General features: G+C 67.1%; 55 protein-coding genes and 1 pseudogene (2 of these 56 running past the window's edge). 26 read left to right on the top strand and 30 right to left on the bottom strand.

Annotation, left to right across the window (positions count from 1 at the left end; all coding sequences use genetic code 11):
- From fadA6 to ACNQR1_RS06175, 7 genes and pseudogenes are all read right to left on the bottom strand, one after another.
- Window positions 1-152, bottom strand: a pseudogene (gene fadA6 / locus ACNQR1_RS06205) (steroid 3-ketoacyl-CoA thiolase FadA6); it reaches 998 nt to the left of the window's first position.
- 17 nt (window positions 153-169) lie between these two features.
- Entirely contained in the window at window positions 170-769 is a 600-nt protein-coding gene (locus ACNQR1_RS06200) for a TetR/AcrR family transcriptional regulator (protein WP_418044776.1), read from the bottom strand.
- A gap of 121 nt (window positions 770-890) precedes the next feature.
- Window positions 891-1,568 carry an AmiS/UreI family transporter gene (locus ACNQR1_RS06195; protein WP_418044774.1) on the bottom strand — a complete coding sequence of 226 codons (678 nt, stop codon included), beginning with the start codon at window positions 1,566-1,568 and terminating at the stop codon, window positions 891-893.
- Entirely contained in the window at window positions 1,568-2,326 is a 759-nt protein-coding gene (locus ACNQR1_RS06190; RefSeq protein ID WP_418044772.1) for a cysteine hydrolase, read from the bottom strand. Before ACNQR1_RS06190 ends, ACNQR1_RS06195 begins: the two co-directional genes overlap by 1 nt.
- A gap of 65 nt (window positions 2,327-2,391) precedes the next feature.
- The gene (locus tag ACNQR1_RS06185) at window positions 2,392-3,930 is read right to left on the bottom strand and encodes a DUF4153 domain-containing protein (RefSeq protein WP_418044770.1); all 1,539 of its coding nucleotides are present in this window, start codon (window positions 3,928-3,930) and stop codon (window positions 2,392-2,394) included.
- Window positions 3,927-4,946, bottom strand: a complete 1,020-nt coding sequence (locus tag ACNQR1_RS06180) for an ATP-binding protein (protein WP_418050290.1) — start codon at window positions 4,944-4,946, stop codon at window positions 3,927-3,929. Before ACNQR1_RS06180 ends, ACNQR1_RS06185 begins: the two co-directional genes overlap by 4 nt.
- A 14-nt stretch (window positions 4,947-4,960) precedes the next feature.
- Complete coding sequence (locus ACNQR1_RS06175) at window positions 4,961-5,626, bottom strand: response regulator (protein WP_418044768.1); 666 nt, start codon at window positions 5,624-5,626, stop codon at window positions 4,961-4,963.
- A gap of 87 nt (window positions 5,627-5,713) precedes the next feature.
- Here ACNQR1_RS06175 and ACNQR1_RS06170 point away from each other — a divergent pair, with 87 nt between their 5' ends.
- The 5 genes from ACNQR1_RS06170 to ACNQR1_RS06150 are packed head-to-tail and all read left to right on the top strand — an operon-like array spanning window position 5,714 to window position 12,932.
- A complete protein-coding gene (locus ACNQR1_RS06170) occupies window positions 5,714-7,069 on the top strand; it encodes an SWIM zinc finger family protein (RefSeq protein ID WP_418044766.1) in 1,356 nt (451 codons plus the stop codon).
- Window positions 7,066-8,523 (top strand): DUF5691 domain-containing protein, encoded by a 1,458-nt coding sequence (locus ACNQR1_RS06165; protein ID WP_418044764.1) that lies wholly within the window; start codon window positions 7,066-7,068, stop codon window positions 8,521-8,523. The genes ACNQR1_RS06170 and ACNQR1_RS06165 overlap by 4 nt, the downstream gene beginning before the upstream one ends.
- A complete protein-coding gene (locus ACNQR1_RS06160) occupies window positions 8,520-9,608 on the top strand; it encodes an ATP-binding protein (RefSeq protein WP_418044762.1) in 1,089 nt (362 codons plus the stop codon). The genes ACNQR1_RS06165 and ACNQR1_RS06160 overlap by 4 nt, the downstream gene beginning before the upstream one ends.
- Window positions 9,605-11,785, top strand: a complete 2,181-nt coding sequence (locus ACNQR1_RS06155) for a DUF5682 family protein (RefSeq protein WP_418044760.1) — start codon at window positions 9,605-9,607, stop codon at window positions 11,783-11,785. Before ACNQR1_RS06160 ends, ACNQR1_RS06155 begins: the two co-directional genes overlap by 4 nt.
- Window positions 11,778-12,932 carry a VWA domain-containing protein gene (locus tag ACNQR1_RS06150; RefSeq protein WP_418044758.1) on the top strand — a complete coding sequence of 385 codons (1,155 nt, stop codon included), beginning with the start codon at window positions 11,778-11,780 and terminating at the stop codon, window positions 12,930-12,932. The genes ACNQR1_RS06155 and ACNQR1_RS06150 overlap by 8 nt, the downstream gene beginning before the upstream one ends.
- Before the next feature lie 104 nt (window positions 12,933-13,036).
- Here the strand turns inward: ACNQR1_RS06150 and ipdF are convergent, their stop codons facing one another.
- Both ipdF and ipdE1 read right to left on the bottom strand, forming a co-directional pair.
- Window positions 13,037-13,828: a (5R,7aS)-5-hydroxy-7a-methyl-1-oxo-2,3,5,6,7,7a-hexahydro-1H-indene-carboxyl-CoA reductase gene (gene ipdF, locus ACNQR1_RS06145; protein ID WP_418044756.1), complete on the bottom strand. Its 792-nt coding sequence runs from the start codon at window positions 13,826-13,828 to the stop codon at window positions 13,037-13,039.
- Complete coding sequence (gene ipdE1, locus ACNQR1_RS06140; protein WP_036442348.1) at window positions 13,825-14,973, bottom strand: acyl-CoA dehydrogenase IpdE1; 1,149 nt, start codon at window positions 14,971-14,973, stop codon at window positions 13,825-13,827. Before ipdE1 ends, ipdF begins: the two co-directional genes overlap by 4 nt.
- Before the next feature lie 47 nt (window positions 14,974-15,020).
- Between ipdE1 and fadD3 the strand changes: the two genes are divergently transcribed.
- Genes fadD3 through ACNQR1_RS06115 form a run of 5 tightly spaced genes read left to right on the top strand, consistent with a single transcriptional unit; the run spans window position 15,021 to window position 20,764 of the window.
- The gene (fadD3, locus tag ACNQR1_RS06135) at window positions 15,021-16,565 is read left to right on the top strand and encodes a 3-((3aS,4S,7aS)-7a-methyl-1,5-dioxo-octahydro-1H-inden-4-yl)propanoate--CoA ligase FadD3 (protein ID WP_418044754.1); all 1,545 of its coding nucleotides are present in this window, start codon (window positions 15,021-15,023) and stop codon (window positions 16,563-16,565) included.
- Window positions 16,556-17,686, top strand: coding sequence for an acyl-CoA dehydrogenase family protein (locus ACNQR1_RS06130; RefSeq protein WP_418044753.1), 1,131 nt, complete (start codon window positions 16,556-16,558; stop codon window positions 17,684-17,686). Before fadD3 ends, ACNQR1_RS06130 begins: the two co-directional genes overlap by 10 nt.
- The gene (locus ACNQR1_RS06125; protein WP_418044751.1) at window positions 17,683-18,639 is read left to right on the top strand and encodes an acyl-CoA dehydrogenase family protein; all 957 of its coding nucleotides are present in this window, start codon (window positions 17,683-17,685) and stop codon (window positions 18,637-18,639) included. The genes ACNQR1_RS06130 and ACNQR1_RS06125 overlap by 4 nt, the downstream gene beginning before the upstream one ends.
- Window positions 18,636-19,571: an acyl-CoA dehydrogenase family protein gene (locus tag ACNQR1_RS06120; protein WP_418044749.1), complete on the top strand. Its 936-nt coding sequence runs from the start codon at window positions 18,636-18,638 to the stop codon at window positions 19,569-19,571. The genes ACNQR1_RS06125 and ACNQR1_RS06120 overlap by 4 nt, the downstream gene beginning before the upstream one ends.
- Window positions 19,572-19,606: 35 nt before the next feature.
- A complete protein-coding gene (locus ACNQR1_RS06115; RefSeq protein WP_418044747.1) occupies window positions 19,607-20,764 on the top strand; it encodes a pyridoxal phosphate-dependent aminotransferase in 1,158 nt (385 codons plus the stop codon).
- Between the two features lie 56 nt (window positions 20,765-20,820).
- Here the strand turns inward: ACNQR1_RS06115 and ACNQR1_RS06110 are convergent, their stop codons facing one another.
- From ACNQR1_RS06110 to ACNQR1_RS06100, 3 genes are read right to left on the bottom strand one after another with little or no spacing between them, the layout of a single operon-like run.
- Entirely contained in the window at window positions 20,821-22,761 is a 1,941-nt protein-coding gene (locus tag ACNQR1_RS06110) for an acetoacetate--CoA ligase (protein ID WP_418044745.1), read from the bottom strand.
- Window positions 22,758-23,504, bottom strand: a complete 747-nt coding sequence (locus tag ACNQR1_RS06105) for a 3-hydroxybutyrate dehydrogenase (protein ID WP_418044743.1) — start codon at window positions 23,502-23,504, stop codon at window positions 22,758-22,760. Before ACNQR1_RS06105 ends, ACNQR1_RS06110 begins: the two co-directional genes overlap by 4 nt.
- Window positions 23,501-24,829, bottom strand: a complete 1,329-nt coding sequence (locus ACNQR1_RS06100) for an MFS transporter (protein ID WP_418044741.1) — start codon at window positions 24,827-24,829, stop codon at window positions 23,501-23,503. Before ACNQR1_RS06100 ends, ACNQR1_RS06105 begins: the two co-directional genes overlap by 4 nt.
- 114 nt (window positions 24,830-24,943) lie before the next feature.
- Between ACNQR1_RS06100 and ACNQR1_RS06095 the strand changes: the two genes are divergently transcribed.
- Together ACNQR1_RS06095 and ACNQR1_RS06090 are read left to right on the top strand one after the other, a co-directional pair.
- Window positions 24,944-25,855 carry a LysR family transcriptional regulator gene (locus tag ACNQR1_RS06095; protein WP_418044739.1) on the top strand — a complete coding sequence of 304 codons (912 nt, stop codon included), beginning with the start codon at window positions 24,944-24,946 and terminating at the stop codon, window positions 25,853-25,855.
- 14 nt (window positions 25,856-25,869) lie between these two features.
- Complete coding sequence (locus ACNQR1_RS06090) at window positions 25,870-26,640, top strand: alpha/beta fold hydrolase (protein ID WP_418044737.1); 771 nt, start codon at window positions 25,870-25,872, stop codon at window positions 26,638-26,640.
- Here the strand turns inward: ACNQR1_RS06090 and ACNQR1_RS06085 are convergent.
- Window positions 26,637-27,197, bottom strand: coding sequence for a TetR family transcriptional regulator (locus ACNQR1_RS06085; protein WP_418044736.1), 561 nt, complete (start codon window positions 27,195-27,197; stop codon window positions 26,637-26,639). The genes ACNQR1_RS06090 and ACNQR1_RS06085 overlap by 4 nt on opposite strands.
- Window positions 27,198-27,282: 85 nt before the next feature.
- Here ACNQR1_RS06085 and ACNQR1_RS06080 point away from each other — a divergent pair, with 85 nt between their 5' ends.
- Genes ACNQR1_RS06080 through ACNQR1_RS06065 form a run of 4 tightly spaced genes read left to right on the top strand, consistent with a single transcriptional unit; the run spans window position 27,283 to window position 31,089 of the window.
- Complete coding sequence (locus ACNQR1_RS06080) at window positions 27,283-28,113, top strand: mycofactocin-coupled SDR family oxidoreductase (protein WP_418044734.1); 831 nt, start codon at window positions 27,283-27,285, stop codon at window positions 28,111-28,113.
- Window positions 28,113-28,913, top strand: coding sequence for a mycofactocin-coupled SDR family oxidoreductase (locus ACNQR1_RS06075; protein ID WP_418044732.1), 801 nt, complete (start codon window positions 28,113-28,115; stop codon window positions 28,911-28,913). Before ACNQR1_RS06080 ends, ACNQR1_RS06075 begins: the two co-directional genes overlap by 1 nt.
- Window positions 28,910-29,707, top strand: a complete 798-nt coding sequence (locus ACNQR1_RS06070; RefSeq protein WP_418044730.1) for a carboxymuconolactone decarboxylase family protein — start codon at window positions 28,910-28,912, stop codon at window positions 29,705-29,707. The genes ACNQR1_RS06075 and ACNQR1_RS06070 overlap by 4 nt, the downstream gene beginning before the upstream one ends.
- Complete coding sequence (locus ACNQR1_RS06065) at window positions 29,704-31,089, top strand: aldehyde dehydrogenase family protein (protein ID WP_418044728.1); 1,386 nt, start codon at window positions 29,704-29,706, stop codon at window positions 31,087-31,089. The genes ACNQR1_RS06070 and ACNQR1_RS06065 overlap by 4 nt, the downstream gene beginning before the upstream one ends.
- 76 nt (window positions 31,090-31,165) lie before the next feature.
- On the opposite strand, the gene ACNQR1_RS06060 is transcribed toward ACNQR1_RS06065, so the two are convergent.
- Together ACNQR1_RS06060 and ACNQR1_RS06055 are read right to left on the bottom strand one after the other, a co-directional pair.
- Complete coding sequence (locus ACNQR1_RS06060; RefSeq protein ID WP_418044726.1) at window positions 31,166-32,443, bottom strand: cytochrome P450; 1,278 nt, start codon at window positions 32,441-32,443, stop codon at window positions 31,166-31,168.
- Window positions 32,444-32,446: 3 nt separating this feature from the next.
- Window positions 32,447-32,683, bottom strand: coding sequence for a ferredoxin (locus tag ACNQR1_RS06055; protein ID WP_418044724.1), 237 nt, complete (start codon window positions 32,681-32,683; stop codon window positions 32,447-32,449).
- Window positions 32,684-32,824: 141 nt separating this feature from the next.
- On the opposite strand from ACNQR1_RS06055, the gene ACNQR1_RS06050 reads away from it, so the two are divergent.
- Window positions 32,825-33,418: a TetR/AcrR family transcriptional regulator gene (locus ACNQR1_RS06050; protein ID WP_418044722.1), complete on the top strand. Its 594-nt coding sequence runs from the start codon at window positions 32,825-32,827 to the stop codon at window positions 33,416-33,418.
- On the opposite strand, the gene ACNQR1_RS06045 is transcribed toward ACNQR1_RS06050, so the two are convergent.
- On the bottom strand, window positions 33,411-34,250 hold the full coding sequence (locus ACNQR1_RS06045; protein ID WP_418044720.1) for a mycofactocin-coupled SDR family oxidoreductase: 840 nt from the start codon (window positions 34,248-34,250) through the stop codon (window positions 33,411-33,413). The genes ACNQR1_RS06050 and ACNQR1_RS06045 overlap by 8 nt on opposite strands.
- Window positions 34,251-34,691: 441 nt before the next feature.
- On the opposite strand from ACNQR1_RS06045, the gene ACNQR1_RS06040 reads away from it, so the two are divergent.
- Complete coding sequence (locus ACNQR1_RS06040) at window positions 34,692-36,080, top strand: hypothetical protein (protein WP_418044718.1); 1,389 nt, start codon at window positions 34,692-34,694, stop codon at window positions 36,078-36,080.
- Window positions 36,081-36,140: 60 nt separating this feature from the next.
- Here ACNQR1_RS06040 and ACNQR1_RS06035 read toward each other — a convergent pair whose 3' ends face one another.
- The 5 genes from ACNQR1_RS06035 to hsaA all read right to left on the bottom strand — a co-directional run bounded on the left by ACNQR1_RS06035 (window position 36,141) and on the right by hsaA (window position 41,354).
- Window positions 36,141-37,628 carry a hypothetical protein gene (locus tag ACNQR1_RS06035; RefSeq protein ID WP_418044716.1) on the bottom strand — a complete coding sequence of 496 codons (1,488 nt, stop codon included), beginning with the start codon at window positions 37,626-37,628 and terminating at the stop codon, window positions 36,141-36,143.
- Window positions 37,629-37,799: 171 nt separating this feature from the next.
- On the bottom strand, window positions 37,800-38,369 hold the full coding sequence (gene hsaB / locus ACNQR1_RS06030; protein WP_418044714.1) for a 3-hydroxy-9,10-secoandrosta-1,3,5(10)-triene-9,17-dione monooxygenase reductase subunit: 570 nt from the start codon (window positions 38,367-38,369) through the stop codon (window positions 37,800-37,802).
- 13 nt (window positions 38,370-38,382) lie between these two features.
- Window positions 38,383-39,258, bottom strand: a complete 876-nt coding sequence (hsaC, locus tag ACNQR1_RS06025) for an iron-dependent extradiol dioxygenase HsaC (protein WP_418050289.1) — start codon at window positions 39,256-39,258, stop codon at window positions 38,383-38,385.
- 26 nt (window positions 39,259-39,284) lie between these two features.
- Window positions 39,285-40,160, bottom strand: a complete 876-nt coding sequence (gene hsaD / locus ACNQR1_RS06020) for a 4,5:9,10-diseco-3-hydroxy-5,9,17-trioxoandrosta-1(10),2-diene-4-oate hydrolase (RefSeq protein ID WP_418044712.1) — start codon at window positions 40,158-40,160, stop codon at window positions 39,285-39,287.
- A gap of 3 nt (window positions 40,161-40,163) precedes the next feature.
- Window positions 40,164-41,354 carry a 3-hydroxy-9,10-secoandrosta-1,3,5(10)-triene-9,17-dione monooxygenase oxygenase subunit gene (hsaA, locus tag ACNQR1_RS06015; RefSeq protein ID WP_418044710.1) on the bottom strand — a complete coding sequence of 397 codons (1,191 nt, stop codon included), beginning with the start codon at window positions 41,352-41,354 and terminating at the stop codon, window positions 40,164-40,166.
- Between the two features lie 168 nt (window positions 41,355-41,522).
- On the opposite strand from hsaA, the gene ACNQR1_RS06010 reads away from it, so the two are divergent.
- Both ACNQR1_RS06010 and ACNQR1_RS06005 read left to right on the top strand, forming a co-directional pair.
- Window positions 41,523-42,581 (top strand): 2Fe-2S iron-sulfur cluster-binding protein, encoded by a 1,059-nt coding sequence (locus tag ACNQR1_RS06010; RefSeq protein ID WP_418044708.1) that lies wholly within the window; start codon window positions 41,523-41,525, stop codon window positions 42,579-42,581.
- A 28-nt stretch (window positions 42,582-42,609) separates the two neighbouring features.
- Window positions 42,610-43,179, top strand: a complete 570-nt coding sequence (locus ACNQR1_RS06005) for a hypothetical protein (RefSeq protein ID WP_418050288.1) — start codon at window positions 42,610-42,612, stop codon at window positions 43,177-43,179.
- On the opposite strand, the gene ACNQR1_RS06000 is transcribed toward ACNQR1_RS06005, so the two are convergent.
- Window positions 43,108-43,623: a hypothetical protein gene (locus tag ACNQR1_RS06000; RefSeq protein ID WP_418044706.1), complete on the bottom strand. Its 516-nt coding sequence runs from the start codon at window positions 43,621-43,623 to the stop codon at window positions 43,108-43,110. The two genes, ACNQR1_RS06005 and ACNQR1_RS06000, sit on opposite strands and share 72 nt — an antisense overlap.
- Window positions 43,624-43,683: 60 nt before the next feature.
- Here ACNQR1_RS06000 and ACNQR1_RS05995 point away from each other — a divergent pair, with 60 nt between their 5' ends.
- Complete coding sequence (locus ACNQR1_RS05995) at window positions 43,684-44,298, top strand: TetR/AcrR family transcriptional regulator (protein ID WP_418044704.1); 615 nt, start codon at window positions 43,684-43,686, stop codon at window positions 44,296-44,298.
- Here the strand turns inward: ACNQR1_RS05995 and ACNQR1_RS05990 are convergent.
- Window positions 44,295-46,424 carry an acyl-CoA dehydrogenase gene (locus ACNQR1_RS05990; RefSeq protein WP_418044702.1) on the bottom strand — a complete coding sequence of 710 codons (2,130 nt, stop codon included), beginning with the start codon at window positions 46,422-46,424 and terminating at the stop codon, window positions 44,295-44,297. The two genes, ACNQR1_RS05995 and ACNQR1_RS05990, sit on opposite strands and share 4 nt — an antisense overlap.
- A gap of 273 nt (window positions 46,425-46,697) precedes the next feature.
- Between ACNQR1_RS05990 and kstR the strand changes: the two genes are divergently transcribed.
- Complete coding sequence (gene kstR, locus ACNQR1_RS05985; protein ID WP_164480958.1) at window positions 46,698-47,303, top strand: cholesterol catabolism transcriptional regulator KstR; 606 nt, start codon at window positions 46,698-46,700, stop codon at window positions 47,301-47,303.
- Window positions 47,304-47,306: 3 nt separating this feature from the next.
- Window positions 47,307-48,068 carry a trehalose-phosphatase gene (otsB, locus tag ACNQR1_RS05980; protein ID WP_418044701.1) on the top strand — a complete coding sequence of 254 codons (762 nt, stop codon included), beginning with the start codon at window positions 47,307-47,309 and terminating at the stop codon, window positions 48,066-48,068.
- On the opposite strand, the gene ACNQR1_RS05975 is transcribed toward otsB, so the two are convergent.
- The 4 genes from ACNQR1_RS05975 to ACNQR1_RS05960 are packed head-to-tail and all read right to left on the bottom strand — an operon-like array spanning window position 48,065 to window position 51,819.
- Complete coding sequence (locus tag ACNQR1_RS05975; protein WP_418044699.1) at window positions 48,065-49,165, bottom strand: LacI family DNA-binding transcriptional regulator; 1,101 nt, start codon at window positions 49,163-49,165, stop codon at window positions 48,065-48,067. The genes otsB and ACNQR1_RS05975 overlap by 4 nt on opposite strands.
- Before the next feature lie 11 nt (window positions 49,166-49,176).
- Window positions 49,177-50,058, bottom strand: coding sequence for a metal ABC transporter permease (locus ACNQR1_RS05970; protein ID WP_418044697.1), 882 nt, complete (start codon window positions 50,056-50,058; stop codon window positions 49,177-49,179).
- Window positions 50,058-50,834 carry a metal ABC transporter ATP-binding protein gene (locus tag ACNQR1_RS05965; protein WP_418044695.1) on the bottom strand — a complete coding sequence of 259 codons (777 nt, stop codon included), beginning with the start codon at window positions 50,832-50,834 and terminating at the stop codon, window positions 50,058-50,060. Before ACNQR1_RS05965 ends, ACNQR1_RS05970 begins: the two co-directional genes overlap by 1 nt.
- Entirely contained in the window at window positions 50,821-51,819 is a 999-nt protein-coding gene (locus tag ACNQR1_RS05960) for a metal ABC transporter solute-binding protein, Zn/Mn family (protein WP_418044693.1), read from the bottom strand. Before ACNQR1_RS05960 ends, ACNQR1_RS05965 begins: the two co-directional genes overlap by 14 nt.
- 57 nt (window positions 51,820-51,876) lie before the next feature.
- Here ACNQR1_RS05960 and ACNQR1_RS05955 point away from each other — a divergent pair, with 57 nt between their 5' ends.
- A complete protein-coding gene (locus tag ACNQR1_RS05955) occupies window positions 51,877-53,007 on the top strand; it encodes a GTP-binding protein (RefSeq protein WP_418044691.1) in 1,131 nt (376 codons plus the stop codon).
- Between the two features lie 28 nt (window positions 53,008-53,035).
- On the opposite strand, the gene ACNQR1_RS05950 is transcribed toward ACNQR1_RS05955, so the two are convergent.
- Both ACNQR1_RS05950 and ACNQR1_RS05945 read right to left on the bottom strand, forming a co-directional pair.
- Window positions 53,036-53,164, bottom strand: coding sequence for a hypothetical protein (locus tag ACNQR1_RS05950; RefSeq protein WP_418044689.1), 129 nt, complete (start codon window positions 53,162-53,164; stop codon window positions 53,036-53,038).
- A gap of 203 nt (window positions 53,165-53,367) precedes the next feature.
- Window positions 53,368-54,771, bottom strand: coding sequence for an IS1380 family transposase (locus ACNQR1_RS05945; RefSeq protein WP_025997282.1), 1,404 nt, complete (start codon window positions 54,769-54,771; stop codon window positions 53,368-53,370).
- A 132-nt stretch (window positions 54,772-54,903) separates the two neighbouring features.
- Here ACNQR1_RS05945 and bluB point away from each other — a divergent pair, with 132 nt between their 5' ends.
- Window positions 54,904-55,563 (top strand): 5,6-dimethylbenzimidazole synthase, encoded by a 660-nt coding sequence (gene bluB / locus ACNQR1_RS05940; RefSeq protein ID WP_418044687.1) that lies wholly within the window; start codon window positions 54,904-54,906, stop codon window positions 55,561-55,563.
- Window positions 55,564-55,572: 9 nt separating this feature from the next.
- Window positions 55,573-56,334, top strand: coding sequence for a LamB/YcsF family protein (locus tag ACNQR1_RS05935; RefSeq protein ID WP_418044685.1), 762 nt, complete (start codon window positions 55,573-55,575; stop codon window positions 56,332-56,334).
- Between the two features lie 188 nt (window positions 56,335-56,522).
- Here ACNQR1_RS05935 and ACNQR1_RS05930 read toward each other — a convergent pair whose 3' ends face one another.
- Window positions 56,523-56,660: the end of an MlaD family protein gene (locus ACNQR1_RS05930; RefSeq protein WP_418044683.1), read on the bottom strand. It continues 1,074 nt past the right edge of the window; the window shows 138 of its 1,212 coding nt (coding positions 1,075-1,212); its start codon lies beyond the right edge, outside the window; its stop codon occupies window positions 56,523-56,525.

Genomic DNA, 56,660 nt, shown 5'->3' with positions numbered 1-56,660 from the left:
ACGTCGTCAACCGCACCCGGGTCGACATCGACGCGGTCGAAGATGGCGCGGAACGCGTGCACGCCGAGGTCGATCGGATGCACCTCGGCCAGCGCGCCGTTCTTCTTTCCGACCGGCGTGCGCACCGCATCGACGATGTATGCCTCAGGCATTGTTTGTCTCCTTTGACCTAACGGGCGGCGGTGATTCCGCCGAGGACGATGGCGAGGTATTGCCGGCCGACCTCTTCGGCCGAAAGCGGTCCGCCCGGTTGGTACCAGCGGACCGAAACCCAGGTGGTGTCACGAATGAACCGGTACACCAGGTCGACGTCGATGTCCTGACGGAACGAGCCGTCGGCGATGCCCTGCTGCAGGATGTCCACCCACATCTTGCGCTGTTCACGGTTGCGCTCGTCGACGAATCCGAACTGCGGGATCGAGGAGAGCCGCTTGGCCTCGTCCTGGTAGATCACCACCTGCGCATGCCGGTGCTCGATGGCCTCGAAGGACGCCATGAACAGACCGGTGAGCTGGCCCAGCGGGGTGGTCTCGCGGTCGAGGATCTCCTGGTACCGCGCGAACAGCCAGCCCAGGAAGTCCTTGAGCACTTCCTCGACCATCTGCTCTTTGGACTTGAAGTGGTGGTAGAGGCTGCCTGACAGGATTCCAGCGGAGTCGGCGATATCGCGGACCGTGGTCGCCTTCAGTCCGCGTTCGGCAAACATCGTTGCGGCAAGATCGAGCAGTTCGTCTCGTCGGCTCGCCGGCTGGGCGGGTGTGTCCCCCATCGACACAGCATAGCAACCAAGCGCTTGCTAGGTCACCTCCGGGAGTGATTCCGGCTCGGCCTCAATCTGCTCACACCACGAAGCGGGCCCCCGATCGGGGACCCGCTTCGTCTCGTCGGCTTCACGCCGGCTGTGGCACACCTCCGACCACCGCGGTCTGGGCGACGCCGTCCGGCGCCACCGGGAGCACGCCCTCACCGCCGGCACTGCGCCGGGACAGAACCACCGACAGCGCAGCGGCGGCCACCAGCACCACCAACGCGACCGCACCAGCGACCACAGACGTCGGCCACACCCCGTTCAACAGCAGGATCGCAGGAACAGTGCAGGTCGGGACCCCGAGCAGCACCAAGAACCATCCAGTGAAGTGGCCCAGGTCAATCGTGCCGACCTTGGCCACCCCAAGTCCCAGCAGCACGAAGAACAGCGTCCACATGAGCGCCCAAGTCGCCCAGATGACGGCGAAAACCGGATCGGTTTCGACACTCTTGATCGCGTAGAACGCCGCGATGGCCGCGACGAACGTGCTGTACCAACCGAATCCGCGCGGGTCGATATCGAAGATCTGGATGAACCCGAACCACAGGTAGGTGAACCCGAACAGATAGCTCGGCCAGGTGGCGTTGACGACACCGGGATCGCCTTCGGACTGCACGAGCACCAGGGTGGGCAGGACAACTTGGGCGGTGCCGACGAACAGGTTGATCGGAGCGGCGCCCCGCCCGCTGACGAGCCCGACCGAGACGAGCCCGTTGACGAACAACGCCACACCCACGAGAAGCAGACCGACGTTTCCCATCAGTGACCGACCCAATCCACGAACTGCTCCGAGGTGATCACCGGCGCGAAGAAGTTGTTGATCCGTTCAAAGGCCGCACGCTCCTGGTCGGGATGAGCCGCACCGGTCGCATCACCGATCACTATGGGCAGCAGACCATGGTCACGGGCCGCACGTGCGTTGCCCTCGACGCACCAGTCGAGATGGATTCCGGTGAGTACCAACACTTCCACCCGCTGCCGGCTCAACGCGCCGGGAAGGTCCGTGCCGACGAAGGCCGTCTGCAGCGCCTTCTCGTACAACTCGTTGTCGCCGGGCTCGACCAGCTCACGCAGCTCGCCCACGAGTTCGTCGTCCCAGGCGATCTGCTCGGGGGTGGCGTCGATGTGACCGGTCCAGCCGTCGTACTGCACCCGGTCGAAATCCGTCTTCGGGTAGTCGTCACGGAACACGGAGAACCCGATCCAGTTGAACGAGACGAAGTTCGGCGCCGAACGCGCCGCCCTCGCCACCCTGACGGTCGCCTCAAGACTGCCGCGATACGCGTGCCCTTCGGCGTATTGGACCCCGCCGGGCCTGTACAGCGAGTTGGATTGGCTGATCGAGAGGAACGCGGCAGATCTGGAGAGGATCTCGCGGAAGTCGAGCCCCTCCCACTGCTTGGCGAGCGGCGGGATCGCAGCGCGGTTGTCGGCCGGATAGCCGAGCGCCTGTGGATCGAGCGCGATCGGATCCAGCGGAGTGGTTCGAGAGGAGCCCTCGACGGAGAGTGCGGTCACACGGCATACCTTCGGCCGACGGCAGCCGGGCCGACAGCCTTTGAATCGGCGGGATTCTGGACGCCCTATCGATAGTCGTACGACCAGTACGGCGAGCAGTAGTCCGGAAGGTCGGTCACCACCGGACGGTCGGCTCGCGACCGCGAGAGGTTGAACAGGTACCACGGGTCCGATTCCGGACCGTCGGATCGCACGCAGGCGCGGATGTTCTCAGGCAGCCGGTGCAGCGCAGGGTCGATGTCCGACGACAGCCGGGACAGGTATTCAGCATCGAGTTGACCGTTCTGTCCGAACCGGTCGATGTTGCGATCAGCGACGAGTCGCTCGGGATTGAGTGCCGCCAGCCCCAGCAGCGCCACCACGCCGGCCACCAACACCGCGTGCGGCAGCCACCGGCCCGACATCCGCACCCCGGTGGCGGCAACGAGCAGGAACACCACACCGAGCCACAGTTCGATCGTCACCACCATCAGCCGATCGGTACTGAAGCCATATGCCTGCTGGTACAGCCACATCCGGTGAATAGCCGAGACCACCACGACAACCGATGTGGCGCAGAGGATTCCGACCAGCACCCGCAGTAGGCGGCGGTCGGCCGCGTCGGCCCGGCCCGCCACCCGGATCACCACACTGAGCACCAGCAGCGTCAGCGCCGACACCCACAGCAGCTGCCAGAAGCCTTGCCGGGCGTATTCGGCGTAGGTCAGCCCTTCGGTTTCCAGCACGTGTGTGTGACCGCCGAACAGCACCGCGGCCTGCACCACCACGAACGCCAGGAACAGCGCGTCGAGCACGCCCAGCGGCAGCGCCCACTCCCAGCGCGGCACGGGCTTCATCGGGGCCGGCGCCAGGACGTCGAGCCGCGGCGGGAACCGGGTCAGGTAGGCACCGCCGAGGACCAAGGAGGCCACGATCCCGAAAACCACGATCCGCGCGATGGCGTCGACGCCGTCGAAGGTCGGTACCAGGTTGCCGATCAGATGTGCGAAAGCCGCGTCCGCCGAGGCGAACAACGCGCCGAACACGAACACCAGCAGCACGGTGAGACCGATGACGGCGGCGACACGGCCGGGGTTGGCGACACCCACCCGACTGGGCAATCCCCGGCGTACCCACCCGCTCACCCGGGGCGGCAGGGCCCACGCCAGAAACGGTCCGCTGAACACCGCGGTCCAGGTCCGCCCGCCGAACAGCGTGCACCAGCCGACGATCCAGGCCGCCATGATGCACAGCACACCGAGCCAGTCGGCCGCGAGCAATGCGGGCACCGCCAACAACGCCGACGTCAACCCCATCCCGACCCACTGCGTGCGGGTCGGCCGACGCTCGGCAGTGCCGAACACCACGGCGAAAACCATGATCCCGACGGCCAGGTAGCCGATGCTGAGCACCGATGGCCGCCACAGTGCCGTTCCCATCAGGCCCGCGACCACTGCGAGGATCAGCAGCCGGCGCGGCGCTGACGACAGCGGGGCGATCGGCCACACCCGCCGCGGCCACACCGTCCATCCGGGCTCACCCGAGCTCGGCAGCGCCGGGCCGATCAATGGCGGTGTCACCGGTTGTCCGGGATACGTCGGCACTCCTGGAACCACAGTCGTCATGGCAACCCTTCCCCCGTCGTCGATTCGGGAATGCCGACCCTGATCCGGCATCCCACCCCGGTATCCATCACTTCGATGACCCCGCCGTGCAATTCGACTGCCCACCGCGCGATCGCCAGCCCCAGGCCCGTCCCACCGTCCGAGGTCGCACCTCGGGTGAACCGCTCAAAGACCCGCTCCCGCTCGGCGGGCGCGATGCCAGGGCCCTGATCGGCCACCTCGAGCCGCAAGCCCGCTCCCTGGCGGGTCGCCAGCACGGTCACGCGGCCGGCCGGCGGGCTGTGCCGAATCGCGTTGTCCACCAGGTTGACCACGACCTGCCGTAGCCGTGCCGGGTCGGCGACGGCCTTCAAGTCGGGCGGTGACACCCTGATGACGACGGGTATGTCGCTCGCCGAGACGGAGACGTGCTCGACGGCGTCACGCAGGAACTCGTCGACGTCGAACCGGCTGATCTGCAACCGAATCGCCCCGGCTTCGATTCGGGACAGATCCAGCAGATTCGTCACCAGCTCGCCCAGGCGCTCGGTCTGCGACAGCGCCAGCCTCATGGTCTCGGCGTCGGGCTCGACAACACCGTCGACCACGTTCTCCAAGACCGCCTGCAACGCGGTGATCGGGGTTCTCAACTCGTGGGAGACATTGCCGATGAGCCCGCGCCGGTATTCGTCGGCGGCCTCGAGATCAGCTGCCATCTGATTGAATGCCGTTGCCAGCTGACCGATCTCATCACGCGAGGTGGCTCGCACCCTGATGCTGTAATCACCGCGGGCCATGGCCAGCGCGGCTGCGGTCATCTGCCGCAGCGGTGAGGTCATACCGTGGGCGAGGAACTGAGTCAGGGCGAGCGAGGTCGCCAGCGCGGCCAGCAACGCATACCGGAACTGCCAGCTCGCTCCGATCCAGAACGTGAACGAAGCCAGCAGGATCGCCCCGCCCACCAAGAGCCCGGTCTTGACCTTGAAGGATGCGAACGGGTCCAACGGCCGGGGTAGCCGGTCCCACAGGGCGGTCAGCCGGCCGGTGAAGCTCATCGTGGAATCTCCAGGGCGTAGCCGACGCCGTGCACAGTCCGGATCAACTCCGATCCGAGCTTTCGCCGCAACGCCTTGACGTGGCTGTCCACGGTCCGGGTCTCCACCTCGGCCGCCCAGCCCCACACGTGTTCCAACAGGGTCTCGCGGGCCACTGCCGCCCTGGGCCGGCCGGCCAGGAACGCCAGCAGGTCGAATTCTGTCCGGGTCAGGTGGATCTCCTGGTCACCCTGATGAACCCGGCGCTCGGTCAGGTCGATGCGGTAGTCCCCCACCGACAGTGGCTGGTCACCGGCCGCCCGATCCACCCGGCGCAGCAGGACCCGCACCCGAGCCACCAGTTCGCGCATGCTGAACGGCTTAGTCAGATAGTCGTCGGCACCGATCCCCAACCCGATGAGCATGTCCGTCTCGTCGCTGCGGGCGGTCAGCATCAGCACCGGCACCACGCGCTCGGCCTGGATCCGCCGGCACACCTCCAGCCCGTCGAACCCGGGCAGCATCACGTCGAGCACCACCAGATCCGGCTGGGTCGCCGCTGCGGTTGCCACCGCCGAAGGGCCGTCGACCGCGGTCTCGACCTCGAACGCCTCGGCACGCAGCCTGGCGGCCACCGCGGACAGGATGGTCGGCTCGTCGTCGACCACCAGGATTCGCTTCACGAATCCGACTCTAAGTGCAGGTTGTGGTGGCCACGGGCAGCGTTTGTGAAGATCCTGTGGAGACCACCACAAATTTGCTGCGGACAGGTGTCGGCCGATCTGGCTACGCTGGCCGGAGTCGATATGCATCTGGAGGGGCGGCGGTTGGATCAGCAAGCGGTGTGGTCCGCCGACGAGGTGCGCCAGTTTGCCGGGAAGGCGCTCGCCGCGGGCCAGAAACTCGCGGGCGCAGCCGGTTGGTCCGGCACCGGTGCCACCCAGACCCTGTTGTGGGGAGACTTCCAAGGCAGCGGGCGTACCCCGTACCGGGTGCAGGTCAACCTGGTCGGCCCGACGTACAAGTGCTCGTGCCCGTCACGGCAGTTCCCCTGCAAACATGTGGTCGGCCTGGTGCTGCGCTGGTGCGGCGGAAGCGTCGAAGCCTCAGAGGCACCGGCCGGCGCTCTCGAAGCCTCCGCACCCCAGAAAGCGCCTCGTGAGGTCAGCGAGAAGGCCATCGCGGCACGAGAGCTCAGCGTCACCGAGGGGCTGGAACAGCTCAGTCGGTGGATCGACGATCAGATCCGCAACGGCATCGCCGGGATCAGCTCCGATCCGTACGCCGGGTGGAGTGAGCCGATCGCCAAACGCATGGTCGATGCGAAGGCACCCGGCCTGGCGCGCTGGTTGCGCAGCCTCCCCGGTTACCTCACCCACGACGAGTGGCCACGGATGATCATCGAGGATCTCGGGCTGATCCGGCTGCTGACCGACGCCTACCGCACCATCGACACGCTGCCCGAGGAGACCGCCGCCGCGGTGCGCCGGCACATCGGCTTCACCGTGTCGCGGGCCGAGGTGCTGGCCACCGATCCGGTGACCGACACCTGGCAGGTCCTCGGCTATGCGGAGACCCTGGAAGATCGGTACACCACACGGCGAATGTGGCTGAGCGGCAACGCGACCGGACTGTTGGTCAACGTGCAGTCCACCGCGCCGAGCGGCGCGAGTTTCGACAACCGGCTCACTCCCGGACGCGAGTTCGCCGGCGGCGTCCACCTCTATCCCGGCGGGCCTTCGAGCTTTCGCGTCGCGATCCCCGACGGCGACGTGCCGACGGCGCTCATCAGCCGGCTTTCCGTCACCGGCACCGGGATCGACGCGGCGCTGGCCGGGCGGGCCCGCGCCTTGGCGGTCGACCCGTGGCTGCTGCGGTATCCCGCGATCGTCATCGCTCGGCCCGTGCAGCACAGCAGGCCCAAACGCCGCTACGTGGCCGATGCGGAGGGCAACGCGCTCCCCGCGATCTGCGACGACGACCGCTGGGCCCGCCTGCAGGCCGGAACCGGCGGGCGATTACAGCCGATGTTGGTCGAGATCACCACCGACGGCATCGATCCGCTTTCGATGTTGAGCGATGCGCCCCCGTCGCGCCTGACCGGACCGGCGGTGACCGCACTGTGAGCGACTACCAACGGATGATCTCCGCCGCGACCGTGGGATTCGGCGCCAAGCCGTTCCCCGACGGCACCTTCGATGCGCCGGTGGACGGCAGCGTCGCCGCGGTACGCGACGCTGCCGATCCGGTGGGGTCGGCGCTGCGCGTGGCAGGCCTGTACGCCACCGCACGGCGGGCCGGGCAGTTGCCGCTGTCCATCGAGACGACCACCGAGCCCGCGCCTGGCGAAACCCGGCCGCTGATCACCGAAGCCCATGCCTTCCTCATCGAACGAGCGCTGACCGTCCGGCCCATCCTCGACGGCGCGCTCGACGACATCGCCGCGGCCGGCCTTCGCCTGCCGCCCCGGCTGATCCCGGTCCTGTTGCGCAACCAGCAGAGCGGCGTTGTGTCACAGGCACTCTGGGATGCGATCGGCAGCGGTGGCCAGTGGTATGCCATAGAACACCACGGCAGCGGCCACCGCGCGCTGCGCACCGTTGTGCGGGCCGCGCACGCGGAGTGGCCGAAAGAGGCCGACTACACCCACGGCGACACCGCCAAGCGCCTCGACTGGCTGGCCGCTGCCCGCGCGCTCGACCCGGACCGGGCCCGCGACCTCGTGGCGGCGCACTGGTCGAGCGAGGATGCCGAGTCCCGGGCGGCGCTGTTGGCGGCGTTCGCCTCGCCCGAACACGACACCGACGAACCGTTCCTAGAAGCCGCACTCGACGACCGTGCGGTCACCGTCCGCAGTGCCGCCATCGCCGTGCTCGGCGGCCGGGCCCGCAGCCGTTATCTCGACCGCATGAAAGCCCGTGCCGCCCATATCTTCACGGTGAAGAAGTCGATGCTCGGGGCGAAGATCGCCGTCCAGCCGCTACCTGGACCCGACGCCGCCGCGATTCGCGACGGGCTGAGCACCACCAAACCCGAAGCCGTCGTCGCACGCACCCCGATCTCGTTCTGGGGCGAGGTGTTCGCCGCGGTGACACCGGAGAAGGTGGCGCGCGCGCTGTCCGACACCGATCAGGCCGTGCTGGCCGCGTTGACGCTCAGTGCGCTGCGCGGCAACGACCCACAGTGGGCCGTGCCCCTGCTGCAGCGTTGTCTGCCCGCCGATTACGGCGCCAGCCACGACCCGGCCACCGCCCATCCGGCGATCTCGGCCGAGATGATCCGCGCGCTCACCAACACGGCCGAGACCACGCCGCTGCTGCGCCTCGCCGCAGGACTGCCGCGACCGTTCGCCGCCGAGGTCTGCGAGGCCGTGTTCGGATCCTTGGCCGGTGCCGGCTGGGGCACAGCACGCCAACGCAAGGAGGCCGCCGCTTACCTGGCGGCCGGGTATCCGCTGGACTGGCTGCCACGTTTCGCCGCGCTGGTCGACCGCACGACCGACGAGGAACTGCACAAGTTCTATGCCACCGTGTTCGAACTGCTCACCCTGCGAGCCGACATTGCAAAGGAACTCCGATGACGCCTACGCTCCTCCGTCCGCACGCCGAGCAACTGTTCGCCGCAGAACTCGCGGCCCTGCGCAGCGCGGACGACAAGCCGGTGCCCCCGAACTGGTTGATGTCGCCGCATGCCGTCGTGCGTTATCTGCTGGGCGGGGAAACCGTTGAGGGAGTGGAGATCACCCCGAAGTACATCGGCCCCCGGCGAATCATCGAGGTCGCTGTGGCCACGCTGGCCACCGACCGGGCGTTGCTGCTGCTCGGCGTGCCCGGCACCGCAAAGACCTGGGTGTCGGAGCATCTGGCCGCGGCCGTGACCGGGGATTCGACATTGCTGGTGCAGGGCACCGCCGGCACGGTCGAGGAAGCCGTCCGCTATGGCTGGAACTACGCCCGGCTGATCGCCGAGGGCCCGTCCGAGCAGGCCTTGGTCCCGTCACCGATCATGACCGCGATGCGTGACGGCAAGATCGCGCGGCTTGAGGAGCTCACCCGGATCCCCTCAGAGGTGCAGGACGCACTGATCACGGTGCTGTCCGAAAAGACCCTGCCCATACCGGAGCTCGGCACGGAGGTGCAGGCGACGCAGGGGTTCAACGTGATCGCGACGGCCAACGACCGCGATCGCGGCGTCAACGACCTGTCCTCGGCGCTGCGGCGCCGGTTCAACACTGTGGTGCTCCCATTGCCCGCGAGCCTCGACGACGAGGTGGAGATCGTGACGCGCCGGGTGGCCGACGTCAGCGGGTCGCTGCAGCTACCCGAGGTGCCGACCTCGGCCGACGAGATCCGCCGGGTGGTCACGGTTTTCCGTGAACTGCGCTCCGGCTTGACCGCCGATGGTCGCAGCAAGCTCAAGCAGCCGTCGGGCACCCTGTCCACCGCGGAGGCGATTTCCGTGGTGACGCAGGGCATCGCGATGTCAGCCCACTTCGGCGACGGCGTACTTCGCCCCGCCGACACCGCGGCGGGCATCGTCGGCGCGGTCGTGAAGGATCCGGTCAACGATGCGGTGGTGTGGCTGGAGTACCTGGAGGCCGTGGTGCGCGAGCGTGAGGGCTGGGCCGACTTCTACCGGGCATCGCGGGACGTCCTGAACTCGTGACCACCCACGTCCTGGGAATTCGTCACCACGGCCCCGGATCTGCCCGGGCCGTGATGTCCGAGCTGGATCGGATCCAGCCCGACATCGTGGTCATCGAAGGTCCGGCCGACGCCGACCGGCTCACCACCGATGTCGACCACACCGACATGGTGCCACCCGTGGCCATGATGGCCTATGCGGTCGACGATCCCGCGGTGTCGGCGTTCTGGCCGTTCGGCGCCTTCTCCCCCGAGTGGCAGGCGCTGCTGTGGGCGGCCCGCCACCAGGTACCCGTGCGGTTCTGCGATCTACCCGCGGCCACCGTGCTGGCCCAGCGCGACCAGCGGCACGAGCACGTGTCGCGGGTGCGGGTCGATCCCATTGCCGCGCTTGCTGATGCCGCGGGCTACGACGACCCCGAACGCTGGTGGGATGATGTCGTCGAATCCCGCACGGACGGGACCGGATTCGAGGCGATCACCGAGGCCATGCGGACCGTGCGGGAGCTCGAACCCGACGAGGACGACCCCATCGAACATCAGCGCGAAGCCCACATGCGCCAGGTGATCCGCAAGGCCGCCAAAGAATTCTCCACCGTGGTCGTGGTGTGCGGAGCCTGGCACGCACCCGCACTGGCCGGCAAACTGCCTGCCGCGAGCGCGGATTCGGCGCTGCTGCGCGGGCTGCCCAAGGTCAAGTCCGCGACGGTGTGGGTGCCGTGGACGCATTCCCGGCTGGCCGCGGCGTCGGGTTACGGCGCGGGCGTGCGTTCGCCGGGCTGGTATCAGCACGCGTTCCTCGATCGCGAGCGCCCGGTGGAGACCTGGTTGACGCTGGCAGCCAGGGCCCTACGCGAGCACGACATCTTCGTGTCCTCGGCGCACGTGATCGAAGGGGTCCGGCTGGCCAACGCGCTGGCCGCGATGCGCGGCCGGGCCCATCCCGGTTTGAGCGAGGTCAACGAGGCCACCGAGGCCGTGTTGTGCGAGGGGTCCGACACCCGGTTCGGGCTGATCGTGCGCGAGCTGGTCATCGGTGAACGGCTGGGCAGCATCCCCGAGCATCTGCCGATGGTGCCGCTGCTCGCCGACATCACCAAGCAGCAGAAATCACTGCGGCTCAAACCCGATGCCACCGCCAAACAGGTCACTCTGGACCTGCGCAAGCCCAACGACCTGGCCAAGTCGCATCTGCTGCACCGGCTCGCCGTGCTCGACATCGACTGGGGCGAACCGGAGACGACCACGGGACAGGGCACCTTCAAGGAAGCCTGGACCCTGCAATGGCAGCCCGAGTTCGCGGTGAAAATCGTCGTCTCGTCGGTGTGGGGCAACACGGTGTATCGGGCCTGCCTCGCCAAACTGGCCGACAATGCCGAGAACGCAACACATCTGGGTCAAGTCACCGCGGCGATCGAGGCCGCCCTGCTCGCCGGCGTCGACGAGGCGGTCCCGGCGCTGCTGTCCATCCTGGAGAACAAGGCCGCCGTCGACCGCGACCTCACCGAGCTCATGGCCGCCCTGCTCGCCCTGGCGCGGTCACTGCGCTACGGCGATGTGCGCCGCACCGACGCAGCCGCGCTCGGTGTGGTCACCACATCGCTGCTGCGCCGGGTCAATGTCGGTCTGCCCGCGACGTTGACCGGCCTCGGCCCGGACGCGGCAGCCGAGATGCTCGCACACGTCAACGCCGTCACCGACACCGTCGATCTGCTGGAGGCAGACGTACGCGGCGAATGGCTGACCACCATCGCGCGGCTGGCCGACCGCGACGATCTGCACGGCAGCCTGATCGGCCGATTCGTCCGGATCGGTGTCGACGGAGCGGTGTTCACCACGGCCGAAGCCGCGCGGCGCATGCGCCGCGCCTTGAGCGTCGGCGCGCCGGCCGAGGAGAAGTCGGCCTGGGTCGAAGGGTTCCTTTCCGGCAGCGGCCTGCTGCTGGTGCACGACACCGAGTTGCTCGCCGTGATCGACGAATGGTTGATCGGTTTGACCGCAACGGAGTTCACCGATGTACTGCCGCTGGTTCGACGCACCTTCAGCACCTTCGACGCCGGGATCAAGCGCAATATCGGTCACGCGGTGGCCACGGCGGGTTCTGTCGCCCACACCGAGTTTGCCATCGACACCGACCGGGCCCGCCCTGCGGTGATCGCGGCGGCGGCCATCTTCGCACGGAGTATCGCCCATGACTGACGACACCATCCCCGACGAACGAGACCGGCGCTGGCGACTGGTGCTGGGATCTGACGCCGAGTCGCTGCCGAGCCTGCACGGCGGCGACGTCGAGATGGACAAGGCGCTGTCGGCGCTCTATGACCGCAAAGGCGGTCTCGGCGGGTCGGCACCCAGGGTGGCCCGTTGGTTGGGCGACATCCGGAAGTACTTCCCCAGCACGGTGGTTCAGGTCATGCAGCAGGACGCCATCGAACGGCTCAACCTGCGCATGCTGCTGCTCGAACCCGAGATGATGGACAGCGTGGTGCCCGACCTGTCGTTGGCCACCACGCTCATCGCGCTCGGCGAGGCCATCCCCGACGAATCCAAGGGCTCGGCCCGGGCCCTGGTCCGCAAGGTGGTCGAGGACATCGAGCGCCGCATCGCCGACGGCGCCCGGGCCACCTTGCGCGGGGCGTTGTCGCGCAATGCCCGCACCAACCGGCCGCTGGCAACCGACATCGACTGGAACCGCACCATCGCGCGGAATCTGAAAACCTTTCAGCCCGAGCTGAACACGATCATCCCCGAACGACTGGTCGGATTCCGCCGTGCCGGCCGCTCGGTGACCAAGGACATCGTGCTGGCCATCGACCAGTCCGGCTCGATGGCCGAATCGATCGTGTACTCAGCCGTCTTCGGCGCGGTCATCGCATCGATGCGGTCGCTGCGGACATCGCTCGTGGTGTTCGACACCGAAGTCGTCGACCTGACGGATCTGCTCGATGATCCCGTCGACGTGCTGTTCGGCACCCAACTCGGCGGCGGCACCGACATCAACCGGGCCATCGCCTACTGCCAGACGCTGATCACCCGGCCCGCCGACAGCATCTTCGTGCTGATCTCGGACCTGTACGAGGGTGGGGTGCGTGACGAGATGCTGGCGCGCACCAAACAACTCGTGGACGCCGGCGTCCAGGTGATCGTGCTGCTGGCGTTGTCCGATTCTGGCGCACCGTCGTTCGACCGGGAGATCGCCGCCGATCTGGCGGCGATGGAGATCCCCGCGTTCGCCTGTACCCCCGACGCCTTCCCTGAACTGCTGGCGCTGGCCATCAACAAGGGCGACATCCGCGGCTGGGCGGACCGGACCGGCCTCGCCCAGCGCGGTATGGAGTCGAATTGAAGACGCCGTTCTCGACAGCAGGGCTGCTGTGCCCGCCAAAGCGCGACCCTGCTGTCGAAAGCGATGGTCTACAACCGGTTGAACCCGGCCCGTAACGAAGACGCCTAGGCGCGCTGGCTGGACACCGAGATGATCTCGCCCGTCAGGTAGCTGGAGTAGTCGCTGGCCAGATAGGCGATCGTGGTGGCGATCTCCCACGGCTCGGCCGCGCGGCCGAACGCCTCGTCGGAGCTCAGTCGGTCCAGCAGGGCGGCGTCGGCGGACTTCTCCAGGAACTTGTGCCGCGCGATGCTCGGGGACACCGCGTTGATCCGCACGCCGTATTCGACGGCTTCGATTGCGCTGCAACGGGTCAGCGCCATGACACCGGCCTTGGCGGCGGCGTAGTGCGACTGGGAATGCTGCGCACGCCAGCCGAGAACGCTGGCGTTGTTGACGATCACGCCACCATGCTCGACATCGCGGAAGTAGCGCAGGGCAGCGCGGGTGGCCCGCATGACCGAGTTCAGCGTGACGTTGAGGACCCGGTCCCACTCGTCGTCGGTCATGTCGACCAGCGGGGTCTCCCCGCCCAGGCCGGCGTTGTTCACCAGGACGTCCAGCCGGCCCATCTTCTCGACCGACCGGGCAATCAGCGCGTCGACCGCCTCGGTGGAGGTGACGTCGCAGACGACAGCCTCGACCCGGCCGAGGCCGAGCTCGGCCAGCTGGTCGCGGGTCTCGTTCAGGCGCCGCTCGTGGTAGTCGGACACCACGACATGGGCGCCTTCCAGCAGCGCGCGACGGGCGGTGGACGAGCCGATGCCGGTGCCCGCGGCGGCGGTCACGAGGACGACCTTGCCCGCCAAAAGGCCGTGGCCCTCAACCTCTTTGGGAGCTACGGAGAGATCACTCATCCCTTTGCCTCTCGGGGTAGACCGAGCACCCGCTCGGCGATGATGTTGCGCTGAATTTCGTTGGACCCGCCGTAGATGGTGTCCGACCGCGAGAACAGGTACAGCCGCTGCCACTCGTCGAACTCGCCGTCTTCCAGCGTCAGTCCGGCCGTGCCCTGCACGTCCATGGCGATCTCACCGAGCTCGCGATGCCAGTTGGCCCACAACAGCTTCGAGACGTTGTCCTGGCCCGGCTGCTCGACATCCATCGTGGCCAGCGCGTAGGAACGCATGGCCTGCAGGCCGGTCCACGACTCGGTCAGCTTCTGGCGGATCAGCGGATCGTCGGCCGCGCCGCTGCGCTTGGCCAGCTCGACCAGGTTGGAGTGCTCACGGGCGTAGCGGATCTGCTGACCCAGCGTGGACACCCCACGTTCAAAGGTCAGCGTGCCCATCGCCACGCGCCAGCCATCACCGGGCTGACCGACGACCAGCGAGGCATCGGTGCGGGCGTCGTCGAAGAACACCTCGTTGAACTCGGAGTCTCCGGTCAGCTGGATGATCGGGCGGATCTCGACGCCCGGCTGATCCAGCGGCACCAGCAGATAGGACAGGCCGGCGTGCCGCTTGGAGCCCTTCTCGGTGCGCGCCACGACGAAGCACCACTGCGCCCAGTGGGCCAGCGAGGTCCACACCTTCTGACCGTTGATGACCCATTCGTCGCCGACCAGCTCGGCCGTCGTCGCCACATTGGCGAGGTCACTGCCGGCGTTGGGCTCGGAGTAGCCCTGGCTCCACAGCTCGGTGACGTCGAGGATCTTGGGCAGGAACCGCTGCTGCTGTTCGGGGGTGCCGTACTCGATGAGCGTCGGTCCGAGCAGTTCCTCGCCCAGGTGGTTGACCTTGTCGGGTGCGTTCGCGCGCGCGTACTCCTCGTAGAAGGCGACGCGATGCGCGACCGACAGCCCGCGGCCGCCGTGCTCCACCGGCCAGCCGAGGCAGGTCAGCCCCGCCGCGGCCAGATGCTGATTCCACGCCCGACGCTCTTCGAAGGCTTCGTGTTCACGCCCCGGTCCACCCAGGCCCTTGAGCGCTGCGAATTCGCCAACAAGATTGTCTGCGAGCCACTGCCGGACCTCGGCCCGGAACTCCTGGACCTCTATCACCCCTGTAGGCTAACCTACCAAGCACTTGCTTTGTTAAGGGAGCATCGATGACGAGCGATCGCCGCACCGTTCCAGCGGTGCTGGACCGGGTTGCCGTGCAGTTTTCCGACCATGAGGCGCTGGTCAGCCACCATAAGCGCCTCACCTACTCGGAACTGCGCGCGCACGTACGCCAAGCCGCGGCGGCGATGATCGCACTCGGTGTCCAGCCCGGCGACCGGGTGGCGATCTGGTCGCCGAACACCTGGCACTGGGTCGTGGCCTGCCTGGCCACGCACTACGCCGGCGCCGAAATGGTGCCGCTGAACACCCGCTACACCGCCAGCGAGGCCACCGACATCCTGGCCCGGACCGAGGCTCCGCTGCTGATCGCCTCGGGCGAGTTCCTGGGCTCCGACCGGGCGGCCGAACTGGACCGCGACGCGCTGCCCGCGCTGCGGCACATCGTGCGGGTGCCCATCGACAAGGACGACGGAACCTGGGATGAGTTCGTCGCCCGGGGCACCGACCTGGATGCGGTCGATGCGCGCGCAGAGGCAGTAGCGCCCGACGACGTCTCCGACATCCTGTTCACCTCCGGCACCACCGGACGCAGCAAGGGCGTGCGGTGCGCGCACCGCCAGTCACTCGACGGATCGGCGGCCTGGGCCGAGTGCGGTCAGGTCACCAGCGCCGACCGCTACCTGTGCATCAACCCGTTCTTCCACAACTTCGGTTACAAGGCGGGCATCCTGGCCTGCCTGCAGACCGGTGCGACGCTGTACCCGGTGCTCACGTTCAAGCCCGAGCAGGTGCTGCAAACCATTGCCGAACAACGCATCACCGTCCTGCCCGGCCCGCCGACCATCTTCCAGACCCTGCTGGACCATCCGACGCGCGCCGACTACGACCTGTCGTCGCTGCGTTTTTCGGTGACCGGCGCGGCCGTGGTCCCGGTGGTCCTGATCGAGCGGATGCAGTCCGAACTCGACATCGACATCGTGCTGACCGCCTACGGCCTGACCGAGGCGGCCGGCTTCGGCACCATGTGCAACGCCGACGACGACGCCGTCACCGTCGCCACCACCTGCGGTCGGCCCATCGCCGATTTCGAACTGCGCCTGGATGATTCGGGCGAGGTGCTGCTGCGCGGCCCGAACGTGATGCTCGGCTACCTCGACGACCCCGAGGCCACCGCCGCCGCGATCGACGCCGACGGCTGGCTGCACACCGGCGACATCGGCACACTCGACACCCGCGGCAACCTGACCATCACCGACCGCCTCAAGGACATGTACATCAGTGGCGGGTTCAACGTTTACCCTGCCGAGATCGAGCAGGTCCTGGCCCGGTTGGACGGTGTGGCCGAGACCGCGGTGATCGGCGTTCCCGACGAACGGCTCGGGGAGGTCGGCAAGGCCTTCGTGGTGACCAGGCCGGGCGTCACGCTCGACGAGGCCGCCGTGATCGCCTACGCACGTGAGCATCTGGCGAACTTCAAGGCGCCACGATCAGTTGAGTTTCTGGATGTGCTGCCGCGAAATCCGGGCGGCAAGGTGATCAAACCGGTGCTGCGCAGCAGAGGGACCCGAGAAGGGGTGCAATGGACCTGACATTCGACGACGAGACCGAGGCCTTCCGGGCCGAAGTCCGCGACTTCCTGACGGCGAACCGGGATTCGTTCCCGACGAAGTCGTACGACACCCTTGAAGGTTTCGAGCAGCACCGTCGTTGGGACAAGGTGCTTTTCGACGCCGGTCTGTCGGTCATCGCCTGGCCCAAGGAGTACGGCGGCCGCGACGCGACACTGCTGCAGTGGGTGGTGTTCGAAGAGGAGTACTTCCACGCCGGCGCTCCCGGCCGGGCCAGCGCCAACGGCACCGCGATGCTGGCGCCGACCCTGTTCGCCCACGGCACCGAAGAGCAGCTCCAGCGAGTGTTGCCGAAGATGGCCAGCGGCGAGGAGATCTGGGCCCAGGCCTGGTCCGAGCCCGAGTCCGGCAGCGACCTGGCCTCGCTGCGCTCGACGGCCACCAAGGTCGACGGCGGCTGGAAGCTCAACGGGCAGAAGATCTGGAGCTCACGCGCACCGTTCGGGGAGCGCGGCTTCGGTCTGTTCCGCTCCGACCCGGAGGCTCAGCGGCACAAGGGTCTGACCTACTTCATGTTCGATCTCAAGGCTCCCGGCATCACGGTGCGTCCGATCGCCCAGCTCGGCGGGGACACCGGCTTCGGCGAGATCTTCCTCGACGACGTCTTCGTGCCGGACAACGACGTGATCGGCGGCGTGCACGAGGGCTGGCGCGCGGCGATGAGCACGTCGAGCAACGAGCGCGGCATGTCGCTGCGCAGCCCGGCGCGCTTCATGGCGCCGGCCGAACGCCTTGTCACTCAGTGGAAATCCAACCCGGACCCGGTCTTCACCGACCGGGTCGCTGATGCCTGGATCAAGGCCCAGGCCTACCGGTTGCACACCTTCGGGACCGTGACCCGGCTGGCCAACGGTGGAGAACTGGGCGCCGAGTCCTCGGTGACCAAGGTGTTCTGGTCCGACCTCGACGTCGCGCTGCACCAGACCGCCCTGGACATGCAAGGGCCTGACGCCGAGCTCGCCGACCACTGGACCGAGGGGCTGCTGTTCGCGCTCGGCGGCCCGATCTATGCCGGCACCAACGAGATCCAGCGCAACATCATCGCCGAGCGGCTCCTCGGATTGCCCCGGGAGGCAAAGTGAACTTCGAAATCGACGAACAGCAGCGGGACTTCGCGGCCAGCATCGACGCGGCGCTGAGCGCCGCCGACGTCCCGGCCGCGGTACGAGCCTGGGGTGAGGGTGACACCGGGCCGGGCCGCAAGGTCTGGGCACAGCTCACCGACCTCGGGGTCACCGCACTGCTGGTGCCCGAGAAGTACGACGGCATCGAAGCTCACCCGGTAGACCTCGTCGTCGCCCTGGAGCGGTTGGGCTACTGGGCGGTCCCCGGTCCGGTGACCGAATCCATCGCCGTCGCACCGGTTCTGCTCGCGAGCGACGACCGTTCGGGTGCGCTGGCCTCCGGTGAGCTGATCGCCACCGTCGCCATGCCGCCGCAGGTACCGCGCGCCGTCAACGCCGACTTCGCGGGACTGACCCTGCTGGCCACCGACGGTCAGGTCGGTGACGCGACGGCAGGCGCTGCGCACGATTCCGTCGACCCGGCCCGAAAGCTGTTCGACGTCACGGCCTCCGGTGACACCCAGGCCGCCGACACCACGCGGGCCTATGAGTTCGGTGTGCTGGCCACGGCCGCCCAGTTGGTGGGCGCCGGTCAGGCCATGCTGGATCAGTCCGTCGAATACGCCAAGCAGCGCGCGCAGTTCGGCCGGATCATCGGCTCGTATCAGGCCATCAAGCACAAGCTGGCCGACGTGCTCATCGCCGTCGAACTGGCCCGCCCGCTGGTCTACGGTGCGGCACTCTCGCTGGCTGAGGGCTCACCCGACACCGCACGTGACATCAGCGCCGCCAAGGTGGCCGCCGCCGATGCCGCCCTGCTGGCCGCCCGCTCGGCGCTGCAGACCCACGGCGCCATCGGGTTCACCCAGGAACACGACTTGTCCCTGTCACTGCTGCGCGTGCAGGCGTTGCGCAGTGCCTGGGGCGATCCCGCCCTGCATCGTCGTCGACTCCTGGAGGTCCTCTCGTGAGTGAAGAACGCCAACTGTTGCGCGAAACCGTCGCCGCACTGGTGGACAAGCACGCCTCGCCCGAGGCCGTGCGGGCCGCGATGGAATCCGAGCGCGGCTACGACGAGAAGCTGTGGAGCCTGCTGTGTGAGCAGGTCGGCGCGGCCGCTCTGGTGGTGCCGGAGGAACTGGGCGGTGCCGGAGGCGAACTCGCCGATGCCGCCGTGGTTCTCGAAGAGCTCGGCAAGGCCCTGGTGCCGACCCCGCTGCTGGGGACCACACTGGCCGAGCTCGCCCTGCTGGCCGTCGACGACCACGAGCCGCTCGAAGGATTGGCCGAAGGTACCTCGATCGGCACCGTGGCGTTCGACGCCGACTACGTGCTCAACGGTGACGTGGCCGATGTCGTCATCGCCGCCGACGGCGAGAACCTGACCCGCTGGACCACTTTCACCGCCACCCCGAAATCCACCATGGATCTGACCCGCCGGCTGTCCGCGGTGATCCCCGGGGACACCGTCGTGTTGGGCGCCGACCCCGGCCTGGCCGACACCGCGGCCCTGCTGATGGCGGCCGAACAGATCGGCGCCGCGGCGCGCTGCCTGGACCTGACCGTCGCCTACACCAAGGACCGGGTTCAGTTCGGCCGCGCGATCGGCAGCTTCCAGGCACTCAAGCACCGGATGGCCGACCTGTACGTCAAGGTGTCCTCGGCACGTGCCGTCGTCAACGACGCGATCGCCGCGCCGTCACCCACCACAGCCTCCCTCGCCCGCTACTTCGCCAGCGAGGCGCTGTCCGCGGTGACGGCCGAGGCCATCCAGCTGCACGGCGGTATCGCCATCACCTGGGAGAGCGACATCCAGCTGTACTTCAAGCGCGCCCACGGCAGCGCCCAGCTGCTGGGTCCGCCGCGGGAGCACCTGCGCCGACTCGAAGCACAGGTCTTCTAGGCGGCCCGCCGCCGATGTGTTCTAACGTGCAGAACATGGACGACCACGTCGCACTGCGAGCCGGCATCCCGCCGTTTCACGTCATGGACGTGTGGCTGGCCGCGGCCGAACGCCAGCGCACGCACGGCGACCTGGTCAACCTCTCGGCCGGGCAGCCCAGCGCCGGGGCGCCGACGGCGGTGCGCGACGCCGCCGTCGCCGCGCTGAACCAGGGCGCGCTCGGCTATACCGTCGCGCTCGGACTTCCTGAACTGCGCGCCGAGATCGCGGCGTCGTACCGCAAGTACGACGTCGATGTCAGTGTCGACGAGGTGGTGCTCACCACCGGATCCTCGGGCGGGTTCCTGCTGACATTCCTGGCCTGCTTCGACGTCGGCGACCGGGTGGCCATCGCCAGCCCGGGCTATCCGTGTTACCGCAACATCCTCACCGCGCTGGGCTGCGAGGTGGTGGAGATCCCGTGCGGCCCCGAGACCCGGTTCCAGCCGACGGTCGCGATGCTCGACGCACTCGATCCCCCCGTCGCCGGCGTGATCGTGGCCAGCCCGGCCAACCCCACCGGCACCGTCATCCCGCCCGCCGAGTTGGCCGCCATCGCGACATGGTGTGACACGACGGGCGTGCGGCTGGTCAGCGACGAGGTCTACCACGGCCTGGTCTACCCCGGTGCACCCGAAACCAGCTGCGCGTGGCAGACCTCGCGCAATGCCGTGGTGGTCAACAGTTTCTCGAAGTACTTCGCGATGACCGGGTGGCGGCTGGGCTGGCTGCTGGTCCCGACCGGCCTGCAGCGCGCGGTCGACAGGCTCACCGGCAACTTCACCATCTGCCCGCCCGCACTGGCCCAGCATGCCGCGGTGGCCGCGTTCACGACGGAATCACTGGCCGAAGCAGATGGCCTGCTCTCGCACTACGCCGACAACCGCGGGCTGCTGCTCGACGGGCTGCGTAGCATCGGCATCGACCGGCTGGCCCCGACCGACGGCGCCTTCTATGTGTATGCCGACGTCAGCCAGTACACCGACGATTCATTGGGTTGGTGCTCGAAGCTGTTGGCCGACACCGGTGTTGCCATCGCTCCCGGCATCGACTTCGACACCGTGCGCGGCGGCTCCTACGTCCGGCTGTCCTTCGCCGGGCCGACCAGCGACATCGAAGAGGCGCTGCGCCGCATCGGCGCTTGGCTGCAGTAGATCGATTCTGCGGTCAGGGCGTTACCCACTCGCACTTTCACGCCCTGAACGCAGAGTCAGCCCTTTGGACGCTGCCCCGCGTACCAGTCCAGCAGGTCCGGGTTGTCCACGGCGCTGCGCTCGACCACCTTGGCCGCGTCGGCACCCTGGAACAGCTTCTTGATCGGGACCTCGAGCTTCTTGCCGGTGCGGGTGTGCGGGATGCCCGGGGCGACGAGAATGTCGTCGGGTACGTGCCGTGGCGACACCTCGGTGCGGATGGTCTGAATGATCTTGTCCCGCAACGTGTCCGTGAGCTCGACGCCGTCGGCCAGCACCACGAACAATGGCATCCAATACCCGCCGTCGGGCTGCTCGGCCCCGATCACCAGTGCCTCGGCGATCTCGGGCAGCCGCTCCACCGACTGGTAGATGTCGGCGCTGCCCATGCGGATGCCGTTGCGGTTCAAGGTGGAGTCCGACCGCCCGTGCACGACGATGCTGTCGTGGTCGGTGATGGTGATCCAGTCGCCGTGCCGCCACACGCCCGGAAACATCTCGAAATAGGCATCACGGTAACGAGATCCGTCGGCATCGTTCCAGAATGCGATCGGCATCGAGGGCAGCGGTTTGGTGATCACCAGCTCGCCGACCTCGCCACGCACCGGCTTGCCAGATTCGTCCCACGCGTCCACCGCCGCCCCCAGGTAGCGGGTCGATAGCTCACCCGGCCACACCGGCACGGTCGGCGCACCGCCGATGAAGGCCGACACCACGTCGGTGCCTCCGCTGAGAGAGGAGACCTGGACCTGCTCGCCGACGTTGTCACGCAACCACAGCGCTGACGAGGGCGGCAACGAAGATCCGGTGATGCCCACGGTCCTCAGCGCCGACAGGTCGTGCTCTTCGCGGGGCACCGCACCGGCCTTCGAACAGGCCAGCACATAACCGGGACTGGTTCCCAGAACCGTGGCATGCACCGTGGCCGCGATGTGCCACAGGGCATCGGCCGTGGGATGGGTCGGGCTGCCCTCGTAACAGACGATGGTGGCCCCCACCAGCAGTCCGGCCACCTGGAAGTTCCACATCATCCAGCTCGGGCTGGTGTACCAGAAGAAGGTGTCGTCGCGACCGATGTCGGACTGCAGCGACACCGCCTTGAGGTGTTCGAGCAGCACGCCGCCGTGACCGTGCATGATGCCCTTGGGCAGGCCGGTGGTGCCCGACGAGTACAGCACCCACAGCGGGTGGTCGAAATCGACCGGCGTCGTGGCCAATTCGGCCTTGCCGGCGGTCGCCGACTCCCAGTCCAGCCAGTCTTCGCGAGGCGCACCCAGCCGCGACACCAGGACAGAAGCCTCCAACGTGGGCAGGCCGTCGCGCACCGCGGCGATGTCGGCACCTTTGTCGTGGGACTTGCCGCCGAACTGGTAGCCGTCCGCGGTCACCAGCACGGTCGGCTCCAACTGACCGAGCCGGTCGAGCGCCGCCTTGGCGGTGTAGTCCTGCCCGCAGGCACTCCAGATCGCACCGATGCTGACGGTGGCCAGGAACGCGATGATCGCCTCGGCGATGTTGGGCAGGTAGCCGACCACCCGGTCCCCCGGCTGCACGTCCAGCGATCGCAGCGTGTTCGCGAATGCCGCGGTACGGCGCAACAATTCAGCCCAGGGCAACTCGGTGACCGCGCCGCCTTCGGCGACGGTGAGGATGGCCGGCCGATCGGTCCGGGCCTGACGGGCCACCTGGTCGACGTAGTTCAGCCGGGCGCCGGGGAACCATTGCACACCCGGCATAGTGTCGCCGACGAGCACCTGCTCCGGCCGCTCACCCAGCTCGAAGTAGTCCCACAGGGCGGCCCAGAACGCCGCCGGATCATCGACGGACCACTGCCACAGGCTCTGATAGTCGGGCGCGCTGATTCCGGTGCGGACCTGGACGAACCGGGCGAAGTCGGTGACCTTGGCGGCCTCGATACCTTCCGGCGTCGGCTTCCACTGAGCTTCTGTTGCGGTCATCGTGCGCTCCACCCACCATCCATCGTGTACGACGCCCCGGTCACCATCCGGGCGTTCGGCGACGCCAGCCAACCTACCAACGCGCCGACCTCTTCCGGCTCGACCAATTGCTTGACCGCGCTCTCCTTCAGCAGCACCTGCGCCAGCACGTCCTCCTCGGGAATGCCATGGATGCGGGCCTGATCCGCGATCTGTTCGGTGACCAGCGGCGTGCGCACATAGCCGGGGTTGACGCAGTTGCTGGTCACCCCGTGCGGACCGCCCTCGAGCGCGGTCACCTTCGACAGACCTTCCAGCGCATGCTTGGCCGTGACGTAGCCGGACTTGAACTCCGAGGCGCGCAGACCGTGCACCGAGGAGATGTTGACGATACGACCGAACCCCTGGGCGTACATGTGCGGCAGCGCGGCGCGGATCAACAGGAACGGCACCTCGACCATCAGCGCCAGCAGCATCCGGAACCGCTCGGGCGGGAACTCCTGGATCGGGTGGATGCTCTGCACCCCGGCGTTGTTCACCAGGATGTCGCAGTCCAGCTGCAGCGTCTCCAGCTCCGACACGTCGAGAAGGTCCACCGCCCAGGGCTTTCCGCCGATCTCATCGGCGACGGAAGCCGCGGCAGGCCCGTTGACGTCGGCCACCGTGACCACCGCCCCGCGGGACGCGAGCTCACGGGCGCAGGCCGCGCCGATCCCGCCGGCCGCACCGGTGACCAGGGCCGTGCGGCCGTCCAGATCGCTCACGCCGTGGCCCGCTGCAGGTCTGCGGCATCGATCTCGGCCAGGTCCGCACCCTTGGTCTCGCGGGTGAACGCCAGCGCGATCAACGTCACCAAGGCGGCCAGCGCGAGGTACACCGCGATCGGCACCGAAGAACCGTAGGTCTTCAACAACCACACCGCGATGATCGGCGCCAGCGATCCGGCAGCGATCGACGTGACCTGATAACCAAGGGAGACACCGGAATACCGCATGCGCGTCGGGAACATCTCGGACATCAGCGCGGGTTGCGGTGCGTACATCAAGGCGTGGATCACCAGGCCCAGCGTGATGGCCCCGATCACCGGCAGATACTGGCCGCTGTCCATCATCGGGTAAGCGAAGAAGCCCCAGCAGGCTGCGCCGACGGCTCCGACGAAGTACACGGGGCGGCGGCCGTACCGGTCCGACAACGCACCGACCGTCGGGATGGCCAGCAGGTGCACGGTGTGCGCGATGAGCAGCCACCACAGGATGTCGCTGGTGTCGGAATGCACGTGTTCCTTGAGATAGGTGATCGAGAACGTGACCACCAGGTAGTACATGATGTTCTCGCCGAATCGCAGGCCCATCGCGGTGAACACCCCGCGCGGGTAGCGCTTGAGCACCTCGATCGCGCTGAACGAGCTGGCCTTGATCTGTTCGGCTTCCTGTTGGGCCGCAACGAAGATCGGGGCATCGGTGACCTTGGTACGGATGTAGTAGCCGATCAGCACCACCACCGCCGACAGCCAGAACGCCACCCGCCAGCCCCAGGACAGGAACGCGTCGGCGCTGAGCAGGCCGTTGAGGAGCAACAGGACCACGGTGGCCAGCATGTTGCCCACCGGGACGCCGGCCTGTGGCCAGCTGGCCCAGAAACCACGTGACTGATTGGGGCTGTGCTCGGCCACCAGCAGCACCGCGCCACCCCACTCGCCGCCGACGGCGAAGCCCTGAAGGAACCGCAGGACGACCAACAGGATGGGCGCGAGGTAACCGATCTGCGCGTAGGTCGGCAGGCAGCCCATCAGGAAGGTGGCCAGGCCGACGAGGATCAGGCTGAACTGCAGCAGCTTCTTGCGGCCGAACTTGTCGCCGTAGTGACCGAACACGATGCCGCCGAGTGGGCGGGCCAGGAAGCCGATGGCGTAGGTACCAAAGGCCGCCATGATGGCGTCCAGATCGTTGCCGCCCTGCGGGAAGAACAACTTGTTGAACACCAGCGTGGCGGCGGTTCCGTAGAGGAAGAACTCGTACCACTCGACCACCGTGCCGGCCATCGAGGCGGCGACGACGCGGCGCAGGCCGGTCGTATTGGGCGCGCTCATCCGCGGCTCTCCTTGTTGCTCATGTGATGCCCCTTACAACTTTCGTGAGTATTCATGCACGCCGAACTCGCCGCAATGGGTAAAACCGCACGATCAGTCTGCAAAAATGCAGAAATGGACGGTCCGCAACGCCCCGGCCGCCCGAGCGCGGACGATCTGCTCGTGCTGCTCGCGGTCGGCCGGTCCGGCCGCTACACCGCCGCGGCCGATGAGCTGGGCATCAACCACACCACGATCTCGCGGCGCATCGCCGCGTTGGAGCAGGCCATCGGGGGCCGGGTGCTGACCCGGGCCGGCGGCGGCTGGGAACTCACCGATCTCGGCCGCGAGGCGCTGGCGGCCGCCGAGGCAGTGGAGTCCGCGGTTTCGACATTGAGCACCACCGGCGCCCGGCAACTCGTCGGCGTGGTCCGGATCTCGGCGACCGATGGCTTCAGCGCCTACATCGCCGCACCGGCGGCGGCCCAGGTACAACGTGACCATCCGCGCTTGTCCGTCGAGATCGTGACCGCCACCCGCCGCGCCTCCCAACAACGGTCGAGCCTCGACCTCGAGATCGTCGTCGGCGCGCCCCAGGTGCGACGGGCCGAGGCGATCCGCCTCGGTGACTACTGTCTGGGTCTCTACGGCTCGCGGTCCTATCTCGCCGAACACGGCACCCCGTCCGACATCGCGGACCTGGCCCGGTTTCCGTTGGTCTACTTCATCGATTCGATGCTGCAGGTCGACGACCTCGACATGGCCACCAGTTTTGCGCCGGCCATGCATGAATCGGTGACCTCCACCAACGTGTTCGTCCACGTCGAAGCCACCCGCGCCGCGGCAGGGCTGGGTCTGCTGCCGTGTTTCATGGCCGACCGGCACGAGGATCTGGTCCGGGTGCTGCCCGCGGAGCTGACGGTTCGGTTGAGCTACTGGCTGGTGGCCCGGGCCGAGACGCTGCGCCGCCCGGTGGTGGCCGCCGTGGTCGAGGCGATCCAGGACCGGATGGCCGACCAACAGGACGTGCTGCTCGGCATCGGCTGATGCACAGTGGGGGTATGCCATTCATCGAGCACGACCGCGGACGCGCCTACTACCGGCACTGGGCCGCACCGGAACCCCGGGCAGCCGTCGTGTTCCTGCACGGGTTCGGTGAACATACCGGGGTCTACCACCGGTACGGTTTCGCGCTCAACGCCGCGGGCATCGACCTGTGGGCGGTCGATCAGTTCGGGCACGGCCTGACGCCGGGCACCCGCGGCGACTTCGGCCTCATCGAAGACAGTTCAGCGCTGGCAGAGGCGCTGAGCGCACTCGCCGAGCAGGAGACCCCGGGCATACCGCTGGTGGCACAAGGGCATTCGTTCGGTTCGGTGGTGACCCTGTTCCGGCTGCTCGACGCTCCCGAGAAGTACCGCGCCGGCATCATCTCCGGTGCGCCGCTGGTGCCGATCCCCGAAATGCTGGATCCGAACACCGAATTGGACCTGGACCCGAACTGGCTCTCCACCGACCCGTTCTACCTCGATGCCCTGGAGAACGACCCCCTGGCCTTCGTCGACGCCGACGGCGTCGCGCTCACCCGCGAGCTGGACCGGGCCTGGGACCGGTTCGGCGCCGAGTTGCCCAAGCTGGCGGTGCCCACCCTGGCGCTGCACGGTTCGGCCGACGTCATCGCCCCGGTCGGCGCGGTGAGGGCCTATTCCGAACAGATAGGACCGTTGCAGTTCAAGGAGTTTGACGGCGGTCGCCACGACATCCTCAACGAGTCCGTGCACCGTGAGGTCGCCGCGGACATCATCGAATTCATCGGCGCGCAGATCGGCTAGCGCCGCGCCTCGTACCCCGCGGTGAGCCAGTAGATCGTCCGGTCGAGGCTGGGCAGGATCTCGGTGATGGCGATCTCGCCCGCGGTGAACCGGCCGACGAGCCCGAACACCAGGCTGGTCAGGATGTTGTCGAGATCGTGGACGAACGTCTCGTCGACGCCGGACAGGATGGACCGGCCCGCGGGCACGACAGCGTCGAGGCCGCGGCGCACCAGACGTTCCCCGCCCGGCGCCGCCCGCACCCGCGAGTAGGCCCTGAGCATGTCGGGGTGCTTCTCCCACGGCTCGAAGATGGTGCGGAACATTCGCATCAGCGCCTCGTACAGGGACTCCCCCGGCTCGCGCACCTGGCCGGCCACTCCGGAATACCGATTCTCGGCCATCCAGGAGTCCAGCGCGGCCAGGATCAGCTCGTCGCGGGTGGAGTAGCGCTTGTAGATGGTGGCCAGTGAGGTCTTGGCCCGACGCGCCACCTCGCGCAGTTGCACCGCCTCATACCCCTCGGTCTCGAGGAGGTCCACGACGATGTCGAGGATCCGATCACGCTCATCTGCCACTTCGAGAACACCCTTGCCGCTGGAGAGTAACCACGTTACCGTACCGCTGTAACACGGTTACAGCTATTCGGCGGAGCGAGGATCAATGGGAAATCTGGACGGAAAAGTCGCCTTCATCACCGGGGTAGCCCGAGGTCAGGGACGCAGTCACGCGGTGACGCTGGCCAGTGAAGGCGCAGCCGTCATCGGTGTGGACATCTGCGCGGACATCGCATCCAACCCGTATCCGATGGCCACCCGCGACGAGCTCGACGAGACCGTCGCCCTGGTCGAGGCGGCCGGCGGCAAGATGCTCGGATCGGTCGCCGACGTGCGCGACTTCCACGCCGTCAAGTACGCCCTCGACGCGGGTGTGGAGCAGTTCGGCCGGCTGGACATCGTGCTCGCCAATGCCGGCGTCGCCCCCACCGCGTTTCGTGAAGTGACCATCGAAGAAGACCTCGAGATGTGGACCGATGCGGTCGGCGTCAACCTGGTCGGCTCCTTCCACACTGCCAAGGCCGCGATCCCCCACCTGATCGCAGGCGGACGAGGCGGGTCGATCGTCTTCACGAGTTCCACCGCCGGGCTGCGCGGCTTCGGCGGCCTGCAGGGCGGCGGCCTGGGCTATGCGGCATCCAAGCACGGCATCGTCGGGCTGATGCGTACCCTGTCCAATGCGCTTGCCCCGCACAGCATCCGGGTCAACACGGTGCATCCGACCGCGGTCAACACCATGATGGCGGTCAACCCGGCCATGACGGCGTTCCTGGAGAATTACCCCGACGGCGGCCCGCATCTGCAGAACCCGATGCCGGTGTCACTGCTGGAACCGCAGGACATCAGCGCGACCATCAGTTATCTGGTGTCCGACGCTGCCAAATACGTCACCGGGGTCACCCTCCCCGTCGACGCCGGCTTCACGAACAAGCTCTGATGGGGCGCGTCACCGGCAAGCGTGTGCTGATCACCGGCGCAGCACGCGGTATGGGCCGAAGCCACGCGGTGCGTCTGGCCGAGGAAGGCGCCGACTTGATCCTGGTCGACATCTGCGAATCGTTGCCCGAGGTGGAATATCCGCTGGCCACCCGCGATGATCTGGACGAAACCGCCCGGCTGGTCGAGAAGCAGGGTCAACGCGCCCTGACCTATGTGGTCGACGTGCGCGACGGCGCGGCGTTGAGCGCCGCGGTCGCCGAGGGTGTGGCGGAGCTCGGCGGTCTGGATGCCTCGGTGGCCAACGCCGGGGTCCTGACCGCGGGCACCTGGGACACCACCACCGCCGAGCAGTGGCGCACCGTCGTGGACGTGAACCTGATCGGCACCTGGAACACCTGCGCGGCCGCACTGCCTCATCTGGTGGAGCGCGGCGGCAGCCTGATCAATGTCAGTTCCGTGGCGGGGATCAAGGGTTCACCGCTGCACACCCCTTACACCGCTTCCAAACACGGTGTGGTCGGGCTCAGCCGTGCCCTGGCCAATGAGCTTGCCGCGGTGAATGTCCGGGTCAACACGGTGCATCCCACCGGGGTCGCCACCGGGTTACGGCCCGACAGCCTGCACGCGCTGCTCCACGAGACCCGTCAAGACCTGGGGCCGATCTTCCAGAATGCGCTGCCGATCCAGATGACCGACGCGCTGGACATCAGTAATGCGGTGTTGTTCCTGATCTCCGACGAAGCCCGCCACGTCACCGGCCTGGAGTTCAAGGTCGATGCGGGGGCGACGATCCGATGACCGCATCCGATACCCGGACCGAGCGCGGCAGGCGTGAGTTCGCCGAGGTGATGACGTTCGCCCCCGCCGAGGATCAGAGCCCGGCGACCGCCCACCTCATCGACTTCGTGTTCGCCGAAGTGTGGCCGCGCACCGCATTGAGCCGTCGGGACCGGCGATTCGTCACGCTCCCGTGCGTCGCGGCGGCCGACGCCGAAGGCCCGCTGCGCGACCACGTGTACGCCGCACTCAACAGCGGTGACCTGTCCATCGTCGAAATCCGGGAAACCGTCCTGCATTTCGCGGTGTATGCCGGTTGGCCCAAGGCCTCGCGGTTCAACATCATGGTCGACGAGCAGTGGGACCGCATCCACCGCGAGCGCGGCCTGACGCCGCCGACACCGGAGCCGCTGCTGCCGCTGCCGACTCCCAGCGATCCGGAAGAACGGCTGCTCTGCGGCGAGCAGTCGTTCCGGGATATCAACTGCATCCCGTTCGCCCCGACCCGCGACAACCCGTATTCCGGGGCAGGCATCCTGAACTTCGTGTTCGGGGAGATGTGGCTGCGCCCCGGACTCGGCATGAAGGAACGACGACTGGTGACGGTGGCCTGTGTGGCGTTTCAGGATGCGCCGCTGCCGATCCTGAGCCACGTCTACGCCGCACTCAAGAGCCGCGACGTCTCCTTCGAGGAAATGGACGAACTGGCACTGCATTTCGCGGCCTACTACGGCTGGCCCAAGGCGGCGAACCTCAACCAGGTGATCGGCGAACAGAAGCAGCGCGTGCTTGAGGAGTGGGAAGCCGAGGCATGAAGTTCGAGCACATCTACCCGGCGACCGGCCGGCCGAACGGGACCGTGGACCTGGCCGGCGCCGCCGAGATCGACGACGCGGTGGCGGCCGCGGCCAAGGCGCAGCGCGAGTGGGTCTCACTGACCGTCGACCGGCGTCGGGACATGTTGATCGGCCTGGCCGACGTGGTCCACGACCATCTCGACGAGCTCGCAAAGCTCAACGTGGCCGACTACGCGGTACCGATCTCGTTCGCCGGCACCGCAGTGCTTCTCGAACGGTTCCTGCGGTATTTTGCCGGTTACGCCGACAAACCGCACGGGGTGACGACGCCGGTGAACGGATCGTTCGACATCAATCTCGTCGAGCGGGAGCCGTACGGCGTCGTCGGTGTCATCACACCGTGGAACGGTTCTCTGGTCGTCACGGGATCGTGTGTCGCCCCGGCCCTGGCCGCCGGCAATGCCGTCGTACTCAAACCCTCGGAGCTCGCACCCTTCGCGGCGCTGCGGTTCGGCGAGCTGTGTCTGGAGGCGGGACTTCCGCAGGGGCTGGTGACCGTCGTCCCGGCCGATGCCGAGGGCGGCGACGCCTTGGTGCGTCATCCGGGTATCGGCAAGATCGCGTTCACCGGTGGCGGCACGACGGCACGCAAGGTACTGCAGGCTGCCGCAACGAATCTCACGCCGGTGGTCACCGAGCTGGGCGGTAAATCCGCCAACCTCATCTTCGCCGATGCCGATCTCGACCTGGCCGCCACGCTGTCGGCGCATCAGGGTCCGCTCATGCAGTCGGGACAGAGCTGCGCGTGTGCCAGCCGGATACTCGTCCACGATGCCGTCTACGACGAGTTCCTGGAGAAGTTCCTCGGCGTGGTAGGCGCAGCCCGCATCGGTGACCCGATGGATCCCGCGACCGCGTTCGGACCGGTGATCAGCCAGGCCGCCGCCGACCGGATCCTGGCCGCGGTCGACTCCTCGGTGTCGAGCGGCGCGGGTGAATTGCTGTTGGGCGGCAAGCGGATCGGCGGTGACCTGGCCGACGGTTACTACGTCGAACCGACCGTGTTCGGAGACGTCGACAACGCCTCGGAACTCGCGCAGCTGGAGACCTTCGGGCCGGTCGTCTCGGTGATGCGATTCCGCGACGAGGACGAGGCCGTTCAGATCGCCAACGACACCCCGTACGGCCTGAACGCCTTCGTCCAGACGACGGAACTCAACCGCGCACACCGCGTGGCCCGACGGCTGGAATCCGGGTCCGTGTGGATCAACCAGTTCAGCGACATCTCCCCACAGGGCCCCTACGGCGGCTACAAGGAGAGCGGCTCGGGCCGCACCGGCGGCATCGAGGGTCTCAACGAATTCCGGCAGGTGAAGAACATCCGGATCGCTGTGCGCTGATTTTCCGGCGCGAACAGACACTTACGCCCCCGAAGTCGGTCGATTTCGGGGGCGTAATTGTCCGCTTGCCGAGGGCTCAGGCCGGCGTGAAGGTGATGTTGAGTTCGGTGAGGCCGCGCAGCAGGAACGTCGGCTCGTAGGTGTAGTTCCGCGCTCCGGCCGGGCCGTGTGCGGATTCATCGATTCCGATGTCCCGCATACGGTCCAGCAGACGGCGAACGGTAATCTGCCCCTCGACCCGGGCCAGCGGCGCCCCGGCGCAGGTGTGAATGCCCCGACCGAAGGCGATGTGCTCACGGACGTTCTTGCGGTCCGGTCGGAACTCGTGGGGATCGTCGAACTTGCGCGGATCGCGGTTGGCCGCACCGAGGCACAGCATGACGATGGTTCCGGCCTTCAGGTGTACGCCGCCGAGCGTGGTGGTCTTGCGCACCAGCCGGAAGTCGACCTTCGTCGGGGCATGCATGCGGAGGGCTTCCTCGATGAAAGTCGGTATGCCGTCGGGGTTCTCGCGCAGCATCTGCTGGTACTCCGGATAGTCACCCAGGGTCTGCACGGCGGCGGTGAGCAGCTTGGTGACGGTCTCCTGGCCGGCGGCGAACAGGAACGTGGCCGGCTTGACCACCTCCAGGAGCTCCGGAGTCGAGCCGTCGGGATAGGTGGCGGTGGCCATGCCGGAGAGCACGTCGCCACGCGGCTCGCGTCGGCGCTCGGCGAGATATCCGGCGAACTTGTCGTCGAGGTACTGCAGGGGATCGAGTCCCACCGGCTCACCGTCGAGTGCCCCGACCCGGTTGCCCTCCGGCCGCTCGGCGCCCAGTGCGGCCAGGAATTCGGGGCGGTCCTCCTCCGGAACCCCAAGCAGATCGATGATCGCCGAGGTCGCAAAGGGTTTGGCGTACTCCGACAGGAACTCGCACTTGCTGTTGCCCATGAACTGGTCGAGCTGGTGATCGACCAGCTGCCACATGTAGTCCTCGTTCTCCTTGAGCCGCCGCGGCGTCAGCAGCTTGCTCAGCAGTGAGCGGGCCCGCTCATGCTGCGGCGGATCCATCACCACCATGTGCTCGTGGATCGGGAACAGATGGCGGTGCGCCTCGATCTGCTCGCTGATGTCGTCGCCGTCGGGCTCGAAGGGCAGTGGCGGGAACAGACCTCCGATCGCGTTGACCGCCGAGAACGACCCATGGTCCTTGAAGGCCGCCATGACTTCCTGGTAGCCGGTCACCGCCACCACACCGTGGTGCGGTTCGGCGAACACCGGCCCGTTGCTACGCAGGTACTCGTAGTACTCGTAGGGATTCTGCGCGACGGACGGATCGGCGAAGTAGTCGACGGAAGCGAGGTCGGTCATGGCTCACTGGCCTTTCGTGCTGGTGGTTAGCAGGCTGATCGCCTGGCGCGGGCAGGCGTCGACGGCGGATTTGACGTTTTCCCAGGTAGGTTGATCCCACTGGCCGTCCGCCGGGGCGGCGCTGGCTACCTCGTCGTCAGACAGGTCGAAAACCTCAGGGGCAAGTTGGATGCACAGTGCATGGCCCTCGCACAGCCCGGCGTCCACCCGGACCCGGGTCGTGCTCACGTCTTCGGACATCGGTTTCCTCAGTTCTAAATTTGATCACTCGATCAAACCGTTAGGATGGCTCATGCTTACCACCCCCGACCTTTGGCGGTCAAGGATGTCGCACGGCCAGAAACATCTGTTGTCGGGCAATGGTTTTCGGAGGGTGCGCTGATGCCGGCGGCACGATCGGCCAAGGACAAGGACGCCGGCACCCGCAAGCGCCTGATCGAGGCAACCGCCCAGGTCATCCGCGACGAGGGATACGCCGCGGCGACCACCCGGCGGATCGCGGCCGTGGCAGGCGTGCGTTCCGCGCTGGTCTACTACTACTTCGACACCCTCGACGACCTGTACATCGCCGTGTTGCGCAGCGGCGCCGACGTGGCCCTGGCCAAGCTACGCGAGGCGCTCACCACCGACGATCCGCTGCGGGCGCTGTGGCTGATCAACTCCGATTCGCGAGTGACCGGGCTGAACACCGAATTCATGGCGCTGGCCAACCACCGCAAGGCGATCGGCGTCGAGCTCAAGACCTACTCCGAGCGGGTCCGCGACATCGAGGCGGCCGCCATGGCCGGGGTACTGCGCGCCCACGGTGTGGACATGGAGGAGTTCCCGCCCGTGGTGATGTCGATGCTGCTCACACAGTCGGCCCGCAGCCTGTGCAACGAAGAGGCGGTCGGCGTGACCGAGGGCCACGCCGAGTTCCGCGCTTTCGTCGAACGTTTCCTGCGCCGGTTCGGCGGCGAGGCGGCCACTACTTGAGCATGCTGCCCGCGTCGACCGTGACCGGCAGACCGGTGATGTAGCGAGCCTCATCGGAGGCCAGGAACAACACCGCATTGCTGATGTCGACGGGCTCCACCCAGCCGACCGGAAGCACGTGCATGAGCTGGGCGACCACGGCCATGTCGTCGGGACCCGGATTCTCCAGGTCGGGACGGAACAGCTTCATCGTGCCCTCGTTCATGAACATCGGGGTGTTCACATTCGTCGGGCACACCGAGTTCACCCGGATCGAATGCTGCCCCAACTCCACCGCGAAGCTGCGCATCAACCCGATCACGCCGTGTTTGGCCGCGATGTAGTGACCCGTATGCGGGTAGGCCTTGAGGCCGCCGACCGAGCTGGTGAGGACGATCGATCCACCCTGACCTCCGGAAAGAATATGCGGCACAGCGGCTTTCACGGTCTTCCAGACTCCGGACAGGTTGACGCCGATCATGTCGTCCCAATCGGATTCCTTGGTCTCGTGCAAGACGTCGCCGCCATTGCCGATGCCGGCATTGGCCACCACGATGTCCAGGCGCCCCAACTGCTCGACACCGCTGTCGACCGCCTCCCTGAGCGCGTCGAAGTCACGCACATCCAGTTCCGTGGTGACGATGCGCCGGTTCAGGCCCTTGACCAGGTCGGCGGTCTCGGCCAGATCGTCCGGGGTCGAGGCCGGGATCGCACTGGTATCGGTGACCGGGCGGCACACGTCGACAGCGATGATGTCTGCGCCCTCTTGTGCCAATCGCAACGCATGGCTGCGCCCTTGCCCGCGTGCCGCTCCGGTAACGAGGGCTACCTTGCCCTCGACTCTGCCTGCCATAGATGTCCTCTCGTCTGCATTTTTGATCGAGTGATCAGCACAATCTCAGTCAGTTTCAAGGCTGTCAAGGTTTGTTTTGGTCGACCGATCAGCTTCTGGTCAGGCGCGCGCCGGTGCCGGTGCCGCTGACGGGCAAACGTCGCCACAAGTAGAAGGATTCATCGAAGGACTTCGCCGCGATCATCCGGACTTGCCATATTCAGGTAATTCTCAGGTTGAGGGATTCAGGTCGCCGACCAGCCGCCCCACCCAGCTGGGGCCAGAAAGGCCGCCATGAGCTGCATTTTCACATCGCAAACCCAGTTCACTCACAGCTCGCTCATAGTTAAATAGGCATCCTAATTTAGGTAAGGCATACCTATTGATGCTTAGGTAAATCTCAGCTAACGTCCCTCCTCGCCGCCGTCCTGGCGGCAAATAAATTCGAAAGAGGAGAACCTCGTGCAACAAGCACTTTCGTGGTCGGCCGGCCGCAAGAACAAGCTCGTGCTGGGTGGTATCGCGGCGCTGGGAGCCAGCGTCATCGCGGTCAATCCGATCGCCACCAGCCCGGCCCTGATCGAAGCCCAGCACCGCGCGGTCCAGCTGGTAGCCGATGCCACCGCTTCGCCCCTCGACGTCTACGGCGAGTTGTTCACCAACACCGTGACGAACATCGGCGCCCTGGGAGAACAGCTCGCGGCCAATCCCTTCCCGGTACTGAGCACCATCGCCGCCAACCAGCAGGGCTATGCCGAACAGATCGGCACCGCCATCCAGGCCATCCCTACCACCTTCCAGAACTGGTACGAGAACGGCGGTAGAGAAGGCAGCGCCGGAAAGGTCTACGTGGCCGCCATCCAGACCGCACTGGAAGCCGGAGATTTCAACACCGCATACGACAACTTCAACAAGTTCTTCCTGTTCGGCCTGCAGAACTCGATCCTGCCGGTCGCCAACGTGCTGTTCACCATCCCCCCGCAGATGGCGCAGAACTTCGCCGACGGGGTCACCGCCGTATCCAGCGCGGGCACTCTCGTCTACGGCCTGTTCCAGTCCCTGTTCGCACCGCTGAGCGGCTCGGCGTTCGAAGCGTCTCGGGTCAACGATGCGATCTCGGCGGCGGTGTCATCGGGTGACGTGGCCGGCGCTGTCACCGCGATCGTCAACGCACCCGGCATCATCGCCAACGCGTTCCTCAACGGGTTCGACTACAACGATGCCGACACCACCGAGGCATGGTCAGGGTTGTTCTCCCCCAAGGGCACCCGAGCCAGCGGCGGCCCGATCTCCCAGCTGCTGATCACCATTCCGCAGAAGATCGCCGCCGCCATCACCAACACGCCGGCCACGACAACCTCGGTGACCGGCGCCAGTGTGGTCGCCGATGCGCTTTCGCCGGTGAGTGATTCGTCGACATCCGACGCTGTCGAAACGTCGGTCACCGACTTGAGCAGCGGCACCGACGCAGCAGAGGCGGCCGAGGTCGCAGCTGCCTCGAAGGCAGTCACCGCGAAGCCCACCAAGGCCGCCCTGACCGCCAAGGCCGCAACGGACACCGACGCCGAGGACGCCACGGCTGCAGGCGCCGCCGATGTAGCCGCCACGACGACGACTGCGGAGACCAAGTCAGAAGCGGCCGAACCGGTGCGGTCCGAGTCGAGCACTCAAGGCAAGCCCGGCGGAAATCGGCTGAGCTCGACCGTCAAGAAACTCAGCGACAGGGTCAAGGGCACGAAGAGCAAGGCCGCCTCGTCTGACGCCGCTGACAGTTCGGCCACCAAGAGCTCGGCCACCAAGAGCGAGAGCAAGCACTCCAAGAAGGAATCGGGCCACAAGTCCGCAGCGTGATCCTGGCATGACGAAACTGGGCCCCATCCTGATGGATGGGGCCCAGCTACGCAGCGCTAATTACTCAGAGGACGAGTCCGAGCTTGCCTTGGAATCGCCGGCCTTCTTGGAGTCGGCGGACTTGGTCTCCTTGGCCTTGGCCTTGGTTTCCTTGGCTTCCTTGGCCTTGGCCTGCCGGGCTTCCTTGGCCTCGTTGATCTTGGCCTTGATCCGGTCGCCGACCTTCGTCTTGGCCTTGGTCTTGGTCTCGGCAGAGACCGACGTGCCGGTCGCCGGCGTGGTGGCGGATTCGGCAGCCTCATCCGTCGCTGCCGGAACGGCACTGGCCTCGGCAGCCGGGGTCTCGACCTTCACGGCCTCGGCAGCCGGGGTCTCGACCTTTGCGGCCTCGGCAGCCGGGGCCTCGACCTTGGCAGCCTCGACGGCGGGGGCCGCTTCCTTGGCCGACTCGACGACGACCGACTCGACGACGACCGGCTCGGCCGACGCCGCCTTGGGCGCAACCGCGGAGACCAGCTGAGCAGAGACGCTCGTCGGCACCGACGACAGAGCCGACGTCGGCGCGGGGGTCTCCGGGGTGTTGTCGATGGCGTCGGCGAGCTTCTGCGGGATGTTCACCAGCAGGTTCTGCAGCAGACCCGCGACCACCCGGGCGCCTCCCTGCTCGCCGGGCTCGGCCCAGGTGAGCAGCGCCGGCCACTCGGTGTAGCCCCCGGTGCCCGTCTCGGGGTCCGGATCGGAGTACTTGAATCCGTTGAGCGCGGCGTTGACCAGGATGCCCGGCGTGTTGACGACGGCGTTGAAGGCTCCCTGAACATCGCCGGCGGCCACGCTGGTGCTGATCGCCTCAGCAACGCGGGCGAGCTCGAACGTTGGGCCGCTGACCGTGGCGAAGACACCCTGGAACAGGGCGCTCACGACCACGCTCGAGGTGAAGGTCGCAGCGATCACCTTCGTGAAGTTCTGCGCCATCTGCTCCGGGATGCCGGCCAGGTACTCGGTTCCGCCACGCGGGATGCCCGACAGGATGAACCCGGGAGCGATCAACGAACCGAAGGCGCCCTGGAACGCGTACAGCATCGAGTGGTTGAACCAGCGGTACGCCTCGCCGATGTCACCGGCCTCGAGCGCGGCCTGCGCCTGCGCCAGTCGCGCCTGCCCGTTGGAGCCGTTGTACCAGTTCTGCAGGTTGGTGGGGATGGCCTCGAGCGCCGCGCCGAACTTTGCCGCGTAGCCCTGCTGGTTCTCCAAAACCTGGCTCAGGAACGGTGCCGGGTTGGCGGCGAGAGCCGCACCCAGAAGCTCCAGGTTGCCGACGGTGTTGCCGACCAGCGTCCCGTAGACATCGACCGGCGAGGCGGTCGCGTCCATCGTCGACGCCGTCAGGTCGTAGGCAAAGCTCTTCGCCTGCTCGATGACCGTCGTGTTGTGGGCAACCGGGGTCACCGCGATGGCGCTGGCGCTGACCATGGCGACGCCGGCGAGAAGGAACTTGTCCTTGCGACTCACCGCCGGGGTGTCACCGGAGGGAAGGGCAGGTTGATGCACGAAATCTCCTGAAGCTGATAATTGACTGAGGAACGACCAAAAGTTAGCTTAGCGTTCCCTAAATATCAATAGGTATGCCTACCCTGACTTTCTGGCACGTAAATATGTGCTGGAACACAGACTGGGCCCCCTCCCGCGGGAGGGGGCCCAGTCTGTGTCAACGACGAAAAGTCAGAGCCAGGTATCGGACGTGGTGGCGGTGAGGAACGCATCCAGATCGTCACGCCACTGCGCCGGGGTGTTCTTGTCCGGCTCGATCCCGGTGTACTCGCCGCGGTAGAACAGCAGCGGCCGGGGCTTGCGTTTGGGGACTTCCGACAACGAGTGCACCGCACCGAAAACCACGAAGTGGTCGCCGCCGTCGTGCACGGAGTGCACATTGCAGTCGATGTGGGCGAGGCTGCCGTCGATCACCGGAGAACCGAGTTCCGAAGGACTCCAGTCGATTCCGGCGAATTTGTCCGGCGCCTTGGAACCGAACTGCGCGGACACGTGCTGCTGCTTCTCGTGCAGCATGTTCACGCAGAACTTCCCGCTGGCCTCGATGGCCTTCCAGGCGCGCGACTGCTTGGTGGGGCAGAACAGCACCAACGGCGGGTCGAGCGACAGCGCCGCGAACGACTGGCAGGCAAAGCCGATCGGCACGTCGTCGTGGAAGGTCGTGATGACCGTGACGCCGGTACAGAACTGGCCGAGCACATTTCGGAACGTGCGTGGGTCGAGCGGCTGGGCTTCCGTCACTTGAAAATCACAGTCACTTGAAGCCGACGGAGAAGTCGTGGCCCCAGAGACTGATCCCCACGCTCTCCCGGGCGATCCAGCTCTCGTCCTCGACTTCCAGTCCTTCACAACCGAATTCCATGTCGAACCCACCCGGAGTCTTCATGTAGAACGACAGCATCTTGTCGTTGATGTGCCGGCCCAGCGTCGCCGACATCTTCACATTCCGGCGGTTGGCGCGATCCAGGCACAGGCCGACGTCGTCGGAGTTCTCCACCTCGACCATCAGGTGCACGATGCCGGTCGGGTTGGGCATCGGCATGAAGGCCAGCGCATGGTGGCGCGGGTTGCAGCCATAAAAGCGCAGCCACACCGGATCGCCGTCGGCCGGGCGACCCGCGAGCTGCGGCGGCAGCTGCATCGAATCGCGAAGCTTGAAGCCGAGCACGTCCTGGTAGAACGCCTGCGCTGCGGCATCGTCGTTGCAGGTGAGCACCACGTGCCCGAGGCCCTGCTCGTCGGTGACGAACTTGTGGCCGTAGGGGCTGACAAACCGGCGGCCCAGGTACTGCGCACCGTAGAACGCCTCGAGAACATTGCCGGCGGGGTCGGAGAACCGGATGAAACCCTCGACCCGGCGCTCGCGGATCTCGTCCCTGGTGCCCTCGACGAAATCGACGCCCGCCTTGGACAGGCTCTCGCGCAGGCTCTGCAGTGCAGGGGCGTCGGCAACCTCCCAGCCGGAGATCAACAGCCGGTCCTGGTCGCCGGGCACGATGACCAGACGGGCCGCGAAATCGTCCATCCGCAGGTAGAGCGCATCCGGGATCGAACCCTCGCCCTCAACCATGCCGAGCACTTTCACGCCGAACTGGCGCCAGGCGGCGACGTCGGTGGCCTCGATGCGCATGTAGCCGAGTGCCTTGATGCTCACGGTCAGCCTCCCAGGAAATCGATGGTGAGCTTGTTGAACTCGTCGAACTTCTCGACCTGAGCCCAGTGTCCACACTGCCCGAAGACGTGCAGCTGTACCCGCGGAATCTGCTTTACCGCGACCAGTGCGCCGTCGAGCGGGTTGACCCGGTCCTCACGGCCCCAGATCAGCAGCACCGGCTGGCGCAGCTTGTACACCTCGCGCCACATCATGCCGAGCTCGAAGTCCGCACCGGCGAACGACTTACCCATCGCCCGGGTGGCGGCCAGCGATTCGGGCGTGCTGGCGATCGCGAACCGTTCGTCGACCAGCTCAGGGGTGACCAGCTTCTGGTCGAACACCATGATCCGGATGAAGGCTTCGAGGTTCTCGCGCGTCGGTTCGAAGTTGAACTTGGCGAGAGCCTTGACGCCCTCGGTCGGGTCCGGCGCGAACAGGTTGACGCTGAGTCCGCCGGGACCCATCAAGACCAGCTTGCCCGCCCGGTCCGGGTAGTCCAGCGCGAAGCGGACCGCGGTGCCGCCGCCGAGCGAGTTGCCCAGCAACGGAACCCGTCCCGTGATCTCGAGCTTGTCGAGCAGGCCGAGCACCGCCTTGGCGCTGTAGCGGTTGTACTGCTCGTGCTCGGTGTGCTTGTCCGACAAACCGTAACCGGGCTGGTCGATGGCCAGCACGTGGTAGTACTCGGCCAGCACGGCGATGTTGCGGCCGAAGTTCGACCAGCTGGACGCACCGGGCCCGCCGCCGTGCAGCAGCACGATGGTCTGCGCCGTCGGGTCACCGGCCTCGTGGTAGTGCAACCGCATGGCCAGCTCGCCGGCCTGCACGTCGGCGAAGCGCGAGGTGGATTCGAACGTGATCTCTTGAGTGGCAGTCATCTATCAGACCATCGTGTCGGCCGGGGGCAGGCCGAACTCGTTGTTGCCGAAGATCAGGTAGGCCCGCTCGGGATCGTTGGCGGCGTGCACGCGGCCGGCGTGCGCATCACGCCAGAAGCGCTGCACGGGAGCGTCGTTGGACAGCGCGGTGGCACCCGAGGCCTCGAAGAGCCGGTCGATCGAGGCGATCGCGCGGCCGGTGGCACGCACCTGATCGCGGCGGGCACGGGCCCGCAGCTCGAACGGGATCTCCTGGCCGGCGACCAGCAGGGCGTACTCGTCGGCAACGTTGCCCGACAGCTGGCGCCAGGCGGCGTCGATGTCGCTGGCCGCCTCGGCGATCCGGATCTTGGCGAACGGATCGTCCTTGGCCTTCTCGCCGGCGAAGGCCGCGCGGACACGCTTGCCCTGGTGCTCGACGTGCGCGTCGTAGGCGCCGTACGCCATACCCACGATGGGAGCCGAGATGGTGGTGGGATGAATTGTGCCCCAAGGCATCTTGTACACCGGAGCGGTGTTGGTCCGGTAGCCGCCTGCGGTGCCGTCGTTCATCGCCTTGTAGGACAGGAAGCGATGCTTGGGCACGAACACGTCCTTGACCACGACGGTGTTGCTGCCGGTGCCGCGCAGGCCGACCACGTTCCAGACGTCGTCGATCTGGTAGTCGGTACGCGGGATCAGGAAGCTGCCGAAGTCGACCGGACGGCCGTCCTTGATCACCGGGCCACCCAGGAAGGCCCAGGTGGCGTGATCGCAACCCGACGACCAGTTCCAGGCGCCGTTGACGATGTAGCCGTCGCCGGCCTCGGTCACAGTGCCCGCGCCCATCGGGGCGTAGGAGGAGGAGATCCGGACGGCGGTGTCCTCACCCCAGACATCTTCCTGAGCCTGCTGATCGAACAGCGCCAGGTGCCAGTTGTGCACGCCGATGATGCCGGCCACCCAGCCGGTCGAACCACACGCGCTGGCCAGGCGCCGGACCGCCTCGTAGAAGTCGGTCGGGTCGCACTGCAGGCCACCCCACTGTTCGGGCTGCAGCAGCTTGAAGAAACCGATGTCCTCCAGCGCCTTCACGTTCGCGTCGGGCAGCTTGCGCAGATCCTCGGTCTCCTGAGCGCGCTCACGCAGCGTCGGCAGCAGTTCGTCGATGCCGGCCAGAACTGCCTGCACGTCACGCTGTTCAATGGATGTCACGGAAATGCCTCCCAAGAATCGGACTGCGATGAGCGCGAGCTGACCGCCTAGACAGAGATTAGAACACGTTACGATTTGTGTCGAGCAGGGCCTTGTAATGCAGGGCTGGACCTGGGCAAGTACGTTTTTGTAACCTGTTCTAGTTATGAGTGAAGAGAGGGTCCAGCCGTGACCGATGAGCCACTGGGCAGCCATGTACTCGAACTGCAGGTCAGCGCAGTCATCGAGGAGACCGCCGACGCGCGGTCCCTGGTGTTTGCCGTGCCCGAGGGTTCGAACATCCCTGCCGACCGGTTGCGCTACGCCCCGGGACAGTTCCTGACCCTGCGGGTACCGAGCGATCGCACCGGCTCTGTCGCCCGTTGCTACTCGCTGTCCAGCTCGCCGGTGACCGACGATCAGCTGACCGTCACCGTCAAGCGGACCGTCGCCGGCTATGCGTCGAACTGGCTGTGCGACAACGCACACGCCGGGATGCGGATGCACGTGCTGGCCCCGTCCGGGACGTTCGTGCCCAAGAATCTCGACACCGACTTCCTGCTGCTGGCCGCGGGCAGCGGTATCACCCCGATGATGGCGATCTGCAAGTCCGCGCTCGCCGAGGGCAGCGGCAACGTCGTCCTCGTCTACGCCAACCGCGACGAGAACTCGGTCATCTTCGGCGCGACACTGCGCGAGCTGGCCGCCAAGTACCCCGACCGGTTCACGGTCGTGCACTGGCTGGAGACCGTGCAGGGGCTGCCCAGCCCCGCCGCACTGGCCGGGCTCATCGGGCCCTATGCCGCCCGCGAGGCCTTCATCTGCGGGCCCGGACCCTTCATGGCGGCGGCCGAGCAGGCACTGCGGCAGGCCGGCGCCGCCGAGGAGCGCATCCACATCGAGGTGTTCAAGTCGCTGGATTCCGACCCCTTCGCCGCCGTCGTCATCGAAGAAGACGACAGCGACCAAGGGCCGGCCACCGCGATCGTCACCCTCGACGGCACCACCCACGAGGTCCGCTGGCCGCGGTCGGCGACACTGCTCGACGTCCTGCTGGACAAGGGCCTGGACGCACCGTTCTCCTGCCGCGAAGGCCATTGCGGCGCTTGCGCCGTGCTCAAGAAGTCCGGAGACGTCGAGATGAAGATCAACGACGTACTCGAACCATCCGATCTCGACGAGGGCCTGATCCTGGGTTGCCAGGCGACACCGGTGTCGGATTCGGTCGAAGTCACCTACGACGAGTAACGAGCGGATACCTTTCTTGACGATGACGATCAACAGGCTCTCCGCAGCGAGCGCGGCGGCGGTGCTGACCGCGGCTGCGCTGACCCTCCCGGCGCCGGCTTCGGCCGCCGCGAACTCGGCCGTCACCTCGATCCCCAGCCCTCAGGGCGACATCGAGATGCACGTCAACGCCGACTGCGCGGGCACGCAGTGCACGTTCAACACACAGGCCAACCTGCTCACGCCGGACGGCCCCATCGGATTCCCCGGTGACGTGTGGGCCCGTCAGACCATCACCCTGCGCAGCACGAACAAGGACACCTGGCAGGAAGCCTCCTACAGCGCCCCGGCCGGGATGCCGCGGGAGATCAAGGGCTCCAACCACGACAACGTGCTGTCGAAGCTGTACCGGTCGATCAACAAGGTCGAGATCTCGGCGACCTACTTCGGTGGCGGTCCGCTCGAACGCTTCCGCATCGAGGGCGTATCGACCCCCACCGAGTGGCGGACCGGTCAGCCGAACACCAAGGATCAGTTCATCATCTGCTCAGTCATCCAGGTGGTCTTCGGAGGGGTCAATCTGACCACGCCGACCGCCTGCACCCAGACCGGTTTCTGACATGTGCCTGTCCACGAGCTTGCGCCACCGGCGGTGCCGGTAGGCGTAGATCCCGCGGGCAAGCGCCACCACCACCGAAGTGAGCCGGCCGGCGTCGATCTCGACGGTGTCGCTGTACCGGCACGAGCGAGCGGTGACCGGTTCGACGTGCAGGGTGTGATCCCAGAACCGCAGTACGCCGCCGTATTCGTGGGTGCGGATCGTGCGGGTGGCCTCGTCGACATCGAGAACCTCGATGGTGTGCCGGTAGGCCGGGATCACGTGGAACGCGAACAACCAACCGGTGCCCTGGTCCCCGGCCCGGAACGGTTCGGTGCGTCCGGCCAGGGCCGGCACGCCGAACAGGCCGCGGCAGACGTAGAGAAACGTCGGGACCTGCTGCATGGCCTGCCACACTCGTTCGGTGTCGGCGGGCAGAATCGTCTCAACATGGATGCGCTGCATGCCACCAATTCTCGAGAGCCGTGCAGCGGTTGACTACTCGCTTTTCATGCGGAGGCGACGATGACCCCGACCGACCGATTTCGTCCCCGTAAGCAGCCCAGACAACAACGCGCCGTCGAGACCCGGCAGGCCATCCTCGATGCGGCGGCTCGCATTTTCGCCGAGTACGGGTACGCCGCGGGCACCACCAACCGCATCGCCGAAGCAGCGGATCTGTCGATCGGCTCGCTGTATCAGTACTTCCCGAACAAGGACGCGATCCTCTCGGCGCTCACCGACGCGCATGTCGACGCCGGCGCGGCGCTGCTCCAGGAGCGCACGGCCGCAGGTCTGCCCGAGTCGCTCGAAGACCTGCTGCGGCTGTTCGTCCGGGCGTCGATCGACAACCACCGCGACGACACCCGCCTGCACCGCGTGCTGTTCGAAGAAGCTCCCCGGTCACCGGCCTTGCTGAACCGGTTACACCACACCGAAGAGGACGCCGTGAGTGCGGCAAAAGCCTTGCTGGACAGTCGTTCCGACGTGACGGCAGGCGACACCGCATTCGCGGCCCGCATGGTGGTCGCGACCGTCGAGTCGCTGACCCACCGACTGCTGGCGTGTGAGAAGCCCGCCGATGCCGAACAACTCGAGGACGGCATCGTCGGGATGCTGGCGAGCTATCTGCGGGGTTAGCGCGGCAGGCCGAGCAACCGCTCACCGGCGACGGTCAGCAGGATCTGCTCGGTGCCGCCCGCGATGGTCAGGCAGCGGGTGTTGAGGAAGTCGTGCACCTCCCGGTTGCGCACCACACCTCCGCCGTCGGACAGCTCCAGCCGGAACTCCGCCAGGGTCTGGCGGTAGCGCACACCGATCAGCTTGCGGGCACTGGCCTGCGCGCCGGTGTCCTGGCCGCTGACCGCCAGTTGCGCGATCCGCTGATCCAGCAGTGAGCCCACCTGGGCCGTCAGGATCAACCCGCCGAGGCGGTCCAGGTCGGCCGGGTCCACGTCCGGCTTGGCGCCGAGGGTGCGCAGCAGCTCCTCCATCGGATTGCCCAGCGCGGTCCCGCCTGCCATCGCCACCCGCTCGTTGGCCAGCGTGGTCCGGGCCAGGCGCCAGCCGTCGTTGACGGTGCCCACCACCATCTCGTCGGGCACGAACACATCGTCGAAGAACACCTCGTTGAACAGTTCGTCACCGGTGATCTCCCGCAGCGGGCGGATCACGATGCCGGGCGTCTTCATGTCGATCAGGAAGTAGGTGATGCCCTTGTGCTTCGGAGCGTCGGCGTCGGTACGGGCCAGGCACACACCCCAGTGCGCCTTCTGCGCAGCCGAGGTCCACACCTTCTGCCCCGTCAGCTTCCAGCCGGGCTCACCGTTCGGGCCTTCTGCGCGAACAGCTTTCATGCGCAACGCGGCCAGGTCGGAACCGGCACCCGGCTCGGAGAACAGCTGGCACCAGGCCAGGTCACCGCGCAGGGTCGCGGGCACGAACTGGTCGATCTGGGCAGCACTGCCGTGCTCCAGGATGGTCGGCACCGCCCACCACCCGATCACCAGATCCGGGCGCTCCACCTCGGCCGCAGCCAGCTCCTGATCGATCAGCAACTGCTCGGCCGGAGATGCGTTGCGGCCGTAAGGACGAGGCCAGTGCGGGGCCAGCAGGCCCGATTCGGCGAGCGCCATCTGACGCTTCTCCACCGGCAGCGCGGCCACCTCCGAAACCGCGGCACTGATCTCCGGGCGCAGACCTGCCACCGACTCCAGATCGATGCGCAACTCGCGCCGCACACCCTGCTGGGTCAATGCCGAGACCCGGCGAATCCACCGGCGCCGGCCACCGAGCGCGTGCGAAATCCCATATGCGCGGCGCAGATACAGATGTGCTTCGTGCTCCCAGGTGATGCCGATACCGCCGAGCACCTGGATGCAGTCCTTGGCGTTGGCCTCGGCGGCGTCCACACCCGCGGCGGCGGCGACCGCGGCAGCGATCGACAACTGGGAATCATCGGATTCGGATACCGCGCGCGCCGCGTCGGCAGCCGACACCGAGATCTGCTCGGAGCGCAGCAGCATCTCGGCACACATGTGCTTGACGGCCTGGAAGCTGCCGATCGGCTTGCCGAACTGCTCGCGCACCTTGGCGTACTCGGTGGCGGTCTGCAGGGTCCAGCGCGCCAGCCCGGCGGCCTCGGCGGCCAGCACCGTCGCGGTGATGTCCTCGAACCGCTGCCGCGAGACGTCGAGGACCTGAGCCGGCGCCGCATCGAGCACGACGCGGGCCAGCGGCAGCGAGAAGTCGGTGGCGGTGAGCAGTTCGACGTTCACTCCGGCGGCGCCCGCGTCGATCAGCACCACGCTGTCGCCGGCAGGCAGCAGCAGCACCCCGGCGGCGTCGGCGCCCAGAACGTACTCAGCGGTGCCCGACACCTTGTCGCCGGACAGCGTCAGGTCCGCGTTCAGCGCCGCACCGGCGGTGCGCTCACCCGAGATCAGGCCCTCGAGCACGGCCTCGTCGGTCACGATCAGGGTGGCCAGGGCCGTGGTGGCCACGGGACCGGGCACCAGCGCGGCGGCGGCCTCGTCGACCATGGCGCACAGGTCCTCGACCGTGCCGCCGGCGCCACCCTGCTCCTCGGGGACAGCAACGCTGAAGATCCCTAGTTCGGCGAGACCCTGAAACGGCGTGCGCCAGGCATCGTCATCGTTTTCGGACTCGCGGACGGCGTTGGCTGTGGCAGCTGCCGCCGCCCAGCTACGCACCAGGTCACGGGCGGCAAACTGCTCGTCAGTGATGGTCGCAGACGCGCCGGACATGGTGGACCTCCTAGCCCCTAAAGCGAGAAGTCCGTGCTTCCCACTAGAACGTGTTCTAATGGTGACAGTGTTCGACCGTCAAGTCGACCCGCATCACAGCAGGACACGTCCGTGTGTTTACCGGCGCGGAGGTGCGTAGAAGGAGATCGCCGTGCGTATCGTTTTTGACCAGGTACGCGCCGAGAGGGGGCCACACACCGCATGTCCAGCGCACCACAGCAGGCAGGCAACGAATCGTCCGGGTCGGGCACCCGACCGCGTGAGGTTCTGAACGTGGCTGTCCTCGCCGAATCCGAACTCGGCTCAGAAGCACAGCGGGAACGTCGCAAGCGCATCCTGGACGCCACCCTGGCCATCGCCTCCAAGGGCGGCTACGAGGCCGTCCAGATGCGTGCCGTTGCCGAACGTGCCGATGTCGCCGTCGGCACGCTGTACCGCTACTTCCCCTCCAAGGTCCATCTGCTGGTGTCGGCCCTCGGCCGCGAGTTCGAGCGCATCGACGCCAAGACCGATCGGGCCGCACTGGCCGGCGGCACCCCCTACCAGCGGCTGAGCTTCATGGTCGGCAAGCTGAACCGGGCCATGCAGCGCAACCCGCTGCTCACCGAGGCCATGACCCGGGCCTTCGTGTTCGCCGACGCCTCGGCCGCAGGCGAGGTCGACCACGTCGGCAAGCTGATGGACTCGATGTTCGCGCGGGCCATGAGCGACGGCGAGCCGACCGAGGACCAGTACCACATCGCCCGGGTGATCTCGGACGTGTGGCTGTCCAACCTGCTGGCCTGGCTGACCCGGCGAGCCTCGGCCACCGACGTCAGCAAGCGACTGGACCTGGCCGTGCGGCTGCTGATCGGCGCCGAGGACAAACCTAAGATCTAGCGGGTGCCTGATCTCCGCGATCTTCCTGCCGAACTCAAGCGTGCGCTGGCCCGGGCCGCCCAGGCTCCGCGGCTGCTGATCACCTCCGACTTCGACGGCACCCTCGCCCCGATCGTCAACAACCCGGCGGACGCGCGTCCGCTGCGCGAGGGCGCTGAAGCGCTGGTGGCGCTGGCCCGCTGCCCGGACACCACGACCGCCCTGATCTCCGGCCGCGCACTGGAGGTGCTGCGGGACCTGTCCGGGATGCCCGACGCCGTGCACATGGTGGGCAGCCACGGTGCCGAGTTCGACTCCGGCTTCGCCCACACCATCGACCACGCCCTGCTCGACCGGATCGCCACCGAACTCACCGCGATCGCCGCGGCCCGACCGGGCGTGACCGTCGAACTCAAGCCCGCGAGCGTGGCCCTGCACGTCCGCAACGCCGAACCCGCCGACGCCGACGGCGCTTCCGCGCAGGCACTCCAGTCCGCGCAGGCGTGGAATGCACAGCTGACCAAGGGCAAGGCTGTGCTCGAGTTCGCGGTGATCACCACCGACAAGGGCGAGGCCATCGACATCCTGCGTGACCAGCACCGGGCATCCGCGGTGATCTACTTCGGCGACGACGTCACCGACGAGAAGGCGTTCCGCCGGCTGCGCGACGGCGACGTCGGCGTCAAGGTGGGACCGGGCGAGACCCTGGCCGGATACCGTGTCGACGAGCCCGAAGATGTTGTGGCAGCGCTGAAGTACCTGCTGGACGCGCGCGCGGCGATCTAGGCCGGCGGGCCCGACGTCCGGCCACGCACCACCTCGGTGGGGAGCACGTCGATCACCGGCAGCCCATCCCGCGGTGGACTGTGCAGCAACTCCCCGGCCCGGCGCCCCTTGGCCAGGCTCGACTGCACCACCGTGGACAAGCCGCGGCGCAACGCCTCCGGCACCCCGTCGAAACCGGTCACCGTCATCTCCCCCGGCACGTAGATGCCGCGGGAGCGCAGATAATCCATGGCCGACAACGCCAGCACATCGGCGGTACACATCAGCGCAGTGATGCGGGGATTGGCATCCAGCGCCACCTCGGCGGCCACACCACCGGAGGTCGGCAGATGGTCGTAGCTCTCCACCACCGTCAAGGTGTCGGGGGTCAGGCCGGCAGCCGTCATCGCGTCGTACACACCGTGAATCCGCTCGCGCTGTACGTGGAAGTGCGGCGACAACACCCGATCCGGGTCTGCCAGTGCGGGTTTCGTGCCCCCATGCGGCCAATCGCGGCCCAGCCGCATGGTCAGCAGGCCGATGTCGCGATGGCCCAGTTCCAGCACGTGCTCGGCCAAGCGCCGCATGCCTCCGCGGTCATCGATGCTCACCCGCGACACCCCGGGAACGTCCTTGGGCTGATCCACCACCACGACCGGCAACTGACGCTGGCGCACCACCGGTAGATACGGGTCGTCGTCGGAGGCCGAATACACCACGAAGCCGTCGACACCCGCCGCGAGCACCGCTGCCGAACCGTCCTCGAAACTGCGGTTGGGTCCGATCGCCACCAGCAACAGCCCCTGCCCCACCGCTTCGCAGGACTCGGCAAGTCCGGCAACGAAATCCAGCGCGGCGGGATCACTGAACGAATAGTTGAGCGGCTCGGTGATGATCAGTCCCACGGCGCCGGCCCTGCGGGTCCGCAGGGAGCGCGCCACCGGATCCGGCCCGGCATAGCCGAGCCGCTTGGCCGCATCGAAGATCCGGTCGCGAAGCTCGGCGGACAACTGGTCGGGACGGTTGTAGGCGTTGGAGATGGTGGTGCGCGACACCTTCAGTTCGGCCGCCAACGAAGCCAGGGTGGCCCGCCGTGGCGGGTGGGGACTCCTTGGCATGCTTTCCGAGGCTAGTGGATGGCTGAATTCCTCACCCGGTCAACCGTCCACACGGCCAGCCAGAATCCGCACGCAATCGTGACGATCACGAAGCTCGGCGGCATGTTGAAGATCGCCGACACCACCAGCCCCGCCCACACCGACACGACGCTGATGCCGGTGGAGATCGCCATCGCCAGAATCGGCCGGGCCGTCACCATGATCGCCGTCGCGGCTGGGGTGACGACGAGGGCAAACAGCAGCAGCGTGCCCACGGCCAGCACCGCCATCGTCACCGCGATCCCCAGCAGGACCATGAAAAGCACCGACAGCGCGCGGACCGGCACCCCTTTGGCCTCGGCCACCTGCGCGTTGACCGACGCGAACAGCAAAGGGCGGAAAACGAATACGACCGTGGGGGCCAATACGACCAGCAGTGCGGTGAACGTCATCAGTTGCTGATGGGTGATAGCAAGCAGGTTGCCGAACAGCACGTTGGTCAGCGTGGACGAATTCTTCGTGGCCAGCGAGTTGAAGAAGAGGCCGAAACCGGTGGCCAGCGCCAGCACCGTGCCGGTGGCCACCTCACGGTCGTGCGCGCGGCTGCCCAGCGCCCCGATCACCAGGGCTCCACCGACGCAGAACGCCAGCAGGCCGAACCCGACCGGGAGCCCGAGCAGCGCCGCACCGGTCGCGCCGGGCAGACCGATGTGGGCCAGGGCGTGGGCGGCGAACGCGGTGTTGCGCACGATCACGAAATAACCGATCAGCCCAGCCGCCAGCGCCACCAGCGTGCCGCCGATCAACGCGTTGCGCATGAACGCCGAGGTCAGGATCTGCCACCAGTTGTGCTGATAGCCCAGCGCCAGACTGCCTTGGGCGAATGTGCCCGCAGCCTGCAGACCCGCCGACATCACACGCTCCTCATGTACATCTGCCCCAGCGGGGTGTGGGCGACCTGCACCTTGGTCCCGTACAGGTGGGTGAGCAATTCGTCGTCCACCACCTCGTCGATGGCCGCGTGGTGGGCGTGCCCGTCGAGCAGGTAGATGGCGCTGTCGAGCACGCTCAGCAGCGGGTTGAGGTCATGGGCGACAACGAGAATCGTCACGCCGAGGTCCTGGTTGAGCCGGGCCAGCAGCTGCACGATCTCGTGCTGGTTGCGCAGGTCGAGCGCGGCCAGAGGTTCGTCGAGGATGAGCATCTTCGGATGTCCGACAAGGGCATTGGCCAGGGCAATGCGCTGACGCTGCCCTCCGGACAGTTCCGACAGGCGCATGTTGGCGAACCCGGTGGCCTCGACCCAGGCCAACGCCTCGTCGACCCTGGCCAGGTCGGCGGCCGAGGTTCGGGTGAACCCCCACCGCCTCCCGGTGAGCCCGAGGGTCACCGCCCCCCGGGCCCGGATGGCCTCCCCCGCGCCTGCGGCGTAATCCTGCGGGACGTAACCGATCAGGTCGTTGTGCTCACCCGGCGCACCGCCGAGCACGCGCACCGACCCCGACGCCGGGGGCAGCAGGCCCAGCATGACCTGCAGCATCGTCGACTTGCCCGATCCGTTGGAGCCGATCAGCGCGACGATGCCACCGGCCGGGATCTCGAAGGTGCCCTCCGACCAGATCAGCCGTCCCCCGCGCACGGCGCTGACGTCGTCGAAGACGAGGGCGGGCTCAGGGTCAGGACTGGACACCGAGTGCCTTGGCAAGGGCGGTCAACTGGTTCACCTGCCAAGCCTCGAACGAATCCGCTCCCGGCGCCACCGTTTCGGTGACATCGACAACGGGGATTCCGGCGCTCTCGGCGGCCGCCCGGATCTGCTTGGGCAGCGAGCCCTCGGTCTGGGTGTTGTAGATCAGGACGTCGACGCCGCGATCGGCGAGCAGGCGCAGGAATGCGTCCAGGTCGGCCGGCGACGGGTCGGCTTCGTTGGACGACGCGGCCTGGTAGCCCGCGGGGGTCGCGTTGACCAGACCGACCGCCGCCGCCATGTCGTCGAACACCGCCTCTGTGGCGGCGTAGCGCTTGCCGGTGGCCTTGGTCTTGATGTCGGTGATCAGCTGCTGGTAGGGCTGCATCGAGGTGGTGAACTCCGCGCGTCGCTGCGTGAAGTAATCCCGTGCGTCGGGAGCCAGCTGACCCAGTTCCTCGGTGACGGTATCGGCGACGCCGGTCACGGCGGTGGGGTTGTACCAGGCGTGCGGGTTATTCGAGTGCTCGTGGGCGTGTCCACCGTCCCTGTCTCCGTCGCCATGATCGTGATCGTCATCGCCTGCCCCGATGGCGGAGACGACGATGGCGTTCGGCGCCGTGCTCTGGGCCAGCTTGGAGGCCCACTCGTCGTAGTGCCCACCGTTGATGACGACGAGTTGCGCGCCCTGGAACTTGGCCGCATCCGCGGGCGAGGGCTCGAAGTCGTGCGGATCGACCGACGAACCGGCCAGCACCGTGGTCACCTTCGCGCAGTCGCCGCCCAATGCCGACACGATGTCGCCCCACTGGTCGACGCTGACGACCACATTGACCGGTGTGGTCACGCAGTTACCGGCGGACTCGGACTGCTTGGCCTCGTCGGAGCCGCACGCGGCGAGGGCGAATGGGGTGGCCAGCAGCAACGCGGTGGCTGCGGCGCGGAGATTCAGGGGCGTGAGCACGGCGATAACGATAACCGTTTGCATTAGTCGATGCACGCCCGGATGATGATTTATTGAAAATCGTTTTCATTAAGGAGTGCGATGTCCGACTTGCTGCCCGTCACCGTGTTGTCCGGCTTCCTCGGCGCCGGGAAGACCACGCTGCTGAACCACATCCTGGCGAATCGGGAGGGCAGGCGAGTCGCCGTGATCGTCAACGACATGAGCGAGGTCAACATCGACGCCGCACTCATCGCCGGGCAGGGACACCTCGACCGCACGGAGGAAAAGCTCGTCGAGCTGACCAACGGCTGCATCTGCTGCACATTGCGCGAGGACCTGGTCGAAGCGGTCGGCGCGCTGGCACAACAGAACCGCTTCGATCACCTGGTCATCGAATCGACCGGGATCTCCGAACCCATGCCGGTCGCCGCCACCTTCAGCTGGGAATTCGAGAACGGGTTCCAGCTCGGCCGACTGGCGAAACTGGACACCCTGGTGACCGTGGTCGACGCGTCCACCTTCCTGACCGAGGTCGTTCGCGGTGAAGGCCTGGCCGACCGGGATCTGGCCGCCGGCGAGGGCGATGCCCGCAGCATCGCCGACCTGCTGACCGATCAGGTGGAATTCGCCGATGTCATCCTGCTCAACAAGACCGACCTGGTGAGCCCGGCGATCCTCGACACCGTCGAAACGCTGCTGCGCAGGCTCAATCCGACCGCCAAGCTGATCCGCACCGATCACGGCGCCATCGACATCGGCGAAGTGCTGGGCACCGGGCTGTTCGATCCGGAGGCCGCCGCCCGGACCCCGGGCTGGGACGAGGAGATCGCCGACGGACACACACCCGAAACCGAGGAGTACGGCATCAGCTCGATGACCTTCCGCTCCGACCGGCCGTTTCACCCCCAGCGTCTCGGCGACGCACTCGGTCAGGTGACAAGGGTGTTGCGCAGCAAGGGATTCTGCTGGATCGCCAGCCGCCCGGCGATCGCCGCCATCTGGTCACAGGCCGGCCCGAACCTGACGATCGAGCCGGCGCAGTACTGGTCGGGCACCGAGATCACGCCCGGTCAGGAGATCGTGTTCATCGGAATCAAGCTCGACCGGGACAAGATCCACCGACTGCTCGACGGCGCCCTGCTGACCGAGGCCGAACTGGCCGAAGGTGAGCGCGCCTGGGTTGGCTATCCCGATCCGCTACCGGCGTGGAACGTCACTCACGCGCACTGAGCGGCTCAACGCCGATAGGCCACTGCACTCAGTGCGTGTGGCCCACCGTGCCGCCGAGCTCATTTGGCACCCGGCCAAGGGTCACCGACGCGCTCACGTCGCCGGATTCGACGTCGACGGTGCGGATCTGTCTGGTCGCGGGATCGGTGACGAACACGTCATGACCGCGAGCGAAGACGCATACGACACACGATGCTCAGTGTCAGTAGAGGACCCACCTAAGCCTCGATCCGTGGACTTGAGTGATTGATGTGTCTGCCGTGGCTGGTTGTCGTTTGGTGGGCTTGTGAGCGTGACGTAACCGCTGGTCTGCCCAGCTTTTCCCTGTGCGCTCCGGTAGGGGCCTATTCGGCCAGGTGGTCAGGTGGTGGCGGTGAGTGGTGGGCTGTGGCCGATGGTGTTGCGCCACAGCGTAAGCCAGTGGTCAGCCCAGGGCCAGTGGCTCGGTAGGTGCAGAAGGGGTCGGCGTTGCGGTCGGACCAGGCGTGCGGGGACGGTGATGAGCTTGCGGCGCAGTGTGGCGCCCCGGGCGACTGCGTGGGCTCCACCGGCCAGGACGCCGGCGGCGCGCAGCAGGTTGTGGGCAATAGCGGCGCACAGGATCCACGCCGAGTTCGCTCCGAAACGTCCCGAAGGCATGTGAGCCAGGGGTCCATCGATCAGGTCGGCGAACACGGTTTCGATGATCGCGTGGCGGCGGTGGGTGATGTCGGCCGCAACGGTGGGTTCGTCGGTGTCGGTGAAGAACGGGTGATACCGCCACACCGGAAACAGCGCATCAGGAAAGCGGGCATCTTTGACCCGACGCACGATCAACCGGGCGGTCATCGGGTTGTCGGTGGAGGTGAAGGCGGTGTAGGTGGTCTCGGCGACTTCGGCATCGGAGATCCAGGCTCCCGTGTCGGGATCACGGACCGCTCCGGGGTATTCCACTGCAATCCAGGCGCTCTCGTCGATGGACTCGATGGCTGCAGCGACGGCGCGGGTCTTGGTCAGCACCAACGAGAACTGGGCACCGGCGCGGCGGCAGGCTGTGGCCACGGTGCTGTTGCCGTAGGCCGAATCGCCGCGCACCACAATCTGGCCGGTGACCCCGGCGGTGCGGGCGGTGGCGACGGCTTGGGCGATCATCCGGGCCGCACCCTTGCCGGAGTTGGCCTTCCCGGCTCGCAACCGGGCGCCGGTGATCACCGGCGCACTCGTGGCGGTGCTGATCGTGGTGACCAACGGCGACAGGCCCTTGCGCAGGATCTGCTTGCCCGCGATTTTGGTGTGTCCGTAGGAAGCACCTTGTTTGGCGTGGCCATAGACCGGACGCAGCAGTGAGTCGATGTCGAGGAACGCGCGCTCGTCGGCGCCAGGCAACAGATCGACCCGCGCGCAGAGTCCGGCCAGGTGCTCGCGCAAAACCGATTCGAGCTGGCGGGCGTGTCCGAAAGTAAACTCGCGCAACAAAGTTCCGATGGTCGAGGGTGCATACACGCCGCCGAACAGTGTCTTCATCCCACCTGCCCGCACCAGGTCGAGATCGTCAATGCAGTCCGCACCGGCACACATGCCCGCGATGACTGTGCTCAGCTTCGGTGCCGGGTTGGCCGCCCCGGACTTGATCCTCGGCTCGGCAATGACCACCTTGTCACGTAATAGCTGCGGCAAGGCAGTCTGGGCCGCCAGGGTCATCACCGGGACCAATCCAGCACAGGACACGAGATGGTCATCATCGAAGACCGCCGACGACACAGCGAAACTATGGGACACTTTCACCGGAAGTGCCTTTCTGACCTGGACTGATTAGTGCGTCGAGAACACCAATCTTCCCAGTTCAAAGGGCACTTTCCTCATTCCGACACCCTGCGACCAGCCGATACATCGGTGGATCGAGGCTAAGCTCGACCCGTGTCCGAGCACGCCTTTAACGCCGACGAACGCCGCGCCGTCTACCGGGCCATCGCCGAACGTCGGGATATGCGCCGGTTTGTCCCTGGTAGCACCGTCGCGCCCGAAGTCCTCGGCCGCCTGCTGCAAGCCGCCCACGCGGCGCCGAGCGTGGGGCTGATGCAGCCGTGGCGGTTCATCCGGATCACTGACGGCGCGTTGCGCGGAAAGATTCACGCGCTGGTCGACGAGGAGCGCATCAACACCGCGGGCGCCCTGGGCTCTCGCGGCGACGAGTTCCTTGCCCTGAAGGTGGAGGGCATCCTCGACTGTGCCGAACTGTTCGTCGTCGCCCTCGGCGAGAACCGCGACCGGCACATCTTCGGTCGCCGCACCTTGCCCCAGATGGACCTGGCCTCGGTGTCCTGTGCCATCCAGAACATGTGGCTGGCCGCGCGGGCCGAGGGCCTCGGCATGGGCTGGGTGTCGATTTTCGAGCCACTGCCCCTGGCCCAATTGTTGGGCATGCCCGCCGACGCCGAACCGGTGGCGATCCTGTGTCTGGGCCCGGTACCGGAATTCCCGGACCGGCCGGTGCTGGAGATCGAGCACTGGACCGTCGGGCGGCCGCTGCCCGAATTCGTGGCCGAGAACGGCTGGCCGAGCGAGGTATCGCCTTAGGCTGAACAGATGACCGCCTCCGTCGATCTCAATGCCGATCTCGGCGAGAGCTTCGGAGCATGGAAACTCGGTGACGACGAGGCCATGCTCGGCCTGGTCACCAGCGCCAATGTTGCCTGCGGATTCCACGCCGGGGACCCGGCACTACTGCTGCGCACGTGCCGGCAGGCCGCGGCCCGGGGCGTACGCGTAGGTGCCCAGGTGAGCTACCGGGACCTGGCCGGATTCGGCAGGCGCTTCATCGACGTCACCCCCGAGGACCTGACCGCCGAGGTGATCTATCAGATCGGCGCGCTGCAGGCCATCGCCCACTCCGCGGGCACGACGGTAACCTATGTGAAACCCCATGGCGCGCTGTACAACACAATCGTCAGCCACCCGGAACAGGCTGCCGCCGTGGCGACCGCGGTGGCAGCGGTGGACACCAGCCTGCCGGTGCTCGGCCTGTCAGGTTCGGCGTTCTTCGAGGAAGCAGGGCGGCGCGGGCTGCGCACCGTGGCCGAGGCCTTCGCCGACCGCGCCTACCAACCCGACGGCACGCTGGTGTCCCGGCGCGACCCCGGCGCCGTGCTCCATGATGCTCCCGAGATCGCCGAGCGGGTGGCGACCATGGTGATGAGCCGACAGGTCACTGCAGTGGACGGCTCCGTCATCCCCGTCTCGGTGGAATCGGTTTGCGTACACGGTGATTCACCGGGTGCAGTCCAGATCGCCACGGCGGTGCGCGAGCGCCTCTCCGCCGACGGGATTCAGTTGGAACCGTTCAGCTAGCCTGGCCCCCCACCCATTATTGGTAATGATTACCATTTCCACATGTCTCGGTTCTCCCGTGTGCGCGAGCGACTTCAAGTCGCCGCGATGGTCTGGTATGTCCGGCTCCTGCGGTTGATCGTGGTCGTCGCCGAGTGGTGGCCCAGCACATGGCCGACCCGGTCCAGCCGATCTCACCGATCGAACGATCAGCGCGGCGGCTCGATCGGCAGAGTGGGTCCGCCGTAAGGCGTCGGGATCGTGTAGCGGCCCGACGGAGTCGGATCGGCTGTGGTGGCCAGATCCGCACCTGCCGGAGGCCCTGCGGTGTCGTCGCCGGCCGGGCG

Origin of the sequence: Mycobacterium sp. 48b (assembly GCF_048282725.1) — a bacterium.
GTDB lineage: Bacteria > Actinomycetota > Actinomycetes > Mycobacteriales > Mycobacteriaceae > Mycobacterium.
The sequence above is the reverse complement of the archived record's forward strand: the minus strand, read 5'-3'. Positions and strand labels throughout refer to the sequence as shown.

Coding starts and splice junctions, on each gene's coding strand:
- ACNQR1_RS06200 (WP_418044776.1), bottom strand. CDS start 769: ATGGGGGACACACCCGCCCAGCCGGCGAGCCGACGAGACGAACTGCTC.
- ACNQR1_RS06195 (WP_418044774.1), bottom strand. CDS start 1,568: ATGGGAAACGTCGGTCTGCTTCTCGTGGGTGTGGCGTTGTTCGTCAAC.
- ACNQR1_RS06185 (WP_418044770.1), bottom strand. CDS start 3,930: ATGACGACTGTGGTTCCAGGAGTGCCGACGTATCCCGGACAACCGGTG.
- ACNQR1_RS06160 (WP_418044762.1), top strand. CDS start 8,520: ATGACGCCTACGCTCCTCCGTCCGCACGCCGAGCAACTGTTCGCCGCA.
- ACNQR1_RS06150 (WP_418044758.1), top strand. CDS start 11,778: ATGACTGACGACACCATCCCCGACGAACGAGACCGGCGCTGGCGACTG.
- ipdF (WP_418044756.1), bottom strand. CDS start 13,828: ATGAGTGATCTCTCCGTAGCTCCCAAAGAGGTTGAGGGCCACGGCCTT.
- fadD3 (WP_418044754.1), top strand. CDS start 15,021: ATGACGAGCGATCGCCGCACCGTTCCAGCGGTGCTGGACCGGGTTGCC.
- ACNQR1_RS06130 (WP_418044753.1), top strand. CDS start 16,556: ATGGACCTGACATTCGACGACGAGACCGAGGCCTTCCGGGCCGAAGTC.
- ACNQR1_RS06115 (WP_418044747.1), top strand. CDS start 19,607: ATGGACGACCACGTCGCACTGCGAGCCGGCATCCCGCCGTTTCACGTC.
- ACNQR1_RS06110 (WP_418044745.1), bottom strand. CDS start 22,761: ATGACCGCAACAGAAGCTCAGTGGAAGCCGACGCCGGAAGGTATCGAG.
- ACNQR1_RS06100 (WP_418044741.1), bottom strand. CDS start 24,829: ATGAGCGCGCCCAATACGACCGGCCTGCGCCGCGTCGTCGCCGCCTCG.
- ACNQR1_RS06095 (WP_418044739.1), top strand. CDS start 24,944: ATGGACGGTCCGCAACGCCCCGGCCGCCCGAGCGCGGACGATCTGCTC.
- ACNQR1_RS06090 (WP_418044737.1), top strand. CDS start 25,870: ATGCCATTCATCGAGCACGACCGCGGACGCGCCTACTACCGGCACTGG.
- ACNQR1_RS06080 (WP_418044734.1), top strand. CDS start 27,283: ATGGGAAATCTGGACGGAAAAGTCGCCTTCATCACCGGGGTAGCCCGA.
- ACNQR1_RS06075 (WP_418044732.1), top strand. CDS start 28,113: ATGGGGCGCGTCACCGGCAAGCGTGTGCTGATCACCGGCGCAGCACGC.
- ACNQR1_RS06070 (WP_418044730.1), top strand. CDS start 28,910: ATGACCGCATCCGATACCCGGACCGAGCGCGGCAGGCGTGAGTTCGCC.
- ACNQR1_RS06065 (WP_418044728.1), top strand. CDS start 29,704: ATGAAGTTCGAGCACATCTACCCGGCGACCGGCCGGCCGAACGGGACC.
- ACNQR1_RS06060 (WP_418044726.1), bottom strand. CDS start 32,443: ATGACCGACCTCGCTTCCGTCGACTACTTCGCCGATCCGTCCGTCGCG.
- ACNQR1_RS06055 (WP_418044724.1), bottom strand. CDS start 32,683: ATGTCCGAAGACGTGAGCACGACCCGGGTCCGGGTGGACGCCGGGCTG.
- ACNQR1_RS06050 (WP_418044722.1), top strand. CDS start 32,825: ATGCCGGCGGCACGATCGGCCAAGGACAAGGACGCCGGCACCCGCAAG.
- ACNQR1_RS06045 (WP_418044720.1), bottom strand. CDS start 34,250: ATGGCAGGCAGAGTCGAGGGCAAGGTAGCCCTCGTTACCGGAGCGGCA.
- hsaC (WP_418050289.1), bottom strand. CDS start 39,258: ATGCGCATCGAGGCCACCGACGTCGCCGCCTGGCGCCAGTTCGGCGTG.
- hsaD (WP_418044712.1), bottom strand. CDS start 40,160: ATGACTGCCACTCAAGAGATCACGTTCGAATCCACCTCGCGCTTCGCC.
- ACNQR1_RS06000 (WP_418044706.1), bottom strand. CDS start 43,623: ATGCAGCGCATCCATGTTGAGACGATTCTGCCCGCCGACACCGAACGA.
- ACNQR1_RS05995 (WP_418044704.1), top strand. CDS start 43,684: ATGACCCCGACCGACCGATTTCGTCCCCGTAAGCAGCCCAGACAACAA.
- ACNQR1_RS05990 (WP_418044702.1), bottom strand. CDS start 46,424: ATGTCCGGCGCGTCTGCGACCATCACTGACGAGCAGTTTGCCGCCCGT.
- ACNQR1_RS05975 (WP_418044699.1), bottom strand. CDS start 49,165: ATGCCAAGGAGTCCCCACCCGCCACGGCGGGCCACCCTGGCTTCGTTG.
- ACNQR1_RS05970 (WP_418044697.1), bottom strand. CDS start 50,058: ATGTCGGCGGGTCTGCAGGCTGCGGGCACATTCGCCCAAGGCAGTCTG.
- ACNQR1_RS05960 (WP_418044693.1), bottom strand. CDS start 51,819: ATGCAAACGGTTATCGTTATCGCCGTGCTCACGCCCCTGAATCTCCGC.
- ACNQR1_RS05955 (WP_418044691.1), top strand. CDS start 51,877: ATGTCCGACTTGCTGCCCGTCACCGTGTTGTCCGGCTTCCTCGGCGCC.
- ACNQR1_RS05935 (WP_418044685.1), top strand. CDS start 55,573: ATGACCGCCTCCGTCGATCTCAATGCCGATCTCGGCGAGAGCTTCGGA.